This is a genomic window from Alcanivorax sp. (assembly GCF_040118815.1).
Classification (GTDB): Bacteria; Pseudomonadota; Gammaproteobacteria; order Pseudomonadales; family Alcanivoracaceae; genus Alcanivorax.
The window spans coordinates 229,017-285,443 of record NZ_JBEDTC010000019.1 but is presented as its reverse complement, the minus strand read 5'-3'; the positions used below and the strand labels follow the sequence as shown (position 1 = coordinate 285,443).

The window sequence follows — 56,427 nt, the reverse complement described above, 5'->3', positions numbered from 1 at the left end:
CTCAAGGTCTCGCTGGAGGTGCGGATCAGGGTGTCGATGGCGTCACGTTGCGCCCCGGCTGCCGCTTGCTGGCCACTGAGCAGGGTGTCCAGCTCGGCCATGATGCGGCGGCGTTCTTCCAACAGTTCGTTGTCCCGTTCACTGCTGTGGGTCATTTCTTCGCGCAGGCGGGTAATCACCTCGGCGGCCGCTTTGGGGGTTTGTGAAGCGGTTTCGATAAGGCGCGTCATGGGGGCTTCCAGAGCGGTGCCCAGGCGACTCAGATGTTCGGTGACGGTGGTTTCCAGCCCGGCGAGGCGCTCGCTGGCGGCATCGCCGCGAGCCGCTTCCTGGTCTCGTAGCGCATGCAGTTGTTCGCCCAGCTGGGTGATCAGGCTGTCCATGCCGGTTTGCTGGCCGCTAAGCAGCCCGGCGGCGCTGTCGCGGAATTCGCTGTTGTGCTCGTGCAGGGCGCTACGGATTTCGCTGACCAAGGTAGCCACCGTCCGTTGTTGTTCGCCGAGGCCGGTTTGCCAGTGTTGGGCAGCCTGTTCGGTGCTGGCCTGGAATTGCCCGGCGATGGCGGCAAACTGTTTTTCGCTGTGTTCGGCCACGGCCTGCTGGGTGCGTTGTACTTGCTCGAGCAAGTCCGCGCCGCTGGCCCGGTGGGCTTCCAGCCCGGCGTTCCAGTCATCCAGGGCCTGGCGGGTGGCCGTCTGAAATTGCCCGGTAATGGTGGCCAGCTGCTGTTCGCTGGCGCTGCCAAGCTGTCGTTGCGTGTCCCGGACCTGTTGCAACAGGTCGTTGCTGTTGTGCTGGAATTGATCGTGGTGAGCGGCCAGCGAGGTGCTGATGTCGTTGACCAGCCGGGCGCTGGTTTGCTGGTGCTCGGCAAGGCCGGCACGCCAGTGTTCGGCGGCGTGCTCGGTGGTGTCGCGGAAGCGCTTGGTAAGGGTGCCGAGCTGCTGCTCGGTAATGGCGTTGAGCTTTTCGTGTGTGCCTTGGACCTGCTCGCTGAGACTGGCCAGTGACTGGGCCATGATCGGCTGCACACTTTCCGCGGCCAGGCGACTGCTGTCGGCCAGGGTGTCACGCAGGGAGTCGCCGACGGACTGAGCCAGGCCCTGATATTGCTCGTGAAGCCCGCTGTGGAAGGCTTGCTGATTGCCGGTGAGCTGCTCGCCCATTTGTTCCATGCGCCCGGTGAGGGTCTGCAGGGCGGTGACTAGCTCCGGGAAAACCTGGGACTGGCTTTGCAGGGCCGCGTAGGCGGCTTCGCGCTGATGGTTCAGGGAAAAGCGATACAGCTGACCATCCACGGCGTCGTCCAGCAGGCGGGACACCTCCATGCGGTCGCGGCGGCACAGGGTGGCGGTGAGCCCCAGCATGGCGGAGGCCGCCACCCCGGCAATGGAGGTGCCGAAGGCCAGGCTCAGGCCGGCAATAGGCGCGGACAGGGCGCTGCGAATGGCGGTCAATTCACTGCTGCCATCCAGGGCGGTGGCGGCGCCTTTCAGGGTGACGATCATGCCCACGAAAGTGCCGAGCAGGCCGAGCATGACCAGCAGCCCGGTGAGGTAAGGGGTCAGCACCGGGCCGGGCAGGGCCGCCGGCTGGCCGTCGACACGGCGTTGTACGGCATGGCGCAGGGTGCCGGGCAGGTCGGTGAGCCAGCGGGTCAGGGATTCACGGCCGGCATCCGCCTCGGGGAGTTGCTGCAGTTGTTGATCCAGCCGGGCGGTGTCGCGGCGATAGCGCAGCAGTTCCAGAAAACCCAGCCCGTAAACGGCGGCGATCAGCAGGGTAACGGTGAGGGCCACCGGATTGCGCAGAAAGGTGGAGCCAATCCAGATAACGGCCACGGCGCCAAGGGCAAAGGGCAGAGCAAATAAAAAACGTCTCATGGGGTGGTGCTTTCCTTGTCATCAATGTCGGCGAACGTGGAGCCGGTGTTGGCGTTGCCGGACGCGGCGGTGGCGGCGCCCAACAGGCCCAGAATGGGCTCTTGGCGGGCGTCCAGTTCAGCGAGTAATAGCATTTGAATTTCTTGGCAGAACTGGTTGAGCCAGCCATTGGCGGCCATCCAGTCTTGCGGGGGTGTGTGCTGGCCTTGCTGCCAGAGTGCGCGGTAGCGTTTTTCCAGAAAGGCGGGCAGGGCGGTAAAGCAACGGCGTACGTAGGGCTGCAGGCTCTGCTCGAACACCGCATCCAGCTCGGCCAGCCGGGCCAGCTCGGCACTGTACGCGGTAAGCAGGCGTCGGGCACGCAGGCGCAGGTTGGCCAGTGCGGCGATCATTTGCCGCTGATGGGCTTGATGAAAGCGCTCATAGGGGCCGAACGTGGGGCGCTTGCCCGCCGGGGCGTCACCGTTCACGGCGGGCAGGTTGATCACCGAGGCGGCTTGTTTGCCGGCAAAGCTGTGGCTCAGGTTTTCCAGCAGGGTGTTGCGGGTTTTGAGCAGGTCGGCCTGCAGGATGTCGGTAATGTCGTCCCGGGGGGAAAAGGGGCCATTGGGGCGGTGCTGGGTGGCGGCATCCAGAGCAATGGTGTCTGACAGGTCAAACAGGCGGCCCAGCCGTTCGGCGAAACAGGGGTGCGAGGACGCGGCGGCTTTCGGGTCCAGGCTGGCGAGCAGCTGTACCAGCCGGCTGCCGGCGGGGCCGGTTTGCGCGGGTGTTTGCGTCCTATGCATACTGTTGTCCATGGCGACTGCAGGTGCTGTGAAAACGGGCTTGTCGGTGGCCGCAGCAATGTGCTGCTTTCCCGATTAGAATGGATCGGTGGGCCAGCCGCCCATTCTAATCGGGAAAGGCCGGCGATGATAATGCGCTGGTCGGTTGAGAGACGGGTTGCGAAATCCGTCGTAGAGCCAGCCGTGGCCGGAGGCCGGCGCGGTGGTGCATAAGGAGTGCGCATGAACGCAATGAAGGCCGCGATACCGGTGATGCTGTTGGCTTTAGGGCTGCTCGGTGGCTGTGAGTCGGGTAAGCCGGTGGGGGCCGACCGGGACAGCCACGGCTGCTTGCCTTCCGGTGGCTATCAATGGTGTTCGGCGACCGCAGCCTGCGAGCGCTCCTGGGAGCTGGCTGAGGCCGAGGGGTTTGCCAATACGCCCGCTGGCTTTGAAGCGTTTTGTGCCGGTGCGGACGTGGATCAATGAGGGCTGAGGCGCCGTGAGCGAATTGAGCGCTGTTCGTTTGCTGGCGGATTATAATCAGTGGATGAACGCGCGCCTTTATGGGGCCGCCGTTACCATGCCGGACGCGATGCGTCAGGAGGACCGGGGCGCTTTTTTCGGCTCGATTGAGGGCACGCTGAATCATCTGGTGGTCGCAGACACGCTGTGGTTGAAACGGTTTGCGTTGCACCCGGCGTGCATTGACAGCCTGGCGCCCATGGCGATATTGCCCACACCGTCAGCGTTGGATGTGCCGGCGCGAGACACGTTTCCAGAACTGCACATGCACCGGTTATGGCTGGATCAGAAAATAATGGATTGGTGTGGGGCGCTGCGTGAAGCCGACCTGGATTATCTGTTGTCCTACCGTAATAGCAAGGGCGTTGCTGCCCGGCGGCGGTTTGGCAGTTTGTTGACGCATTTTTTCAATCATCAGACGCATCACCGTGGCCAGGTGACTACGTTAATGTCGCAAGCAGGTGTTGATGTGGGTGTCACGGATTTGTTGATGTGCCTACCCAGCGACGTGCAATAAATGGGTTTTTTACAGGATGATTGTACGTGGCCGCGACGGGATCAGCCTGGGCGCAGAATGACGAGGTGGTAATGAACAGGATAGTGATGGTTTTGACCGTGTTGCTGATGGTGTCCGCGTGTTCCAGCCAACAGAAACAGGAAATAAAGGACAGTGGTCGTGAGGTCGGTGAGACCACCCGCAATGTCACCCGCGATATCGGCCACGCCACCCGTGATGCGACCCGTGAAACCGGGCACTTTTTTCGCGATACGGCCAAGGATATTTTTGGTGATGGCAGTGATGACGGGAATGAAGAAAAAGAAGCTGATGGCAATGACGAGTAACGTTCCGCGACCCGTCATTTTCAGATTTGCGATTCAATCGGCAGCCACGACAACATCCATACTTTGAAGCGTTGCCAGCGAGATGTCTCCGGATCGTGGTCCACGGTCAGTGGTGTGTGATCGTTCGCGTCCCGCGCTTGCCACTGCAGTTCCTCTTCTTCATTCAGGCTGACATGCCAGGCTGAATCCTCGGTAATCCAGCTGGCAAACAGTTGGCTGAGTTGTTGATTTAGCGACTCACTTTCAATCAGCAAACCGATTTCCGTATTTTGCAAAATCGATCGGCCATCCAGGTTTACTGAACCGATGAAGGTGCGGTCGTCATCGATGACAAAGGTCTTGGCGTGCAGGCTGGCGCGGGACTTTCCCTTGAACCAGTGCATGCGTTCCTGTTGCCCGGCTTCAGCGCGAAGTTCCCACAGGGTTATGCCACTCTCCAGTAGCGGTTTGCGGTAATGCACATAGCCACTGTGGACGATAGCCACGTCGGTGGTGCTGAGGGAGTTAGTCAGGATATCGATTTTTACGCCACGCTCTGACAGTGCTGAAAACAGTGCCACACCGGCATCGCCGGGCACAAAATAGGCAGAGCTGATTTGCAGCCGTTGTTGCGCGCTGTCGAGGAGGGGCTTGAGAGAGGCGCCCAGATAATCGTCGCGGCTCACCGTGTCACGGGCGGTGGCTTTTTCCGGTGGGTCGGCGTAGAGCGTGGCCTGCCCCCAGTCCAGTGGCACTTTCCCTTCCACAAGGCGGCGTCCCAGGTTGGAGCCGGAGAGGGCGCTGGCAAATTCACTGTTTCTCTGTTCATCCAGAAAGGCGAGCAGGCTGTGCCGCAAGGTGGGTAGGTCCATGTCCGCATCGTTGGCATCGAGAACCTGGTTTATCGGCACCGAGGCGGGCGTATTCCAGTACCGGTCAAAACTGGCAACGCCGTCCGGGACAATCTTGCCCACGGCCATCACGTCGACATCCTGAAAATCCACATTGGTATTGGAGAAATACTCGTCACCCAGGTTGCGCCCGCCAGTGATCATGACGCTGCTGTCCGCCACCATCAGTTTATTATGCATGCGGTGGTTGGTGCGCCCGAAATGTGAAGCCATTTGGAACGCCCGGCTAATCCCGCTGCGGGCGGCAACCGGGTTGAAAATGCGGATGTGGATGTTGGGATGTTGTTCGAGAGTGGCAACGAGTGGCTCTGCCACGCGAGTGCCCAGATCGTCGACCAGAAGCCGCACCCGAACGCCCCGGTCTGCTGCTTCCAGCAGTTTTGCGACGATGATGTGCGACGAGGTGTCGTCGGAAACAATATAGTACTGCAGGTCCAGCGAGACCTGGGCCACTTCGATCAGGGCGACGCGTGCCACAAAGGCCGACAGCCCTTCGTGTAACAGGTAAAAGCCGGATTGGTTCTCATGCTCGGGGTTCTGGTGAAGTTGTGCCAACCCTTCGGCGATGGGGCCCTCGGCAGGGCTGGGTAGAGCGGTGCTGGCAGGGCGGTTGCCAGGATCATAGCTGGGCTGCGCCTGACAGGCGGTGGAGAGAAGGGTAACCAGTAATAATCCAATAAAGGGCGAAATATGAGGCATGATGGAGTCATCGCAGCAAGTCTGCGATTATCAAAGCGCAACAGCGCGATAATTTCAAACTGACAGGGATCGGGTCATGCTCAAGCGAGGGATGCTGGCGGTTGTTACGGGGTTGATGGCAGGCGCCGCTCAGGCAGATTTTTTCCAGGATTACATGATCGATCCCGAAGACGGCATGCTGGACGGCAGCCGTTATCTGTCTGAAGTGCCGATGGGCTTTTTGCCGGTTCCCATGTTGATTACCGAACCTGCGGTGGGCAATGGTCTGGGCGTGGCGGGCATTTTTTTTCACGAAAGCGATGAGCAGAAAAAACAGCGAGTGAGTGGTTCTGCGCCGGCCATTCTGCCGAACAACATTACGGTGGCGGGTTTGGGGGCGACAGAAAATGGTACCAAGGCCGCGGGGCTGGGGCACATGGGCTTTTGGTATGACGACCGGGTTCGTTACCGGGGGTTTGCGTTGTACCCGGATTTGAATCTGGATTTTTACTCTTTCGGTGGGCGGCAGCTGGATCGACCGATCGAGCTGAACCTGGATGGCCCGGCGGTGGTGCAAGAGCTGAAATTTCGATTGGGTAAAAGCCGCTGGATGCTCGGTGCCCGCCAGGTTTATCGTCAGGTAAAGCTGGAGTTGCAAGAGGATATCCGCTTGCCGAATTCGGGCCTGGAACAATTGGTGAATCGTTACCTGGATAATCATTTGGGCGAAACCAGCCGTAACTCTGGCCTGGGGGTGCTGATGGAATACGATTCCCGTGATAACCCCATGTCGCCACAGAGCGGCCTGTACTACTCAGCCAATTATGTGTGGTTCGGCGACAGTATCGGCAGTGATGCGAATTACGGCAGTTACACCCTGGAAGGGCTGAACTACTGGAATGTGAACGAGCACTTTAATTTTGCGCTGCGCATGCAGTACGACGGTATCGAAGTCAGTGACAGTACGCGGTTGGCGCCTTATGTGGCGCCGTATATTGATTTGCGCGGTATCCCCGCGGTGCGCTATCAAGGTAATGCGGTGGCGGTGGCAGAAGTGGAAGCCACCTGGAAAGCCAGCATGCGCTGGCGGTTTAATACTTTTGCCGGCGGTGGCCGGGCGGCGGAGAGTCTGAGTGATTTGTCTGACGCGGAGGTGGCCAATAGTTACGGAGCAGGTTTTCGTTATCTGATTGCGCGCCGTTACGGCATGACCATGGGGGTCGATGTGGCGCGCGGCCCGGAAGACACGGCGTACTACATTAAAGCCGGCTCCAGCTGGTAATCAGTCTTCCTTGTTGTCCATATTTTTGGCGGCGGTGCGGGCATCTTCCAGCGCGGCAAATTGTTCGGAAATCAGCGTGCCCACTTCCTGATTTACCTTGCGAATGGTGTCGTACACCAGGCCAATGGTTTTGCGCTGTTTTTCTTTCAGGGCCGGGGCCTTGTCTTCAAAGAGGCCCAGCTTCTCCAGCGCGTCAAACGGTAGCCCGGCAATATGCTGGTGCACGTCTTCCACGGTGGTGGCGCCATCTTCAATGGCTTCCTGAATCATGTCCTTGAGCAGCTCTGCTCGTTCTGCTGTTTTTTTCATTGTTGGCCTACATGGTCAATCGGGAAAGGGGAGGCGGTTCCGCAATGTAGCGGTTAACAACGACCATAACCATTATGGGCTCAGGGAACACGTATTGGTGCCCGATTGTCTGACCGTCTGTACCGTTGCCGGCGGCAGACTTGACCCTGTTCAATAAATGGGGCCACTCTGAAACCGGATTCGCCTGTGAATCCCTGATCGAACAAGGAGTTGCGATTATGGAAACCGGTAAACAGATGATTGCCGATATCAAAAGCAAACTGGATGAACTGGAAACAGAGCTGGATCAACTGGAAAAGCAGGGCGGCGGAGATCGCAGCACTGAAGCCGAGCGGCACCAGCTGGCCCTGCAGGACGTGCTGACGGAATTGCAGCAACGCATTGATGAATACCACGAGCTCGCCGGTACCGATAGCGTGGATAGCCAGGCGAACTGGCAACAGCTGGACAAGGATTTGAAGGATCTGGATAACGAGCTGTACGGCGCTAATTGATTCAAACTTAACCGTTTATTAACCCTCGGGCTGCGTGGGCTTTTTCGGTATGCTCCTGTCTGGTTTTTCCAGGGACGGGAGTCACTCTATGGCCATTGGGCCGCTCAGCTGGCCGCTGCTGCTGCAGTCGGTACGCCAGCATTTTTCCCTTTTCTTCATGCTCTTCTTTTTTCTCGGCTTGCCGTTTGCGGCGGTTGGGGGCGGACTGCTCTGGTTCGAAGGTGGCGATGATTGGGGGGCAGCGTTTGGCGGGGCTTTCTTTGCGCTGATTGGCATCGGCGTCATGATTATGGCGTTGGTGACCAGTGTTAGCAGCATTGGCTATTACTACGAGCGGGCCTTGCTCAGAGAACACGGCACCAATGTGGATGGGGCGGTGTTGTCCGTGACGCAATACAATGAGCCAGAGGCTGGAGAGGAGACGCTGTGGTTGCTGCGTTTCCGTTATAGCTGCGATGGGTTGTCCCACGAAGGGGAGGCCTTCCTGCCCGGTGAACAGTGGGTAGACCGCCTGGCGGCGGGGGGCTGGGTGCCGTTAAGGGCACTGAAACCCCGCCCGGCCTATGCTGAGCCCCGCTGGCGGAAATGGAAAAACCAGTTGCAACGCGAAGGCCGTTGGTCGGCTTCCTAGAGCAACTGCCCTAGTCCGAGTACCGCAACAAACCCTACGGTATAGGCCACCAGCAGATAGCCGAAGTAACGCAGGTAGCTGCCGAAGGTGAGCGCCTCAATTTTGCTCATGGCGATCACCCCGGCGGCGGAGCCGATGACCAGTAGTGAGCCACCTACCCCCACCGAATAGGTCAGTGACAGCCACTGCGCCAGGTTCATTTCGATGCCGGAATTGAGCAGGGCGGCGGTGAGCGGCACGTTATCGAATAACGCCGAGGCCAGGCCCACCAGGAAGTTGGCGGCTATCGGTGGCATCACGTCATACAGGGCCGGGAAGTAGGCCAGCATCCCCAGTTCTTTGAGCATGCCCACCAGCAGCAATACGCCCAGGAAGAACAGCAGGGTGTCGAACTCGATTTTGCGGATGTATTCCAGAATCGGTTCGTCCTTGTTCAGGAACTGTACCACCATGAACATTAGCGATAACCCGAACAGGAAACACAGCACCGGCGGGATGCCGAACGCCACGTTGGCAGCGATGGTGCCGATAATGGTGCCGAAAAACAGCAGGGCGATAACCTTGTCGCCGCGTTCGATCGCGTTGTGTTGCTTCTCTATGTGCACATCGCCACTGAGTCCAAGCGACAACATGAAGGCCAGTGCCGCCACCGCCCCGGCGGCAGGCAGGCTGAGTAACAGCAGATCCGGAATGTTTACTTTTCCCGCCAGAAAGATCATTAGCGTGGTGACATCGCCTGTGATTAGCGCGGTGCCGCCGGCATTCACCGAGAACACCACCAGCACCAGATAGCGCATTAGCTTCTTGGTCGGCAGGTTCAGGTTCATCAACACTGCAATACACACCAGCGTGGCGGTAATGTTGTCGGCCATGGAGGAAAACAGAAACGCGAACAGGCCGGTGAGCAGCATCAGCTTGCGTTCGCTGATGTGCTCGGGCAGCAGCTTGTTGACTATGCTGTCGATAATGCCCTTGCCGGACAGATAGGCCACAAAGGTCATGGCGGCCATCAGGAACAGCCACAGGGTGGCGATATCCAGCAGGTTTTCATTCAGGCTTTCCATCAGCGCGTCGTGGCTGAGGTGGGCCGGGGGGGCAATAAAGAAAAGCAGCCAAGAGAACGACCCGAAAAACAGGGTGGTTTTGGCTTTATCGATATGGACGACGTCTTCGACGACGATGGACAAAAAGCCCAGCGCTACCAGTATCAGTAAAATGGTGGTCATGACGGGCGACTCGCACGGTAGGCAAAGGTGGGAGTGAAGAGCGGCGCTATTTTAGGCGCTTTGTGAACGAGGTTCACCGTAAACGACCTGTTTATCTGCCGTTATCTGATGAATTGTGGCGAAAAGATAGAGAATGATGTGCAAATTTTGCACGCCCCCCTTTAAAAAGATGAGAATAATTCGCATTATGTGCACCCAGATTGCTTTTGCGCCGGTGCACCGGTGCGTTTTGCTTGTTTTGTCCGACGTCATCGAGGAATTTTCATGCTGACCCGCCTGTCCACCGGGGGCCTGTTGCTGGCTTCCCTGTTCTTGTCTGCCTGTAGCGACGAACCGCAATCCACCGACGCCGACACGGCTCCGGCCTATGATGAGGCGCAGGGCAAACAGGTGGTCAGCCATTACGGCGATGTGGCGCTGGCTACCTATGGCGATGCGCTGGCCGGCGCCCGCACCTTGAAAACGCAGATCGACACCCTGCTGGCGGCGCCCACCGAAGCCAACCTGGCCGCGGCTCGCGATGCCTGGCGTGCCGCGCGGGTGCCCTACATGCAGACCGAGGTATTCCGCTTCGGCAATGCCGTGGTGGATGAATGGGAAGGGCAGGTGAACGCCTGGCCGCTGGATGAGGGCCTGATCGATTACGTCAACGAAGACTACCAGGCGGTGATGGGCAACCCCGGTGCCCGCGCCAATATCATTGCCAGTGAGTCCCTGAAAATCGGTGAGCAGACCCTGGACCTGACGGATCTGAATGCGGAGCTGCTGGCCAGCCTCAATGAACTGGGCGGTTCCGAAGTGAATGTGGCCACCGGTTACCACGCCATTGAGTTCTTGCTGTGGGGCCAGGACTTGAACGGCACTGATGCTGGTGCGGGCGAACGCCCGGCAACGGATTTTGCCACCGGCTCAGAGGCCACGGGTGGCCATAGCGATCGTCGTCGCGAGTACTTGTCGGTGGTGACCGATCTGCTGATTGATGACCTGGAAGTGATGGTCGATGAGTGGCGCCCAGAGGAAGAGAATTACCGCGCCGAGCTGGAGGCAGACAGCGTGGAAAACGGCCTGCGCAAAATGCTGTTCGGCATGGGTAGCTTGTCTCTGGGCGAGCTGGCCGGCGAGCGCATGAAAGTGGCGCTGGCGGCGCATTCCCCGGAAGACGAGCACGACTGCTTCAGCGATAACACCCATGCGTCGCACTTTTATAACGGCAAGGGCATTCGCAATGTGTACCTGGGCGAGTATCAGCGGGTGAACGGCGAGATCCTGACCGGTCCCTCGCTGAGCGACTTGGTAGCGGCGAACCAGCCGGCCGCCGACACCCAGCTAAAAACCGACCTGAACGCCAGCGAAGCAGCGCTGCAGGTGCTAGTGGACAGCGCCAACAATGGCGCCCATTTTGACCAGTTGATTGCGCCGGGCAATGCGCAGGGCGCGGACACGGTAAATGCAGCGATAGACGCCCTGGTAGTGCAAACCACCAGCATTGAAAAAGCGGCGCGGGTGCTGAACATTCAGGCCCTGAACCCGGATACGGCCAATCACAGCTTCTGACCAGAACCTGAAAGACGCGCGTGAACAGAAGGGGCGCAGGCCCCTTTTGATTGCAGGCGCGCTTGAGCCAGCGGCCCGCCAGCCATCAAGAAAGAAGGAAGCCCGACCCTTGCGATATCTCCCGCTGACCCTCGTCGCCCTGTTGGCGGCCTGTGATGCCGGCCCCACGTTTACCGAAGCCGAACCCGGCGAAATTCTGTCTGCGGGTGAGGCTACCGTCACCAAGACGGATCAGAATGCATTCTCGCTGCCATTGGCCAATTTATCGCCGTCCCGGCGGCTGGACTTCAGCGTGGGCAACAGTTTTTTCCGCAATCCCTGGGTGATCGCGCCGGCTTCCACCGATGCCCGGGATGGGCTGGGGCCGCTGTTCAATACCAACGCGTGTCAGAACTGCCATATCAAGGATGGTCGTGGCCATCCTCCCGGGCCGGATGCCAAGCAGGCGGTTTCCATGTTGGTGCGCTTGTCCGTGCCCGCCAGAGCCGAGGATGACCTGACCCAGGGCGGGTTAATGCCTGAGCCAAACTATGGTGGGCAGTTTCAGGATGCGGCCATTCCGGGCATAGAGCCGGAAGGGCGAGTGCGGGTGGATTACCGCGAGCGCACTGTGACCTTCGAGGATGGCCATTCAGTTAGCCTGCGCGAACCGCGTTTGAGTTTCAGCCAGCTGGCCTACGGTGATATGCATCCGGCGACCCTGTTTTCCGCCCGCATCGCCCCGCCAGTCATCGGGCTGGGCTTGCTCGAAGCTATTCCGGAAGCTGACCTGTTGACTCATGCCGACCCGGAAGATGAGGACGGTGATGGTATCAGCGGCCGAGCCAACCGGGTTTGGGACCGCAGCAACAACACTACGGCCATGGGGCGCTTCGGTTGGAAAGCCGGCCAGCCCAGTTTGCGTCAGCAGAATGCGGAAGCCTTCGCCAATGACATGGGCCTGACCAGCCATCTGGTATCCACGGATTCCTGTTCCACCGCTCAGCCCGACTGCCTGGCGATGCCCAACGGCGGCGAGCCGGAAGTGAGCGATTCGATCCTCGACAACGTCACCTTTTATACACGCAATCTGGCGGTGCCCGCCCGCCGGGATGTGGACGATGCGCAAGTGTTGGCGGGAAAAAGCCTGTTTTTCCAGGCCAATTGTCAGGGCTGTCATGTGCCGGTGTTTACCACCGGTGCCGATGCCGCGGAACCGGAATTGAGCAACCAGACTGTTCGTCCCTACACGGATATGTTGCTGCATGACATGGGGCCGGGGCTGGCGGATGGTCGCCCGGAATTTCTGGCCAATGGCCAGGAATGGCGTACTCCGCCGCTCTGGGGGATCGGCCTCACCGAAGCCGTGAATGGGCACACCCAGTTCTTGCACGATGGCCGTGCCCGCAACTTGATGGAGGCCATTCTCTGGCATGACGGCGAAGCGGCTCAGTCGCGGGATGCGGTGTTGGCCTTTGACGCCGAGCAGCGCGCTGCTCTGCTGGCGTTTTTGAATTCTTTATAACGTTTTTCCTGTCACGGTTTTTAAGGTTGAGGAGTGATTATGCGTGCTCTGGTTATACTGGTATCGGTCGCTGTGTCGGTGCTGTTGACGGGGTGTAGTAACCCGCGCCAGGAAGTTACCGTTCGGCTTGCCAACGATGTGCTGTTGCCCGCCCACCAGCAATGGCGCGACAGCAATGCCGCCCTGAAGGACAGTGCAGATACGTACTGCGCTGATCCGCAAGCATCGACGGATGGTTTGAGAGCAGCGTTTTATCAGGCCCAGTCCCGGTGGTCGTACCTGCAGCCGTTGATGGTCGGTCCGCTATCCGAAGGCAACCGCAGCTGGCAGGTCCAGTTCTGGCCGGACAAGCGCAACATGGTGATTCGGCAAACCGAAACGCTGCTGGACGAGGCCGATCCGCTGACCCGTGAGCAACTGGATCAGGCCAGCGTGGTGGTGCAGGGGCTGACGGCCTTTGAATATGTGCTGTTTGATGAATCGGTCACACTGGCGGATAGCCGTGATCGTTACTGCCCGCTGCTCACCGGCATCGCCCGCCACCAGCTGGCGTTGTCCGAGGCGGTGCTGGCGCTGTGGAACGAGCCGGGCGGCATGTTGACGCAGTTGCGCGACTTCCCCAATGATCGCTACGCCACGGCGGATGAAGGCCTGGCGGCAATTCTGCGCATGCAGATCACAGGGGTGGATGTGCTGAAGAAAAAACTGGGCACGCCCATGGGGCGCCTGAATCAGGGCGTGGCTCAGCCTTACCAGGCGGAGGCATGGCGCAGCCGGCAATCCATTGAAAACCTGCAGGCGTCGTTGCAAGGCGCGCAGGCGGTGTGGGAACGAGTGCGTTCACTGGTGAGCGATGCGGCCCTGGTGAAAGACATCGACCAGGCCTATGCAGGCGTGGCCAACCAACTGGCAGCCCTGCCTGCGCCGCTGATGGAGCTGGTGCAAGCGTCGCAACACAGCGAGACGTTGACGGTGCTCTATGCAGCGTTGGATAACTTGGAAAACCGCCAACAGACAGAGCTGGCCCGAAACCTGAATATCCAGATTGGTTTTAACGCCAACGACGGGGATTAGGGTCAGCTGTGAGCTGTGAGCTGTGAGCTACGAGTTAAAAGTTAAAAGTTAAAAAGCCAGGCACGGCGTTGGCAGTGCGGGCTCGCGGAGAGCGTTATGCCATTAACACGACGGAAGCTGCTGGGTGCGGGGGCGACGATGGCAGGACTGGCCGCGCTGGGCGGCTGGTCGCTATGGCCCGGCGCGGGGGCGGAATCGCCTTTGCTGCTTTCCGCGCGCAACGATGATGCCGGTCAGCATTATGCCGTGGGCTATTACTTGAATGGTAAGCGGGCATTTGCCACGCCAGTGGCCGAACGCTGTCATGCGGTGGCCCGCCACCCGTTCCTGCCGGTGGCGTTGTATGTGGGGCGTCGGCCGGCCCGGGAAAGTTACCTGATCGACCTGCGCGATGGCCGACTGCTGCAAACCCTGCACAGCCAGCCGGATCGGCATTTCTATGGCCACGCGGTGTTTCATGCCCAGGGCGAGTGGCTATACACCACCGAAAACGACACCCGTGAACCCGGCCGCGGCGTGCTGGGGCGCTATCTCCTTGATCGGGCCGCGTTGCAGCTGGTGCATGACGGAGAAGCCAGCACCCATGGCGTTGGCCCCCACGAACTGGCCTGGATGCCAGACGGCGAATCTCTGGTCATCGGCAATGGCGGCATTCGTACTGAAGAGGGCAGTCGCCAGGAAATGAACCTGGAGGCCATGGCGCCCAGCCTGGTGATCATGAGCCGCCATGGCGAGCTGATCAGCAAAGAAACCTTGGCCGATGCACAAAGCAGCATCCGTCACCTGGATGTGGCTGGCGATGGCACCGTGATCACCGGCCAGCAGTACCATGGCCCGGCCTACAACCGTGTGCCGTTGCTGGCGATCAAGCGGCCCGGTGGAGCCTACCAGCCGTTCCCGGTTAGCCAGTCGCAGCTGGCGATGATGGATCAGTACACGGCCAGCATTGCCATTCACAGCGAGCAGCGACAAATCGCCATGACGGCCCCGCGGGGAAACCGGTTCTTTATCTGGGATCTGGATAGCGGTGACACGCTGCTGGATGCGCCCATGTCGGATTGTGCCGGTGTTGGTGCGGTGTCGGCCGGTTTCGCGGTGACCTCGGGGCAGGGCAAATGCCGCTACTACGATAGCCGCACCGCAGAGGTACAAAGCCAGTGGCTGGAACTGCCGGGGGGCTGGTGGGATAACCACCTGTGGTTGAGCTAAGCCAAGATCCTCCCACTAACCCGCGTTGTTGGCATCGCGGTGGCACCCGTCGGGCATGGCAAACCACCGCTCCTACAAAACAGGATGACATCTTCGGCAGGCGTACCTCTTGAGGTGCGCCTGAGTGAGGAGTGGGCAGAGGCGTCAGAACTCGGCAAGCCGGGCTCTAACGTTAGCCGCTTTTCAAGCGCCCGCTAGCGACACGCAGGGTGTCAGTCGTGCCAGTCGGATACCTTGCCAGAGCAAACCCAGTCCTTGGAGCCTTTCTCCACGCCGATGGAGTTGTAGCTGTAGCGGCCATTGGCATTGTGGGTGGACCAGCTTTTAGTGCCGCCAGCTCTGATCCCGGAGGCGCCACAATCTTCTGAGCCGTCTTTTCTTTCGTTACAGAAACGGGCGTAGATGCGGTTGTTGCAGGAGTTGCGGTAGGTAACGATGAAGTTGCCTTTGCTGTACTGGCTCCACTTGGTGTTGTGGACCACCATGCAGGGGCCGCCGCCACTGTTGCGAGCATCCCAGCAAGTATCGTCGTCCAGGCTGGAGTAATAGTCAGCGGCAGCAAATTGTGATGCGAGTAGCGCGGTAATGCCAAGCGTCCATTTCATGATCTTCCCCTTGTTCCCTTCATTATCGGCAGCCATGGCTCCCCAAGGAGCCACTCAGCATCATTGTAGAAATCTGGCAATAATCTGCGTCCCCCATATGGGGTATATCGGTATGGAAGCTGTTGTAAAAGTGTTTGCATTCAGCCGGCCAGAGCGCTGTGGCGGGGACTAGCCGCTGTGGTCGGTCAGGCATTGTCCGTGATCGCTCAGCACCTCAATCACCCGGCATTCGCCCGGTTGCCCGTCCCCACATTCACTAATCATCCGGTCCAGTTCATTACGCAGGGCGGTCAGTGCGCTGATGCGGTTTTGTACGGCGTCCCGGTGCCGGCGGGCGATATCATCGGCGCAGCCATGCTGCTCTCTCATTGTTAACAGTTCACGAATGTCTTCCAGCGTGAACCCCAGTTCCCGGCTGTGGCGAATAAAGCTCAATCGTTCTTGATGGCGCCGATGGTAGCGGCGCTGGCCACCCTCACTGCGGGCGGGTTCGGGCATCAAGCCAATTTTTTCGTAATAGCGAATGGTTTCTACCTTGCAGCCAGTGGCGTGGCTGAGAGTGCCGATGGAAAAGAGGGTAGGCATGATTACCTCATCACAAAGGGAAATTTGGGCTTGAACCTGTAGTCACTATAGCTTTTTAAATGGAGTCAAGGTGAAACGGAATCAAGGAGCGGGGCGATGCAGGAGCGACCGCGCCGTGCTGGGTTCAAAGAGACAGGAGAGGCAACATGGGTTGTTGTGATCACGAGATAGTGGAAAATCCGGCCCCGGCTTACCAGCGGGTGCTTTGGATCGTATTGGCCATTAATGCGGTGATGTTTGTGGTGGAAGCGGCATCAGGAGTGCTGGCGGATTCACGGGCGTTGCAGGCAGATGCGCTGGATTTCCTGGGCGACACCGCCACCTATGGGTTAACACTCTGGGCGCTGGGGCAGTCGATGGCCTGGCGGGTACGTGCCGCGCGCATTAAAGGGGTATCGTTATTGGTGATGGGCGTGATCGTGCTGTCGAACAGCGTTTGGGCGCTGTTGCAGGGCAGTGCGCCACAAGGTGAGCTGATGATGGGGGTGGCCAGCGTGGCGCTGGCGGCCAATGTGATCAGTGCTTTGTTATTACTGCGCCACCGCCAGGGCGATGCCAATATTCGTTCCGCCTGGCTGTGTTCGCGCAACGATGCGCTGGCCAACCTGGCGGTGTTGCTTTCCGGTAGCCTGGTATTCTGGCTGGATAGCCGCTGGCCGGATTTGTTGGTGGCAGTGGCGATTGCCGGCCTGTTCACTCACAGTGCGGTTTCGATTTTGCGTCAGGCCGGCAGCGAATCGGTGACGGGTGACCGATGCGAGGACTGAGCAAGCGCGATGGGGCTTGGCGGTGAGTGAGCAGGGCGGTACGCTGCATGGCCGTATTGGAGGCGCATCTGTCTGCCATTACGGCTTTCCCCTCTGCCATCACGATTGAGACCTATGGATTTCAAACAGGAAGACCTGACCGCTCTGGTCGAGCGCACCATGCCTTTTGGTAAATATGCCGGGCGGGTGCTGATTGATCTCCCTGAGCCTTATCTGCTGTGGTTCACCAAAAAAGGCTTTCCGAAGGGAGAGCTGGGGCGGCTGATGGCGCTGGCCTTGATGCTGAAAATGGACGGCACGGAAAACCTGCTGGACCCGTTGCGTAAATAGGCTGTATCCGCTGAATCAAGCAGGTATCCTGAGCGCATTGTCATGTTCAGGAGCCAGCTGTGCCGTTACTCGATGTTGTTGCCAATAATGTTTGGGCGTATTCGGTTCCCCATAGCTTCATGGGGCTACATGTGGGGGCCCGTATGACGGTGGTCAAATTGTCTGCTGGCGGCTTGCTGTTGCATTCTCCAGTGCCGGTGGATGAGCCCCTGGCGCAGGAGTTGGCGGCGTTGGGCGAGGTGACCCACATTGTTTGCCCCAATCTGTTCCACCATGTTTTTGCCGCTGATGTGAAGCAGCGCTATCCGCAGGCGGTGCTGCACGGCCCGGCGAAACTGGCGAGCAAGCGCAAAGATCTGTCGCTGGATGCATTACTGTCGGAAACACCACACCCGGACTGGGGCGATGACTTTGAGCTGGTCTTTATTGAAGGCTCCATGTTGCACGAGACGGTGTTCTACCATCAGGCCAGCAAAACCCTGATTGCGGCGGATTTGATTGAAAACTTTCATCAATGCGACCACGGTTTCACCCGCTGGTATTTGAAGCTGGGCGGTTTGTGGAAGGTCCCGGGGTGGCACCCAGTGCTGCGCCTGGTGTACCTGAATCGTCGCAAGGCCCGCGCCAGTGTTACCCGTATCCTCGAGTGGCCCTTCGAAAAACTCAGCCTGGCCCACGGTGAGGTGATCACCGAAAATGCCCGCAATCAGGTGCGCCACGGCATGGAGTGGTTGTTCTAGGGGCAAGCTACAAGCTTGAAAAGACAAACCGAAAAAGTTCCCCCGGTTTCCTTTTCAATTTTTCATATTGAACTTTCAACTGATCTGTCGCGGGCAGGGCGGTCGCCGTGTGGCTCCGCCCCCAGCCCGCGTTGCAGCTTGTCGCTTGTTTCTCCCCCTCCCTCCCTCTCTCCACATTTCTTGCAACTTTTCCCGCTATATTCCTTAACCATCATTACTGGTTTGTGGAATTGCCCATGTCCCGCTGGATTCGCCGTTATCCGAAAACGGCTCTTTTGTTTGTCATTCTGATGGTGTGTCTGCTGCTTGCTGGCTGGCGCTGGGGATTCGCGTCGGCGCCAGCGATTCAGTGGAAAACGGCCACAGTGGAGCGTGGCGATGTGGAAGAACTGGTCACCGCGCTGGGCACGCTGGAGCCCGGTGACTATGTCGATGTGGGGGCGCAGGTGTCCGGGCAGCTAACCCGGTTGTATGTGGATGTGGGTGACAGTGTGGAGCAGGGGCAGTTGCTGGCGGAAATTGATGCTTCCGTGCAACAGACCCAGGTGGACGCCGGGTTGGCAGAGTTGGAAGCCTTGCGCGCCCAGTTGGAACAGCGGCAGGCAGAACTGAATCTGGCAGAGCTTCAATACCAGCGCCAGCAGCGTCTGCGTGATGCCAATGCCACCAGCGAAGATGCATTTCAAAGCGCTGAATCAACCCTTGCCATTACCCGTGCCCAGATAAAGGTGTTGAAGGCGCAAATTCGTCAGAAGCAGGCTAGCGTGGAAGGGGATCAGGCCAACCTGGGCTACGCAAAAATCTATGCGCCTCGCAGCGGCACCGTGGTGAGTCTGGATGCTCGTGAAGGTCAGACGCTTAATGCCAATCAGACTACACCAACGCTTATGCGTATTGCGGACCTGTCCGTGATGACCATTTCCACGGAAGTATCCGAGGCTGACGTTCACCGGCTGAGCGCAGGGATGCCGGTTTACTTTAATACCCTTGGCAATGGTCAGGTGCGCTATGACAGTGAATTACGGCAAGTCTTGCCGACGCCGGAAGTGGTTAACAACGTGGTTCTATACACCGCTGAATTCGATGTGGCGAACGACGATGGCAAGCTGATGTCCGGGATGACCGCACAGGTGTTCTTCGTGGTTAATTCCGCTCGGGATGTGTTGAGCTTGCCCATGGCTGCAGCGAAACCTGCAGGACGTGGACAATGGAGCGTTCGAGTGTTGAACGACAAGGGAGAGCCGCAACCACAGCGAGTCAAAGTGGGTATTAATAACCGCGTGCGCGTGGTGATAGATGAGGGCCTTTCCGAAGGTGACACCGTTGCGTTAGGCCAGCGGGAAGGCGCTGCACCTTTGCAAAAAAGTGAGCTGCGTTCCCGTCGAGGGAGATTGTTCTAATGGCGCTGATTGAGCTGCGCAATATCTGTAAACGCTATCCTGCTGGCGATCAGGATGTCGAGGTGTTGCACAGTATCGATTTGTCCATCGAGGCCGGTGAGTTTGTGGCCATTATGGGCAGTTCCGGTTCAGGTAAATCCACCCTGATGCATATCCTTGGCTGTTTGGATCAAGCCAGTGAAGGGGAGTACCGGTTTGCCGGTCAGCCGGTGACGGCCATGGATCATGATCAGCTGGCCTGGTTACGCCGGGAGATGTTCGGCTTTGTGTTCCAGAGTTATCACCTGATTGGCACTGCCAGTGCCTGGGAAAACGTAGCGCTGCCGGCAATTTATGCTGGCGTGTCCAGAGAAGCGCGCAAGCGGCGGGCGCAACAGCTACTCACGAATCTTGGTCTTGAAGACCGGCTGGAGAATCGTCCCAACCAACTGTCGGGGGGGCAGCAGCAACGCGTGTCTATTGCCCGAGCCTTGATGAATGGCGGCAAGGTTATTCTTGCTGACGAACCGACCGGCGCTTTGGATAGCGTTAGTGGTGAAGCGGTGATGGCCCAGTTGCGGAGCTTGGCGGAACAGGGCCATACGGTCATCGTGATTACGCACGATGCCAAGGTGGCCGCCCATGCGGACCGGGTGGTGGAAATCCATGATGGCAATGTGATCAATGACACGCGCCATCAACTGCATCAGCAGGAACGAGCCAAGCCGGTGACGGAGCCGCCGCATGAGTCGGCCATGCCGGATATGGGTGAGGTGATCGAAGCCGTGGTTATGGCTTTGCGTTCGTTGCGCGCAAATTGGATGCGAACATTGCTCACGCTGCTTGGCATTGTGATTGGGGTCGGCGCAGTGGTGGTGATGTTGGCGATTGGTGAAGGCGCTAAACAGGATGTGGTGGCGCAGATCAATGAGCGCGGTACCAATCTTCTGGTGATTCGGCCAGCCCGAGGCATGCAACGAGTGGCGGATGGGGTGATTGCTACCCTGGTGCCCTCGGATGCAGAGGCGTTAAAGTCGCTTCCGAATGTTTTAACCGCAGTGCCCGAGATTTCCGGTGGGGTTACCGCTCGAGCGAATGGTAAGGATATTTCTACCAGCGTACAGGCAGTGAGTGAAGACTTTACGTTGTTGCGTGACTGGCAGCCCGAGCAGGGTATTTTTTTCGGGCAGGAGGATCTCAATAGTTATTCTCCGGTGGCAGTGATTGGTCAGACGGTGAAAACGAAGCTGTTCCCCGACAGTGATCCGCTGGGGCAGTTCCTGCTGCTCGACAGCATTCCCTTTCAGGTGATTGGAGTAATGAGCGCCCAGGGCGCCAGTGATCGGGGCGAGGATCAAGATGATGTGGTCATTGTCCCTTTGACGACCGGTACCCTGCGCTTGTTCGGTCAGCATTATCTGCGTTCCATCACCCTGGCGGTGGACGATGTTGCCATCATTGATGAGACCGAAACCGCGGCGGTTAACCTATTGACCCAGCGTCACGGCAAGGAGGATGTGCGGGTTTTCAATATGGCCTCCTTGCTGGATATGGTTTCGGAAACTCAGAACACCCTGACGTTGCTGCTGGGTTCCATCGCCGCGATTTCATTATTGGTGGGGGGCATTGGGGTGATGAATATCATGCTGGTGAGTGTCACTGAGCGCATTCACGAAATCGGTATCCGCATGGCCACCGGCGCCCGTCAGCGCAACATCCTGCAGCAGTTCCTCACCGAAGCGGTGGTGGTGTCTGCGCTGGGCGGGGTGATCGGTGTAGTGATTGGCGTACTGGTGGGCTGGTTGCTGGACGCTTTCGGTATGGCCATTGTGTTCTCGGTACCGGTGATGGTGACCGCGTTTGTTTGCGCCGCGGGCATCGGCCTGGTGTTTGGTTTTGCCCCCGCGTTGAAGGCCGCGCGCCTGAATCCTGTGGAGGCACTCAGTAATGACTAAGACAATGAGCAAGCTGGTCTGGGTGACGGCTTTTGTTCTGCTGTCCGGCTGCGCCATGCGGTCCGGCCTGGAGGCGCCAGAGCAAAGCATGCCGGCACAATGGCTTAACCAGCAGCAGGCCAGCGAAGCCATGGTGCATCACCCGCAATGGTGGCAGCAGTTCAACAGTGCGGAACTGAACCAATTGGTGGACCAGGCGTTAGCGGCCAACACGGATTTACTGGCGGCGACGGCGCGGGTCGAGCAGGCGGATGCGCAACTCAGCCAGGCGGGTTCAGCCCTGTTCCCGACTCTGGGATTGGGCACCGGGGGCAGCCGCAGTGGTGTATTCGGCGAAAGCGGTAGCAGTGAAAGCTACAGCGCTTCCGTGAGTGCCAGCTACGAGCTGGACCTGTGGGGGCAGCTTCGCAATAGCCGTGATGTGGCGCGAGCCTCCCTGCTGGCCAGCCAGTTCAGTCGCGATACCGTGCAACTCACCGTGATTGCCAGTGTGGTGAATACCTATCTGCAGGTGCTGTATCTGCAGGACAACCTGGCGCTCTCGGAAGAAAACCTGGCGCTGGCCCAGCAAGTACTGGATGTGGTGCAGGCCAAGGTAGAGAACGGGGCCGTCTCTCCCCAGGATCTGGCCCAGCAGAAAACCGTGGTCGCCAATGTGAAAGCGCAGTTACCGTCCTTGCGTCACCAGCTGCGACAAAGCCGTTATGCGCTGGCGGTATTGGTGGGAGAAATGCCGCAGGCATTCCAGGTGGGTGGCGGCACCCTGAGCAATCTGCAGCTGCCGGAGATTCAGGCCGGTTTGCCGGATCAGGTGCTGGCCCAGCGCCCGGATATTGCCCAGGCCCAGGCCAGCCTGATGGCGGCGGACTATTCCGTGGCCGCCGCCCGGGCGGATTACTGGCCGTCCATCACGCTCACCGGCAGTGGCGGTTATGCCAGCAGCGCCCTGTCGTCGTTGTTCAATGGCGATGCGGTGTACAGTCTGGGCGTGTCGTTGGCGCAAACCCTGTTTGATGGCGGTGCCCGCAATGCGCGGATCGATCAGAGCAAGGCCGCCTGGCAAGAGCAGGTGGTCAGTTACACCGGCACCTTGCTGGTGGCCCTGCAGGAAGTAGAACAATCGTTGAGTAATGTGCAGGGGCTGGCTGAGCAGCAGCAGTATCGTGAAGAGGCATACCAGCAAGCCGAGGAAGCCTATCGGGTGGCGCAGGTGCGTTATCAGGAAGGCGAAACCGAGCTCACCGACGTGCTCAGCGCGCAAAGCAGCTTTAACAGTGCGCGCCAGAACAGCCTGGACCTGATCTACAATCAGTATCAGTCGCGCATCACCCTGTACCGGGTATTGGGTGAAGGGGGTGAAGGGAGCGAGGCGTCTGCGGAATCCTGACGTGCCCCTGGTTTGCCGCTTGATCCGCTAACCGACACAATACGGCGATCGACTCCAGCCTGTCAGGTTGCCCGTGCTGCCGCTTGTTTATCATCCCGAATACAGCTTTCCCTTTCCCGGCAAACACCGTTTCCCCATGGAGAAATTTGCTCGGCTGCATGGCCATCTGCGCAGCCGGGGTATTGCCCATGGCGATAACGAGTTCCGCCCCGGTCGGGCCAAGGCGACACTGTTAAGTCAGGTTCACTGCCCGCAATACGTATCGGCGATGGTGAACGGCACCGTGGAAGCCAAGGCGTTACGGCGCATGGGGTTGCCCTGGAGCGAAGCCTTGATGAAACGCTCTTGCATTGCCCCCATGGGCACCTTGATGACGGCCCAGCTGGCACTGCAGCAGGGTATTGCCTGCCATCTGGCTGGCGGCACCCATCACGCCCATTACGATTTCGGTTCCGGTTTCTGCATCTTCAATGATCAGGCGTTTGCGGTGCGCCAGTTACTGGACCGGGGCATGGTGAAAAAAGCACTGATGTTTGATTGTGATGTGCATCAGGGCGATGGCACCGCGGCCATGCTGGCTGATGAACCCCGGGCTTTTACCTGCTCCATTCATTGCGAGAAAAACTTTCCGGTGCGCAAGATGAAAAGCGACCTGGATGTGGGGTTGCCGCTGGGTATGACGGATCAGGATTATCTGGATACGGTGTTTGAGACGCTGGATCAATTGCTGGATCTGGTGCAGCCGGATCTGGTTTTTTATGACGCCGGCGTGGATATCTTTCAGCACGATCCATTGGGGCGCCTGCATATTTCCGAGCAGGGTATCGCCGATCGCGACCGGGGCGTCCTTGCCCGTTGCCGTCAGCGTAATGTTCCTGTGGCCACGGTGATCGGGGGCGGCTACGATGATGATCGTGACGCGCTGGCGCAGCGCCATGCAATCGTTGTTGAAGCTGCGTCTGAAGTACATTCCTTTTTGTAGGAGCGTCGCTGGCGGCGCGAAACAGCAGCCGCGAGTTGCGAGAAGCGAGTCTCGAAAAGCAAAGTTTTAAAGAACGGAAATTTCAGATTTTCGCAACTCGCTTCTCGCAACCCGTATTTCGAATTTGCTATTTCGCACTGCCAGCGACGCTCCTGCATAAGAGCCTGGAGGTTATTGCATGTCCAAAGCCTTGTTGATCATGGCCCATGGCAGCCGCAGTGAAACGGCCAACGACGAGTTTCGTGCGCTGGTGGACACCGTGGCGGAATCAGCCCACGCCGCCGGGCAGGAATACGTGGCCGTGTTGCCCTGTTTTCTTGAACTGGCGACCCCTTCATTGATTGAAGCGATTCAACAGCTGGAACATCAGCCGGTGAAAACCGTTCAGCTTTACCCGTTGTTTTTTAACAAGGGTAAACATGTCGGTAAGGATATTCCCGCGCAGATTGAGGAGGCCCGCGAACGTTTCCCGGAGCTGTCCATCGAGCTGCTGGATTATTTCGGCAATGCCGGTGGGCTTGCCTCGTTGATGCTTCAACATATTGGCGAACAGGAATAGTGACCATGGTTGCCAAGGATGGCACGGCGATTGAAATTGAAATAAAAATAGAACAGTTGTTTGCCCGTGAATCACGTCGAGTGTTGGCCACATTGATTCGCCTGCTGGGGGATTTCGACTTGGCAGAAGAAGCGCTACAGGATGCCTTTATCGCCGCGCTTAAACAGTGGCCACATGCGGGTATCCCGGAAAAGCCCCGCGCCTGGCTGGTGTCCACCGGTCGCTTCAAGGCCATCGACCAATTGCGACGGCGGGCCCGCTATAACGAGATTCTTCTGCAGCAGGCGGAGCAACTGGAAGCGCAGGCCACTGTTGCCATGGAGGAAGAGCATGCCGCCATTGAGGATGATCGCCTGCGGTTGATCTTTACCTGTTGTCATCCTAGCCTGGCCCCGGAAGCGCAGGTGGCGCTGACATTACGCGAAGTGTGTGGCCTGACCACGGAAGAAATTGCCAGCGCTTTCCTGCAGAAAACGCCCACCGTGGCGCAACGGATTGTGCGCGCCAAGGGCAAGATCCGTGACGCGCGTATTCCCTACGAAGTGCCGGAGGGCGATGAACTGCTGACGCGCTTGCAAGTGGTGCTGCAAGTGATCTATCTGGTGTTTAACGAAGGCTATCTGTCTGCCTCCGCCGACAGCCCCTTGCGCCATGACCTGAGTGAAGAGGCCATTCGACTGGCCGAGCTTCTCAATACCTTATTGCCGGACCCGCAGCCGGAAGCCATGGGCTTGTTGGCGCTGATGCTGTTGCACCATGCCCGCCGCCACACCCGGCTAGATACGGATGGGGAGCTGGTGCTACTGGAAGATCAGGACCGTAGCCAGTGGGACCAGGAGGAAATTCAGCGGGCCGATTTGCTGATACGTCACGCCTTGCGTACTCAGCGTTTCGGTCCTTATACCCTGCAGGCCGCGATTGCTGCGGTGCATGCTTTGTCGCCGTCCAGCGCAGAGACTGATTGGCATGAAATTGTCGGTTTGTATGACTTGCTCCAGCAGCAGATGCCGACGCCGGTGGTAGCATTGAATCGGGCCGTGGCCCTGGCCATGCGGGATGGCCCGGAAGCGGGTCTGGCTGTGTTGCAGCCGCTGCTGGAGGACAAGGCTCTGCAGCAGTACCACTTGGCCCATGCCGCTGTGGCCGATATGCATCGGCAACTGGGCCGCAAAGACGCCGCTAGGCAGGCCTATCAACGTGCCCTGGCACTGGCAAATCAGCCGGCGGAACAGCGCTTTCTACGCCGGAGATTGGCGGCGTTGTGCTGATTTTTTCAATGCCTTGCTCGCTTTCTGCAGAAAAAAACCAATCCCCTGTCGAAATACCCGATCCCTTTTCGATTCCTTGATACATAAGCGTTTTCAAGGAGAGAACACCATGAACAGTCAGACCGAAACCCAGGCCCATGCCACAATCCGTGAACTGACCTGCCGTTGGTTGGCCGCGATCAAAGCCCAGGATCGGGACGGGGTGTTGTCGCTGTACAGTCCGTCGATCCGTTCCTTTGATGTGATTCTCGCTCAGCAGGTACGTGGTGAGGAAGCCTACCGCCAGCACTGGGATCGTTGCATGGCGCTATGCAATGGCGAGCCGGTTTTTGAAATGTATGACATGGAAGTGAGCGTGGAAGGAGCACTGGCGGTAAGTCATGGGTTGTTTCATTGTGGTTGCGACGATGAGAACGGCGAACTGCAGACCGGCTGGATGCGCGGCACTTTTGTGTGGCAGCAGCAAGGGGGGCAGTGGCGGATTGTGCACGAGCATTTATCCAATGCGTTTGATCCCGCCAGTGGTGAGTTGATCATGGGCTGGCAGCCGGCGCATACGCCGGTGCCGGTAGCCAATACCTGATTCTGGAGTAAGGGGCGCAAAGGGAGAAAAGTGTCATGAATTATTTGTGTTTGGTGTACTACAGCGAAGCCGCCATGCAAGAGCGTGGCGATGACCACTGGCAATCGCTTAACCAAGAATGTCAGACCTATAGCGGAGGGCTGCAAGAATCCGGCGTCATGCTGGATGGCTCCGCCCTGCAGCCGGTGTCGACTGCGACCACGGTGCGCTTGCGCGACGGGCAGGTGAGTGTCACGGATGGCCCTTTTGCAGAAACCAAGGAGCAACTGGCGGGTTTTTACCTGATCGAAGCCAACGACCTGAACGATGCTATCCGCGTGGCGAGCCGTATTCCGCCGGCCCGTTACGGCAGTATTGAGGTGCGACCGGTGCGGGATATCTATGGCGACTCGTCGCAGGCCGTGCCCTACGCGGACGCGGTATCTGAAAGCGAGCAGGTGACGGACTAGCAACCTTGGAAAAACGCCCAGCACTCCCTGGTTCTCTGTGGAAAGAGATGCTTGCATCACGAATCACGGCGGTGTGTGACAACCACAAGAGAAAAGCCGTTTTTCCGGCATTGCCTAATCAAAGGTTTTTGCAAAGACCAATCCGCCCCACAGCACGTTGCGGTCGCCCACGCCGTCTTTCAGTTCTGAGGTGTGGCCGCGCAGCACATAGCTGAGCCGGTAGCCGTTGCTGAACGCATAGGTGTAACCCAGCCAGGCTTCGGCTACGCCATGGTTCACTTCATCGCTGTCGTAGCGCACCTCGCTGTCACGGAACTGGCCTTGCAGAAAGGCATTGTACGCGCGCCCGACCAGGGCGATGCCGCCCCATACGTAGTGCTCGTTATCTTCGCTGGTGGCGGTGGTGTTGTTGCGCTCGCCGTAGCGGGTCAGCTCCGGGTTACTTTGCCACCAGGGGCTGCGCAGGCGCCCGGCGCGGAAGCTTAGGCTCCAGCGTGCTTCGGTGATGTAACCTACAGAGCCTTCCACGGTGCTTTTTATTTCCAGATTGTCGCTGGAAACGGGCAGCGTTTTCTGTCGTGCCACTGCGTAGCGAGCAGTGGGTTCGCCGCCATCACTGATTTGGTGATCCCAGCCTTCCGTCCGCTCGGCGCCAATGACCTTGTGCACGCCATTCTGGATATCGCCGGCCAAACTCAGCCCCAAAGCCCCCAGGGTCAGCGTACTGTGCCAGGCCACCTGCTCCTCGGGATTTACCTGCACTCGGCTGCTGGAGATATACACCATGCTGGCGAAAGGGCGGTCGTTATAGAGTGGTTCAGGTTGGCCTTTTTCCTCTGGTGTAAAGCCGAAAATGCCCGCTTCGAAACTGTGCCCGCGAACCGGATTTTCATTCAGGCGATTCATGCCTAGAGCGTTATCGATCCAGCCTAGTGGGGTGTCCAGTGAGAGTAAAAAATTGCGCGCCTTGGTACCGGTGGCGGCCATGCTGAGGCCGTAGGTGTAATCCTGATCGCGGCTGCCCGGCACCAGCATGTCGTTATCCATGGTCAGCGCCCAGCTTCCGGTTTCGCCTTCCTGTTCGGGTTGAGGGCGAGGTTGGCGTGGGCGCGTTTCGGCGAACCCTGGGCTTTCGGTCCGGGCCAGCGGGGACGGGGTGTCGGACAGCGCCGCGGCGCCGGTCAGCCCGGGGCTCACCAGCATAGTGATCGCCAGTAAGCTGGCGGCCGGAAAACCGGGCGAACGAAAAAGGCCGTCGGCAATGTCTGTCTCTGTCATGGCTCCGTATCCGTCTTTCTCCGGGATCGCGTAAGCGGATCGCCGGGACTGCATTCAGTGACGCGCACGGTAGGCCCGGCACGCGCGTATTGGATATCGCGTTGCTGGGCGGTTGTTGCCTGTTTCTACAGAGCGTTGTTGTTTTGCCAGCGGCAGCGGCGCAGGTAATACGTCGCTGTGTCTTCAATGGGACCAGAATCGTAGATGGCTGTTCGATGAAACAGTGCGATAGAGTTGGCCATTTAATCGAATTTTTCGATTTATTCGGAACAGGCCCTGATTCGCGGATGACACGATTCCCACGCGGGCCGTCTTCTTCGGTCATTGAGCTTGGCGACCGAGACGTCGTAGCCTCGGAGCATATTCATGGGCTGACGCTCAACAGACAATGATGATAAGGAGAGCATGGTGGCAGAGGCATATATCGTAGCGGCGGTGCGTACCGCGGGTGGCAAAAAGAATGGTCGGTTGAGCAAGGTGCACCCGGCGGACATGGGTGGCCGTGTTATTGATGCGGTGGTCGAGCGCACTGGCGTGGCGCCGGAAAAGGTGGATGACGTGATTTTTGGCTGTGTGAGCCAGATCGGTCCGCAGACCTTTAACGTAGCGCGGACCTCCATCATGAGCTCTTGTCTGCCGGAATCCGTACCGGGCGTTACCATCGATCGTCAGTGCGGATCGTCCCAGCAGGCGATCCATTTTGCCGCCCAGGCAGTGATGAGTGGCACCCAGGATCTGGTCATCGCCGGTGGCGTGGAATCCATGAGTCAGGTGCCGATTGGCTCCCCGGTGATGGCGGTGAAGGAAATGGGCAACCCGTTTACCGGTGAAATCAGCAAGCGCTACCCGGGCGAAACGTTCAGCCAGTTCCATGGCGCTGAGCGTATGGCGGAGAAATACGGAGTGAGCAAGGCGGAGCTGGACCAGTTCGCCTACGATTCTCACAAGCGTGGCGCTGCCGCCACCGAAGCAGGCCGTTTCAAGGACGAAATCATTCCGGTGCCGATTACCCTGGAAGATGGCAGCAGCGACGAGCATACCGTGGATGAAGGTATCCGTTGGGAAGCCGAGCTGGATGCGATCAAGGCGCTGCAGCCGTTGCAGGAAGGGGGCCATATCAGCGCCGCCAACGCCAGCCAGATTACCGATGGTGCCTCGGCGGTGATGATTGCCAGCGAGAAAGCCGTTAAAGAACTGGGCCTGACGCCGCTGGCCCGTGTTCACGCTATGGCCGTGGTGGGCTCCGACCCAACCATGGTGCTGGAAGGCCCAATCCCGGCCACTGAGAAAGTGCTCAAGCAGGCCGGTATGACCATGGCGGATATCGACCTGTACGAAGTCAATGAAGCGTTCGGTTCTGTGCCGCTGGCCTGGATGAAGGCGCTGGGCGCAGACTACGAAAAACTGAACGTGAATGGCGGCGCCCAGGCGCTGGGGCACCCGCTGGGGGCCACCGGTTCCAAGCTGATGGGGACGTTGGTGTATGAACTAAAACGCCGTGGTGGCAAGTACGGTTTGCTGGCCATTTGTGAAGGCTTGGGCACCGCCAACGCGACCATCATCGAAGTGCTGTAAATGCTGTCGTTGAAAGTGAAAAGTTGAAAGTGAAAACGCGGCCGGGCGTGTAGCTGGCCATCTGACATTCAGCTTAGTGCCTTGGTGCCTTCGTGTTTTTCAGCTTGAAAAAAAGCCGCCCGGGTTTCCCTGAGCGGCTTTTTTGTGCGCGAGGTTTTATTTGTAGAAGCCATGCTTGCATGGTGAAAGGGCAGTGATGAGTCACGCGTTTCGAGGAGCGAAGTTCAGAACCGCAAGCCCTCTCTTCGGATCTTGGGTTTTGCCTTTCGCAACTCATCACTCGTATCTCGATACCGTTTCCTCGCCAGTGGCAGGAACGCTAGCAGACCACCCTCTATGGTGCGCCGGAGAGCGAATCAGCTGAGCCTTTCTACCAGCCAAACCCCGGCCAGCACCATGATGGCCACCGAGCCCACCGGCACAAAGACACGCTTGTACAGCGTCGTATCCCGCGCCAGATAAGCTAGCGGCACAAACAGCAGCACGATGGCGATCTGACCCAGTTCCACGCCGATATTGAAGCCCAGCAGCGGCAACACAATGCCGTCCCCCATTAGCCCCAGGTCTGCCAGTACCGAGGCAAACCCCAGCCCGTGCACCAGGCCGAATACGAAGGCCATGATCCAGCGTTTCGGGAACAGCCCCGGCAGCAGGTTGGCGGCGGCGCCGAGGGCGACGGTAAGGGCGATGGCCGACTCCACCAGCCAGGCGGGCAGGGTGATGATACCCAGTGTGGCCAGCGCCAGAGTCAGTGAGTGGGTGACAGTAAAGGCGGTGACGATGGCCAGGGTCTGGGTCAGTGCGCCGCCCATGGTGGGCGCCGGTTGCCAGCGGCCGCGCTGCCAGATGAGCACGGCGGGGAACAGCAAGGTCAACAGGAACAGGATGTGGTCGTAGCCAATCAGGATGTGGTGAATGCCCTGATGCACAAACCCCTGAAAGGCATGCCATTGCCCGGTGCGGCTGGTATCGAGCTGGTGGCTGCGTTGATTGTCACTGAAAGTGACCGCCAGTTCGGTGCCGTCGTGGTTGGCCTTGAGCAGGCCATGGTGGCTGGGGTCCCGGTCGAACAGGAAACGATAGCCAACAGCCAGCTGTGTCGGTGCCACGGCGCAGTCGCCCTGGAAATGCAGGGCGGCGTAGGTACCATCCACATGCTCATTGGCCTGTAGGCCCGTGAGCGTGAGCGGGCAGGATTGGCGGGCGTCGCCTTGCCCGGCCTGAACGGTGAGCATCGGCAGAACTTGCTGTGCCAGTTCGGGCTGGCGGCTGCGCAGTTCCCCCCAGGTGATGTCGCCATCGTCGTTGCTGTCCAAATCGACCACCAGTTGCAGGTCGCGCAAGGCAATGTCCCAGCGTCCGTCGATTTGTGGGCTGTCGGAGGTGCTGTTCAGGGTCAGGTAGCTGTCGCTGGGCTTATGGGCAAACGCCGGGGCGCAGGCGAGAAGCAGCATCACTATCAGGCCATGCTTCATGGTTGAACCTCCGACCCGCTCGCTTGGAGAATGGCGTCATGGACGCCGTGACTATCGATGAAATCCCGGACGGTGGCTTGGGCATCGGCGTTGTCGGCGGCCGTGGCCGACGCGAGCAACAGGCGTAGATCGGCCAGTTCCTTTTGCTGCTCCCAGTTTTCCCGGGCTACGGTGAGGGCCTCGTTGGGCGACGGGACGACTTGGAGCAGGTAACGGGCCTGTTCGCGTTGGTGCACGCTGCGGCCGGTTTCTTCAGCCGCTTGCAGGCGTTGTTGGTAGGCCTGTTGCCACTGGCTGGCGTGGGGGTGTTGGCTACGTTGGCCGGCAATGGCCAGACGCAGCAGGGCATTGTCCCGGTCCTGCCAGTTTTTCAGATCATCAATCACGGCGTCGGGCTTTCCTTCCTGTAGCCACAGGTCGCTTTGCAGGTAGCGTAAATAGGCATCCTGGGGAGCGAGGGTCAGGGCTGCATCCAGCGCCTGCTGCGCGCGTTCCGGTTCGCCCTGCTGAATGGCCATTTCGGCGATCAGGATCTGTAACCAGACGGCCTGGGTTGTGTCGCTGACCAGACGGCTGTCGGCCAGTGACTGCAGTGTGGCGTAGGCGTGCTGATGTTGGCCTGTCATGGCCTGCACGCTGGCCTGGCACAACACCACAGTTGTTGGCGGCAGGCTGTTGGCGGCCTGACGACAGGCTTGCCGGGCAGCATCGAACTGGCCTTGTACTCGCTCAATGTTGGCCAGCATCAGCCAACCCTGACCCTGCTTGGGGTGCTGTTCCAGTAAGGCAGTCAGGCGAATTCGGGCCTGGCTGAACTGGTGGCGTTGTTGCTCAATGTCCGCCCATAACAGGTTCACCGCCGGTGACGGTGGCTGGGAAAACGGCGCCAGGGTGCGTTGTGCGTAGCCAAGAAAGCGTGGGTCGCCCTGCTGGCGGCCGTAATCAATCTGGGCGCGGGCCAGGCGTAGTGCATCGGCCTCGTTTTGCGGCGGACTGGAGGGCGTCAGTGCCTGTTGTGATTCTGACAGGGTGGCCAGCACCGTGGCGTTAGTGTCAGGGGTGTAGGGGGCTGCCTGTGCCGTTGCGGCCAGCAGCCCCCCACAGAGAATGAGTAAGGCCGCCGGAAATCGGCGGCCTGTTTGGGGGTTAGTCCAGGACACTGTTATAGGCATCCTCGTTGGTGTCGGTTTGGTTCCGGAAACGCAGGTTGTTCACGGTAACCGGGTCGGTGGTATCGCTGGTGGCGGCCAGCTGGGTTTTCACAAAGGCCGTGTAGTCCACCGTGGCTTGCGCTCTGGGTGGCGGCGGGTCGTTGTCATTGTCACCTCCGCAGGCAACAAGCCCGAGGGTGGCCAGTGAAACTGTGGTTGCCAGTAATAAACGCATGATGTCCTCCTGTAATGGGGCGCGGTTACGGCGCGGCGGCCACGTTATCGGCACCGGGCAGCGGTGTGTTCAGGTACGGGAACATGGTCAGGTAGGCGGCCGGGTCGGGCAGGGCACCGTCATTGACGATGGCGCCGCCGTTGACCTGGCTGTCCTGGGTGCCGCAATTACCGATTTCACCACCGGGATCGGCGCCATTCACGTCCGCCCCGCAGAGGAAACCTTCGGCCGCGGTGAGGGCGATATCCACCACGTCATCGACCGGGCGACGACCGTTGGGGAAACCGGCAAAGTCGCCGCCGGCAACACCGAGGTCCACCTGGGCACCTGCGGCAGTGGCCGGAATACCGGTATTCAGACGCAGCATTTCGCTGGCGGTAACGGTGGGAAGTTGGGTGACACCGGGGACGCCGGTGAGGAATACGGTAACCAGATCGTTACGCGGGGTTTCCGGAGCAGGCACGCTGAATAGCACATTCACCAAGGCCGGCAGGCTGGGGTTGGTCACATAGGTGGCGAACTGGCCATCGTCCTTAGGCTCGCTGGCGTTGAAGCGGTCCTTGTCGGGCAGGCCGATCACCACCTCGTTCACCAGTGGTGAACCGAGACGGGATACCTGGGTATAGGCGCCGCCTTTGACGGCCGGGCCTTTAGCATCGGCACTGGCGGTGACATCGGAACCTTGTGGCGCCGGGTTGATCACGCTGGCTTGGCGGATGCTGGCGGTGGTCCAGCCACCGATGACCGTATTGTCACCGGTCAGGCAGTCCGCCGGCACTTCCAGGGCCAGGCTGGTGACGTTCTTGTCGCCGATGGTGTTGCTGCGCGAATCACGGGCGCCCAGTGGGTTGAGGGCAACCAGATCAAACACTTCGCCCAGGTTCACCACAAAGCCTTCCTGGCGTTGGCCAACGAATACCTTGCCGGGCATGGGGCAGTCCGGAAGGGTGACATCGTAAATAAAGTTGTCGGCATAGGTGGCGTAATCGGCGATGGATTTGGTGCCGATGTTGTCCACTGGTTTGGCAAAGGTGTCTTCGCCGCTGCCGGCATTGGTGATGCTTTGCACGTTACCAGTACGGCGATCGCCGGTGATCATTTTTACGGTGTAACTTTCCAGCACGTTCTGGGCGCTGGTGTCGTTGGCGGTGATGGCGCCGATGTTGATCAGCGGTACCGGCACGTCAGTGCCGCCCACATTGACCGTGGCGTTTTTCCGTTCCGTATTGAATTGGAACTGGAAGGTAATGTCTTCCATGGCGTTGCCGTCATTATCGATATGAATTTCGTAAATGGCGTCATCGTCCAAGGAGAAATAATTGGGACCGCCGTAGGCATCCTGCAGCGGCAGGTAGTTGGCGATCAGGGTCACATACCCATCACGGCCGGACTCATAGCTGTTGAACATGTAGAAGTCCGTGCCATCGACTTTGGGCATGCCGGTAATGAATGGGGCCTCGCGGTGGCTGGATGCCAGCGCAGTGCTGCTGGCCAGTAGCGCGGCTGCGGTGCAGACCGCGGGTAAGAGAACAGGGCGGCGTAACATACGAACACTCCTTTTATTTGTGTTCTCTACGGTACGCAGCAGGGTGATTGCCGGATGCAAAAAATATTTTGTTTTTTTCTGCATCCGTTATGCGATTTTTCACGTATTACTAACAGATAAGCTGTCATTAAGGAGGTCACCTCAACGGCGCGTCCGGAGAACCTCGTTATGGCAGCAAGGGAAGGCATGCTGGTGGATCAGCTGGCAAAAGTGGCGCAGGGAGATCGCGCTGCCTTTGCAGGGCTGTATCAACAAACCAGCCGTGCGGTGTATGGGCAGTGCATGCAATTGCTGCGTGACAATGACGAGGCCAATGACGTGCTGCAGGAAACCTATATACAAGTATGGCATCACGCCGGTGAATACCATGCGGACCGGGGCTCGGTGCTCACCTGGATGATGTCCATCTGTCGCTACCGGGGGCTGGATGCACTGCGTCGGCGGCGTATCGATGTGGAGTTCGATTCGGTGGCGCAGAATCATGCCTGCGACAAGCCGGGGCCCATGCAGAATGCCGGAGACATGGTGGATCGGCAGCGCTTGAGTGACTGCTTGCGCGATCTGGATGAGCGCTACCGGAACAGTATCGAGATGGCCTACTTCCGGGGGTTTACCCATCAGGAGTTGGCCGTTGCCATGGGCCAGCCTCTGGGTACCACGAAAAGCTGGGTGCGCCGCGGGCTCAGCGTATTGCGTCGGTGCCTGGGGCCATGAAGCCGGATAATCACGAGCGTAACCATGCGCTGGCGGCAGAGTATGTGGTGGGGACCTTGCACGGTGCTGCGCGCAGGCGTTTCGAGCGCTGGATGATGGTGTCGCCGAAATTGCGGCGGCAAGTCTGGTTATGGGAGCGGCGTTTACAGCCGTTCAATGAATCGGCGCCCAGCTTGCAGCCGCCGGCGGATGCCTGGGAGGCAGTGGAGCGCCGGCTGTTTCCGTCTTCTGTTACCGCGCCTGAAACCAGTGCCCAAACAGAGCCCTTGTGGCAGTCGGTGCTGCCCTGGCGCTGGACAACGGGCATTGCTGTGCTCGGGTTGATGGCGTTGTTGATCTGGACGCCGGTGCCGCCGGAGGCCACGGTGAGTGGTTTGGTGGGTGTGGTGCAGAGCGCGCAGGCGCAGCCTTTGTGGGTGCTAAACGCGTCCCGGGGAGATCATAGCCTTACGTTGCGCTCGCTGCCGCCCACGTTGCCGGCAAGCCATGATCAGGATTTCGAATTGTGGTTGTTGCCGGAATCCGGAGTGCCGGTGTCGCTGTCGGTGTTGCCGACTCAGGGGGCTGAGTTGCGGATCACGCTGAGCAATGAGCAGGTAACGCAATTGCTGCAATCCCGTTCCCTGGCGATCAGCCTGGAACCCCATGGCGGTTCGCCGACGGGGCAACCTACCGGGCCGGTGGTGTATCAGACCAAGCTAGTGGACTTGTAAGGCCAGTGGCGTGATGGGGTGCTAGCTGGCGAGTTCGCTTTCGGCGGTTTCCAGCGCTTCCATGGCGTCCAGTAGTGCCCCTTCCAGTTCGTCGTGTTGTTTCTTCAGCCGTGCCTGATCACCCAGCAGGCCGTTCATCTCGTCCTTGCGACTGGCGTCGGTGTATAGCGCGTCTTCGCCCAGCCCGTCTTCCACGGTGGCCAGTTTGTCACTGCATTGGGTCAGTTGTTTTTCCAGTGTTTCCACCTGCTTTTTCAGCGGGCGTAACTGTTGGCGCTGTTGGGCTGCTTGCTGTCGGCGGGCCTTGGCATCCTGGCCATCATTGGGGCGCTCTTCTTTTACCGGCTTGCCGTCGCGGCGGTTTTGTTGCAACCAGCGAGCATAGTCGTCCAGGTCGCCATCGAAATGGCTGACGTTCCCATTGGCCACCAGGAAAAAATCATCCACGGTGGTTTCCAGCAGGTGGCGATCGTGGGAGACCAACACCACGGCCCCTTCGAAGGCTTGCAGGGCCAGGGTCAGCGCTTCGCGCATATCCAGGTCCAGGTGGTTGGCGGGTTCATCGAGTAGCAGCAGGGCCGGTTTTTGCTGGACGATCATGGCCAGTGCCAGGCGGGCTTTTTCGCCGCCGGAAAAACGCCCGATGGGGTCGAACACGTCATTGCCCTGGAAGCCGAAACGGCCGAGCTCGCTGCGTAATTGCGATTCGCTCCATTGCGGGTAGAAGCGCGACAGCATCTGATAAGGCGTGTCGTTGGCGTCCAGGCGGTCTACCTGTTGCTGATGAAAGTAGCCAATTTTCAGGTCGTCGTTTTTTTCAAAGTGACCGCCGATGGCGGGTAGCTCCCCCATCAGGGTACGAACCAGTGTGGACTTGCCCGCGCCATTGGGGCCAAGCAGGCCGATGCGGGTTTCCGGGCGCAGGCTGAGTGTTACCTGATCGAGAATCACCGTTTTCTTGCCGTCGTTCTGATAGCCACACTGCACCGCGTCCAGATTCTCCATGGGGTTGGGCAGTTTTTCCGGGGTATGAAAATCAAAGCTAAAGCCGGAATCCACATGGGCGGGGGCGATCAGTTCCAGTTTTTCCAGGGCTTTGACCCGGCTTTGGGCCTGTTTGGCTTTGCTGGCTTTTGCCTTGAAGCGGGTAATGAACTTCTGCAGGTGAGCCACCTGGGTTTGCTGCTTGTCGTGCATCTTCTGCTGCAGGGCCAGCTTCTCGGCGCGCTCGCGCTCAAAGTCGGAGTAGCCACCGGTGTATTGCTTCAGGCTGTTATGTTCGATGTGCAGAATCTGGGTGACGATGGCATCCAGAAAGGCTCGGTCGTGGGAGATCACCAGCAGTGCACCGGGCTGTTGAATCAGATAACTCTGCAGCCAGAGGATGGCATCCAGATCCAGGTGGTTAGTGGGCTCATCGAGAAGCAGCAGATCCGCATCGCTCATCAGCACCTGGGCCAGGTTAAGGCGCATGCGCCAACCGCCGGAAAAGCTGGCTACGGGCTGTTGCTGTTGGGTTTCGCTAAAACCCAGGCCGGCCAGCAGGATGGCCGCGTTGGCCGGTTGCTGCCAGGCGTGTAGAGCGTCCAGCTCGCCGTGGCTCAGGGCGATAGCGTGATTGTCACCGGCCTGTTCAGCCGCGGCCAGTTTACGTTCGGCGGCGCGCAGCCCATGGTGGCCGTCCAGCACATATTCGATGGCGGGCTGATCCAGCGCGGGGACTTCCTGGGCCATCATGGCCAGGCGCCAGTCGGCTGGCAGGTTAAGGTTGCCGCCGTCGCTCTCCAGCTGGCCCATGATAAGCTTGAACAGCGAACTCTTGCCGCTGCCATTGCGGCCCACCAGACCCACGCGCCAGCCTTTGTGTAGCACCAGGTTGGCATCTTCCAGCAGCAGGTCGGGGCCGCGGCGAAGGTTGATATGTTCGAGAGACAGCATGGTGAGCCTATGTTGAAGACAGTGGCCTGCGTGCCGTGACAGACGTGCAGGAAACCGGCGCAGTGTAAGCGATGGCCTGTTTAAGCACCAACCTGCCCGAGGGCGGTGAACCAGGGGATACCCGTGAGTAATACGATAACACCGGACCTGTGGCGTTTTGCGCTGGGCCGTTGGCAGGACAAGGCGTTCGAGAAGGGCTGTCTGCATCTGCAGGATGAATATCAGGTGCCGGTGTCATTGCTGTTGTGTGGTCTGTGGCTGGCGGAGCAGGGTAAACAGCCGGATGCCAGGGTGGGGCGGCGGCTGGCGGAGCTGGCCGGGCAGTTTGAGGCGGATTACCTGCGGCCGCTGCGGGCGGTGCGCCGTCAGGCAAGCCAGGACGACCGGCTCCCCGAGTTCAAACGCCAGATCCAGCAGGTGGAACTGGAAGGCGAACGCTGGCTGCTGACGGCCCTGCCTGGCCTGTGCGATGGCTTGTTACCGGCAGGCAAGCCGGTGGACCCGATGGGCTGGATGTTGGTGCTGGTGCCGGACATGGCCCGCTGTGAAGGATTGCAGGCGTCCCTCAGCCAACTAGTGGCACTGTAGGGTAGGAGCACCTCTTGAGGTGCGAATCCGAGCCTGGGCGAGGAAAGGGCATTGCCGCTACTCCCGTCCCGTTCCAGAAAGTCTGTTGAGCCCTGGAACGCCTGATCGTCCTGCTGCCGATTCCGCGTTCACACGCGGTTCGCACCTCAAGAGGTGCTCCTACAGAAATCGCGCTTTTCAACTTTGAACTTTCTCTCCTCCGCTGCCATTCTTCCTGTCCACGTTTATCCGGATCATCCCATGAGCACCGATCTCGACTTCGACCGCGACCACCTCTGGCATCCCTATACCTCCACCTCGAAGCCTCTGCCGACCTTTCCCGTGGCCAGTGCGGCTGGAGTGCGGCTGACGCTGGAAGATGGCCGCGAATTGATAGATGGCATGTCGTCCTGGTGGGCGGCGGTGCATGGCTATAACCACCCGGTGTTGAACCAGGCGGCCAAGGACCAGATTGACCGGATGGCCCATGTGATGTTCGGGGGGCTGACCCACGAACCGGCGGTGGAACTGGGCAAGAAGCTGGTGGCGTTGACGCCGGATCCGCTGGAAAAAGTGTTTTTGGCAGACAGTGGCTCGGTGTCCGTGGAAGTGGCGATCAAGATGGCGCTGCAGTACTGGCTTAGCCAGGGGTACACCGGCAAGGACAAGTTGCTGGCCCTGCGTAACGGTTATCACGGCGATACGTTCGGTGCCATGGCGGCCTGTGACCCCGTCAACGGCATGCATTCACTATTCAGTGGCGTGCTGGCCAAACATTATTTTGCTGAGACACCGCAATGTCCCTACGACGGTGACTTCGACACCGCGGATCTGGAGTCCATCCAGCAGATGCTGGCGGCCCACCATCAGGATATTGCCGCCGTGATTCTGGAACCCATCGTGCAGGGTGCCGGCGGCATGCGTATCTATCACCCTACGTATCTGAAGGCGGTGCGGGCCCTGTGCGATGAGTACGGCGTGCTGCTGATCTTTGATGAAATCGCCACCGGCTTTGGCCGCACCGGCAAACTGTTTGCGCTGGAACATGCCGATGTCTGCCCGGATATCCTTTGCCTTGGCAAGGCGATCACCGGTGGCTACATGACGCTGGCGGCCACACTATGCACCGGCCAGGTGGCGGCGGGTATTTGTGACGGTGAAGCCGGCGTGCTGATGCACGGGCCGACCTTTATGGGTAACCCGCTAGCCTGTGCCGTGGCCAATGCCAGTATCCAGTTGTTGCTGGATTCCGGTTGGCAGGAAAAAGTGGCTGCTATCGAAACCCAGCTCCAAAACGAACTGCTGCCCCTAAAGGCTTTGCCCACTGTAGCCGACACTCGGGTGCTGGGTGCCATCGGGGTGATGGAGATGAAGGAGCCTGTGGCTATGGAGCAGGTGCAGGCACGCTTTGTGGAGCTGGGAGTGTGGATTCGTCCGTTCGGCAAGTTGGTCTACATCATGCCGCCGTTTGTGATTGAGCCTGAAGATTTGAGCAAGCTGACCGGTGCGTTGCGGGATTTGGCCGAACAGGGGTAGCTACGAGCTACGAGAAAATAGATAGCGGCAAGCAGGAAAGTTCTCTTCACTCCGCGGGTTTTTCGCTGCTTCTGGTTTGTTTTTTCTGGCCGCTAGAAGCTTGTAGCTCGCCGCTGCGTTATCACCGAAACCCCGGCATGGTCTGAATCAGGTGCCGCTGTACTTCCAGCCACTCGCCAATCAGGCGCCAGTGTTGCTGGTCTTCAAGGTGGCGGGAGACGGCGGCGTCCATGATGCCCTCGCCTTGGCTCATGGCTTGCACGTAGAGCTGGGTATCGCGCAGGGTTACCAGGTAGGGAATCTTCAGGCTGGAGAGAAACTGGCGCAGGGCTTCGTACATTTTGGTGCGGGTGCGCGCGCGATTGGCGATCACCGCCAGCCGCCGGGGGCGCCGGCGGTAGCTGGGGGTAAGCATGACGCTTTGCAGAAAACGGGTGGTGGCGCGGATATCGATGGGGCTGGGGAGCACAGGAACCAGAACCACCTGGGAGAGTCGTAACAGGTGATCCAGCTGGTGCGTATCCAGCCCGGCAGGGGAGTCGATGATCACCAGGTTGCCCGCCTGATCCAGTCGCTGTTGCAAGCGGCCAAGGGAAACCGGTTCGCCGGCAGGCCAGCTGAGGGTTTGAATGGTGGAGGATTTGCGCATCTTCAGCCACTGGGTGGCGGATTGCTGCGGATCCAAGTCCATCAGGCATACCGGGCGCCCCAAAGCCTCGAAATAGCAGGCCAGATTGCTGGCAATGGTGGTTTTGCCGCAACCGCCTTTGCTGTTCGCGACCAGAATCACCAAACGCGATGACTGGGAGCGATGCCGGGAGCCGATCCCCGTGGATGAGCTGTTCTGTGCGCTGTTCATACCGTTTCTTTATGGTTATTTCGTATGATTCTACCTGCCCCTAATACCGGTGCGGTGACTGTCGGAAGAAAGGGTGATTATGCTCACAAATTCAACACTACCGTAAAAGTGGCATAAGTGATGTAAATTGTGATGTTATTTTGCATCCACCGGGAACTCGATCCCGTGAAGAGGCTCAATACAGGGGAATCCGGCATTATGCGTTTTTTGCTCATTATTGTTGTGCTGCTGCTGGCAGTGCTGGCGGCATTGTTTGTTGTGCCACTGGGTGGCGGCAAGCCACTACTGGACTGGCAGCATGTAGAACAGAACTGGCAACAGCCGGAAAAGTTGTTCGATGGGAGTGTGTCTCCCTGGCTGGAAAAAAAGGGTGGCGCGGAACTGTATCGCTGGCGTGACCCCGATGGAAACTGGCAGTATGGCCAGATTCCGCCGCCGGGTGTGTCGGCGGAACCCGTTACAGTAAAGGCCCCGGACACCATCAGCGCGCAAGACATGCGCGGTGGCAAGGGGCTTGAAGAGACACAACGGAAACAATAACAGTAGGCCAATTGGAGGCAGAATGAAGAAATTGGGAATCGTGCTGGCAGGGACTGTCTTGCTGGCAGCCTGTGGTCAGGAAAAAGCGGAAGTGAAAACGGATGACCAGAAGGCGTCCTACGCGCTGGGTTTCCGCAGTGCGGAGCAGATGCGTAGCCTGGAAAACCTGGACCTGGATGCCATGGTTGCAGGCCTGCGTGATGGCTTCGACGAGAAGGGCGAGTCCCGCCTGGGTGATGAAGATCTGGATCAGCTGATCCGTGATTTCCAGGGTCGCATGATGGCCGCCCAGCAGAAGAAAGTGGAAGAAGAAGCTGGCCAGAACCAGGAAGCCAGCGAAAAATTCCTGGCAGACAATGCCGAGCGTGACGGCGTGACCGTTACCGACAGCGGCATGCAGTACGAAGTGCTGGCCTCCGGCGAAGACGGCGCACCGTCTCCGACCTTGCAAGATACCGTGGAAGTGCACTACCACGGCACGCTGCCCGACGGCACCGTGTTCGACAGCTCCGTAGAGCGTGATAAGCCGGCCACCTTCGGCCTGCAGCAGATCATTCCGGGTTGGCAGGAAGCCTTGCCGATGATGAAAGAAGGCGACAAGTGGAAAATCGTTCTGCCGCCGTCTTTGGCCTACGGTGAGCAAGGCGCTGGTGGTGACATTGGTCCGAATCAGGTGCTGATTTTCGAAATCGAACTGCTGGATGTGAAAGGCAGCGGTAATGAGGAAAGCGCCGACGAGGAATAAACTCCCTCGTCTCACGCTTCAACAAAAAGGGCGCCTTCGGGCGCCCTTTTTGGTTTAGAGCTACGAGCTACGAGCTACGAGCTACGAGCTACGAGCTACGAGCTACGAGCTACGAGCTACGAAAAAACAGATAGGCAAAGCCGGAAAGGTTCACTAACCCCAGAGCATTTTTTTTGAAAATGCATTGGGCCGGAGCGACGGCATCAGGCGCCTGCTTGTTTTTCTCGCAGCTAGAAGCTCGTCGCTAGCCACTGCTTCTAGTGCGTCGCGCTTTGCCGGGCCGGAGGCTCTTGTTGGTGAATACTGAGAATCAGCTGGTCCTCCAACGCAAAGCGTTCCTCAAGGGTCTCCATCAGTGCACTGATACGCTGGGGCAATACCTTGCGCTGGGTCAGACATTGGTTGGGGTGTTCGAAGTCTTCGTTAAAGGCCAGCGCTGCATCGGTGGAGCTGTCCAGTTTTTGCAGAATCTGCCGGGTCAGTGCCGGGTTTTCCCGGTGAAAATGCCGGGCTTCGTTAACCAGTTCCCGATACACCTCAAAATAGCCGGCACTGATGTAGTCCATCAATAGCTGACAGAATCGCTGTACCTGTCGGTGCATGGGCTGAGGGTTGTCGTAGGGTTGGGGGGTAGAGAGGCCTTTCAGGCCTTGCATGGTACAGAGCAGCACAATTAGCTGCTGGCGTTCATCCAGCCAAGCTTGTACCAGCGCTTCGATACGTTGCCATTGGGCCAGTGCTGCAGACGTGGAACTCGCCATTGTGTTCCCTCCTTAGTGAATGGCTGAGACTGCCTTGGGCCGGTACCAGCGGTGCCGTGTGCCCGGAGTTGTGATTCTTCAGCAGGGCTATCGAGACTAGGATGGAGGGTATCGAGGGCGCAATGGGCAGAAAGTGACCTTTGCGGGGTGGCGACTGAATGCCGACAAAAAACAGCGCCGGGTCAGCCACTTGCCGGTAAAGACGGATTTTTTATAAGGCAGACGTTTTTAGTGCTTTGTACGGCGGACAGGAACGCCTGATGCCGGGTGCTTGACGCCAGACGGCTGTGCAAACCGGGTCGGGTTGTGGTCACACCACCGGTTTGCTTTGGGGGTGTAATGTCAGGTATCAGGCTTCTTGCGTCCTGCAAAACGAGCAATGCCGTCCCTCCGGTTGAGCTGGCACAGCGGTAATGCTTCAGGTTAATCCGCATTAGCCGAGATGCTGCGCCACCCAGGGCCACAGCCAGGGCAGGGCCATGGCGGTGACCAGGCCGCACAGGCCCAGTGCCAGGCCGGCGAAGGCGCCGGCTTTCTCGCCATACTCGAAGGCACGGGCGGTACCGATAGCGTGGGCCACTAGCCCCAGCGCAAAGCCTTTCACCCGGTGGTCGGTGACTTTCAATAGGCGGAAGATAGGCCCGGCAGAGAGCGCGCCGACAATGCCGGTAATCGCCACGGCGCCGGCGGCCAGGGATACATAACCACCGGTGGATTTTACCACCTCTACGGCAATCGGCGTGGTGATGGATTTGGGCGCCAGTGAGCCCACCACTTCCGGGGGGGCCCCCAGCCACCAGGCCAGCCCCACTGCAATGGCGGCAGAGATCAGGGCGCCGAGAATAGTGGCGATGACAATGGGCGTGAGCACGCTGCGCACGGTGTGCAGTTGCCGGTACAACGGCCAGGCCAGGGCTACGGTGGCCGGGCCTAACAAAAAGGCAATGATCTGTGTCTGTTCGCGGTATTCCTCGTAGTCCACGTTCACCAGCGGCAGCACGATAATCACCGGGATGGAGGCCACCAGGAAGGGGTGGAAAATGGGCAGGCTGTTGCTGCGCCCGTAAATAAAGAGGGCGAAGCGGTAACTGGCCAGTGTCAGCAGCACACCAAACAGAGGTGTGTGCACCAGCCCGGCCAGGGCATCCAGGTTAGCCGGCATGGTCGTCTCCATGGGCTTTGCTGGTGGGCTCCTGGTGTTTGCCACCGAGCAGCTTTTTCAGCATCAGGGTGACCAGGATCATGCTGAGAATGGTGCCCAGCACCACGGCTACGCCCAGCGCCAGGGCGTACTCTTCGTAGCGATGCCATTGCAGCACAATGCCCACTCCGAGCGGAAAGATCAGCAGGCTGATGTGCTTGATCAGGCCGGCGGCGGCGGGGGCCACCCGTTGCGTGAACGGGGCTTCCAGCAGTAACGCGAGCAGCAACAGCACCATGCCGACCACAGAGGCGGGCAAGGGGATGCCGGTGAGACGAATAATCACCTCACCGAAAAACTGGAACAGTAGCAGGATCAGTAAGCCATCGATCATGACGGGCTCAGCGTGGCAGCGGGCGGAACATCTGAATCAGGGCGACGATCAACAGGCCGCCAAACACCACCATGGACCAGGCGGGCAGGCTCAAGCCCAGAAACGACCAATCCATCTCTGCGCATTCGCCGGAGCCTGCCAGCACTTGCTGGAGCACATTCTGCAGGGGGAAGACGTCGAGCATGTAGTCCAGGCCGGGGCCGCAGGCGGGCACTTGGTCCGCCGGCAGGTTTTGCAGCCAGATGTGACGGGCTGCCACGGCGCCACCACCGAGGGCAGCCATGGCCGTCAATGCGCCGTAGATGCGTACCCCCACGCCTTTCGGACCATGCAGGCTAGCAATCAACAGGATCGCCGCCCCGGCGATCACGCCGACGCGCTGGAAAATACACAGAGGGCAGGGTTCCAGTCCATCCACATGTTGCAGGTACAGGGCGCCGGCCATGGCGGCCAGGCAAGCCAGCAAGGTGAGAATATTCAGCAGGCGTGGAGCAGGAATGAAGGACGGCATGGTCGGCTCTTTTCGTCGGGGACCGGCGAAGGGTAGGCAAAAGCGCCGGTGGCGGCAAGGGGGAAACTCGCCGGATGCAAGACGCTCAATGCCGGACGGAAGCGCTGCGCCGGGTATCGTTTCCCGCTAAGGTGGATAAGGGTGCTTGAGGCACTACGCGGATCTGGGTCAGGCCTGTTTGGCGTTTTTCTGCTGCAGGTTGCGGTCGTGCCAGGCATCGATGCCGGCTTGCCAGCCGTCAAACCACCATTGCGTCAGCGGGGCATCCGTATAGGGGCAGCGGTTGCTATCACCGCCGGACATTCCCCACATGCAGCCCTGATTGTACGCTTTTTCGCACTGCTCCCGGTCTGGAGACATGGCGTTGCTCCTTGTCACGTTCCATGGAGAGTAGCACTGCGGTGCTATTTGCATAGCGTGCGAGTCCGCATTTTTGTTGTGCAAATGCAGCAAACGCAGGTGGGGTGCAGCGTTTCGGATGAGCTGTGCAACGGAATGTGTCGCAGTGAAACGCCACGGTGATGGCGGAAATCGGCAATGGCCGATCTCCGCCACATCAATCGCGGAAGTAATCCGCCAGGTAATCCTCGAAGGATTGCTGGTCGGCGGCTTCACCGGCGGCCTGCTCGGCCAGGCTGTCGGCGGCCAGTTCTTCCAGTTGTTGGTTGGTGGCATCGCAACGCTGGCGGGACAGGAAGTGGTCGCGATGGGCCAAGGCCTGATCCATGGCGAACTGGAAGAAGCCCTGATTGCGGCTTTCCAGTTGTGCCAGAATTCGCGCAGACGGGGTGGCGTCCGGGTTATCGACTTTTTCCTGCTGGTGAGCCAAGGCGTCGGCATAGTTGGTGCCGCCGTGGGCGCGGTCAAACAGTTCGGCAATAGGCTGCATCTGTTCCAGCTTTTCCGTGGCCCAATCTTTCAGGCTCACGGACTTGCCCCAGTTGTAGAGCTGGATGTCGGTGTTGCGGCCGTCGTAGACCACCTTGCGCAGGTTTTCCTTGCTGGCATGCAGGTCGCATTTTTCCAGCTGTGGCGATTCGCGCAGCAGGCAATAGGTGGCAAACAGGTCCAGGAAACGGATTTCTTGCTGGTTGATGCCCACCGGTTCGAACGGGTTCAGGTCCAGCGCGCGGATCTCGATGTATTCCACGCCGCGTTCCTGCAGGGCGGTGGTGGGGCGCTCGCCGGGATTGATGGTGCGTTTGGGACGAATCGATGAGTAGTACTCGTTTTCGATCTGCAGAATATTGGTGTTGAGCTGCTGGTACGTCTCACGACCATCCGCGCCGGTGACTTTGACGCCCATCTTTTCGTAGGCTGGTTCTGGCGTCTTGATGGCATGGGTGAGCGTGCTGACGTACTCATCCAGATTGTTGTAGCTGATGGCCAGGGACGACTGGGCGTTGTTTTGGTAACCCAGGTCGCTCATGCGCAGGCTGGTGGCCTGGGGGCGATATAGGGAGTGGTCAAAACGCTCCAGCAAATCGTGTTCACGGCCTGCCAGGAAAGAGGAGCATAACGCGGGTGATGCGCCGAACAGGTACACCAATAGCCAGGAGTAGCGCTGGAAATTGCGAGTCAGATCAAAGTAGCGACGGGAAATGTAATCCTGCAACGGCGCGCTGTCGCCTTCCAGTTGCTGATGTAATTTCCAAAACTCTTCCGGGTAGGAAAAGTTGTAATGAATCCCGGCGATGGTCTGCATCTTGCGACCGTAGCGGTGGCCCAGGCCTTCGCGGTAGACGGTTTTCATGCGGCCCACATTGGCGCTGCCATATTGCGCCACCGGCACGTCACTGTCCTTGCCGATCATGCAGGGCATGGAGTTGACCCACAGCACGTCGTCACCGATGTGGCTGTACACGTAGCGGTGCAGTTGCTCGAGAAATTCGATGGGTTTGTGCAGCTCAGTGCTGGGGGGCGTAATGAATTCCAGCAGCGCCTCGGAATAATCCGTGGTGATATAAGGGTGCGTCAGCGCGGAGCCCAGCGCTTTGGGGTGCGGCGTTTGCGCCAAGGTGCCATCGGTGGTGATGCGCAGGCTTTCTTTTTCGATGCCACGACGGATACCGGCCAGGGTGGCAGCGGCATCTGAATTCAGCAGGGCATGAATTCGCTGTTCAAGATGCTTCATGGTTGGGGCCTGTCGTGCGGCCGCCCAGATGTGGGGCTGGCCGCGGGTGTGACGGAATTCCGACAATCATGGGGCAATAGAATGACGCTGAAAAGTCACTCCCGATCAGGAGCGCTTCTTGCCGTCTTTCTTCTGCTTCTCTTCCTTGGCCTTGGCAAACAGGTCGGCAAAGGTGCCGCCGCCGCCCTGGGGCTGACCGCCGGCGCGTTGACCGCCACCGTTACCACCGCCACCGCGGCGTTGATTATTGCCTTTGCCGGCCTGATTGGCACGGTTGCTGGTGGGGCGCGGGCCGCTGGTTTTTTCGGTGGGCTGGTCGTCCATACGCATGGTCAGGCTGATGCGTTTACGGTCCAAGTCCACGTCCAGCACTTTCACTTTGACGATATCGCCGGGGGCCACCACTTGATGCGGGTCTTCCACGAACTTGTCGGCCAGCGCGGACACATGCACCAGGCCATCCTGATGAACGCCCACATCCACGAAGGCGCCAAAGTTGGTCACGTTGGTGACGGTGCCTTCCAGGATCATGCTCAGTTTCAGATCCTTGAGGGTTTCCACGCCATCCTTGAGGACCGCTGCCTTGAATTCCGGGCGCGGGTCGCGGCCGGGTTTTTCCAGTTCGCTGAGAATGTCGGTGACAGTGGGCAGGCCGAAACTGTCGTCGGTGAAGTCGGCGGCGTTAACCTTCTTCAGGAACGGCACGTCACCGACCAGATCTTTCAGGGGGCGGCCATGCTTGCCGGCGATCTTTTCAACCACCGGGTAGGCTTCCGGGTGTACCGAGGAGCTGTCCAGCGGGTTTTCGCCGTTCATGATGCGCAGGAAACCGGCGGCCTGTTCAAAGGTCTTGTCGCCCAGACGCGGCACCAGTTTCAGGTTGGCACGGCTGGCAAAGGCGCCGTTCTTTTCCCGGAAGGTGACGATGTTGCCGGCGATGGTGCTGTTGAGCCCGGCAATACGGGCCAGCAGCGGGGCGCTGGCGGTGTTCACGTCCACGCCCACGGAGTTCACACAGTCTTCCACCACGGTATCCAGAGAGCGGGACAGTTTTACCTGGCTCACGTCGTGCTGGTACTGGCCCACGCCGATGGCTTTCGGGTCGATCTTCACCAGTTCGGCCAGCGGGTCCTGCAGGCGGCGGGCGATGGAGACTGCGCCACGGAAGGACACGTCCAGTTCCGGGAATTCCCGGGCGGCCATTTCCGAGGCGGAGTACACCGACGCGCCGGCTTCGGAAACGATGATTTTCTGGATCGGCTGATCCTTGAGTAGCTTGACCACTTCGCCGGCCAGTTTGTCGGTTTCCCGGCTGGCGGTGCCGTTACCGATGGCGATCAGTTCCACACCGTGTTGTTTGCTCATGGTAGCCAGCTTGCTGAGCGACTGGTCCCACTGCTTTTTCGGCTGGTGGGGGAACACGGTGGTGTGTTCCAGCAGCTTGCCGGTGGCGTCTACGACAACCACTTTCACGCCGGTACGCAGGCCCGGGTCCAGGCCCATGGTGCACTTGGGACCGGCGGGAGAGGCCATCAGCAGGCTTTTCAGGTTACGGGCGAAAACCTGAATGGCTTCTTCCTCTCCCATTTCCCGCACCCGGCCCAGTAGCTCGGTTTCCAGGTGGGTGTTGAGTTTGATTTTCCAGGTCCAGCGCATCACTTCCTTGAGCCAGTCATCGGCGGCGCGGCCGGCGTGCTGCCAGTCCGCTACGGCGGTGACCATGGCTTCGCAGGGATGCGGCTGGGCATTCTCCAGTTCTTCCGGCAGTACCATGGAAACATGCAGGATGCCTTCATTGCGGCCGCGGAACAGGGCCAGTGCGCGGTGGCTGGGAATGCCTTTGAGGGTTTCGCTGTGATCGAAGTAGTCGCTGAACTTGGCGCCGTCTTTCTCTTTGCCGTCTACGACTTTCGCCTGGATCTGGCCCTTGTCCCAGAGGAAGGTACGCAGGCGAGTGAGTAGCTCGGCGTCTTCGGCGAAGCGCTCCATGAGGATCTGCTTGGCACCGTCTAGAGCATCCTTGGCGGTGGCAATCTTGTGTTCCTCATTCAGGTAACCGGCGGCCAGTGCTTCCGGATCCTGGGTCGGGTCGTCCATCAGGCCGTTAGCCAGCGGCTCCAGCCCAGCTTCGCGGGCGGTCTGGGCCCGGGTGCGGCGCTTGGGTTTGTAGGGCAGGTAAAGATCTTCCAGCCGGGTCTTGGTGTCGGCGGCCTTGATTGCCTTTTCCAGTTCCGGGGTGAGCTTTTCCTGCTCGGTGATACTTTTCAGGATGGCCTCGCGGCGCTCTTCCATCTCGCGCAGGTAACGCAGCCGTTCTTCCAGGGTACGCAGTTGGGTGTCGTCCAGGCCGCCGGTGACTTCTTTACGGTAACGGGCGATAAAGGGGACAGTGGAACCTTCGTCGAGCAGGGCAACGGCGGCGTTGACCTGGCGCTCCTGGCAACTGATTTCTTCGGCAATGATCTGTTCGATACTACGCATGATATATCCTGGCGGCGTACGGCCTGCAAACGTGCTGCGTGCAAGCGTTCTTCAAATACAAAACGACCGGAATCATAGGGAATGAATCCGGTCGTTGATAGATTGACTTGTAAAAGCGGCTGTGGCTGTGGCGCGACATCATGGATGCTCGATCACCGCGCGTGCTGGGCCATGGAGGGTGACTCAGCCTAGCGCTTCATTGATCTTGGCCACCAGCTCGGCTTCTACCGGCGGTTTGACCACATAGCCGAAGGCGCCCTGGCGCTCGCCCCAGACCTTGTCGGTTTCCTGGTCTTTGGTGGTTACCAGAATCACCGGGATGCTTTCTGTGACGGGGTCACGAGTGATCTTGCGGGTGGCCTGGAAGCCATTCAGTTCCGGCATAACCACATCCATCAGGATCAGATCGGGCTGTTCCTGCTTGGCTTTCTCGATCCCTTCCATGCCGTTGGTGGCGGTGACGACATCATGGCCCTGACCCTGGACAATCTTAACCAGATTGGTCAGTTGGGTCGGGGAATCGTCCACCACAAGAATTTTGGCCATGTTGCTCTCCTCAAGCCGGCATTGATCCCATCGGCTGTATTTTTATATGTCTTGATCCAATCGCCCATCATACCAGCCACTGCTCAAAAGGTAAGCTGTCGAATTGTGGCACCTGTGTGCCGCAAAGTGTCGGCAAAAAGCCGCAAGCTACAAGCTACAACGCGGGCAGGGGCGGTGCCGAATCCTCGGCCCTGCCCGCGATTATCGTCCATCGGTGCGCGGCGACTAGGGTAGCCGCTGCGCACCGAGCCTTTTCGCGTTGCAGCTTGAAGCTTGTGGCTTGCAGCTATCTCGTCAGCGTGTGGGCGCTGCGCCGCCCCCAAAGCAGAATCGGCAGCACGATCAGGGCCGTTACCAGCGACCAGCGGGCCAGGGCCCAAAAGCTGTTGGCCAACACATCGCCGGCATCACCTGCCAGCGGCGCCAGGGCGGCAATCATGAGGCTGCCGATCCCGGTGACCAGCAACCAGCCCGGGGCCAGGGCCAGGGCCCGTTGGCGGCGCCGGAACAGGCACCACAGGAACGCCGCGCCCAGCCCAAGCATCAGCAGCCACAGGAGTCCGGCGGGTGCCATGAGCATCAGGTTGCCATCGTCGCTGGCGGCGGCCTTGAGCAGGGGCAGGTTGCCGAACACTTTGAACAGCAGATAGGGCCCGAGCAGCATGACCCACCACAGGTTGCCGCCCAGCCCCTGAGGGCCGAGTTGCTGGCGGTGGTGGCTGGGATCAAAGCGCCAGGCGCGCTGCAACAGTGTGCCCCAGTTGTGCGGCGCCAGGTGGCGGCTGAGCCCATGGAAGCGGTCGCGCTGTTCTTCGATCAGCATCAGCATGGCCGGCACCACGAGCAAAATCAGCCCGGTGCCGAACAACAAGCCGAACACCAGGCTCACGGCCATGGGTTTGAGGAACTGGGCCTGCAGGGAGCTTTCGAACAGGATCGGTGTCAGCCCGGCGACCGTGGTGATGGAGGTCAGCAGCACCGCGCGCAGACGTCGCACACAGGCTTCGGTGATCGCCTGGAAACGTTCCATGCCTTCGGCCACCAGTTGCTGGTAAAAGCTCACCAGTACGATGGAGTCATTGACGATAATGCCGGACAGGCCGAACAGTCCCATGGCCGAGAACATGGAAAACTTGATGCCGAAGGGGGCGGTGAAGATGTGCCCGATCACCGCGCCGGTGAGGCCGAAGAAGATCGCTACCATGATCGCCAGCGGCCAGGAGTAGGAACTGAAAACCCAAGCCAGCACGATATAAATAATTACCAACCCGAGCAACGCGCCGGTAGCCAGATCGCGCAGGTTTTCTGCCTGTTCCTGAAGTTTGCCTTCGTAGCCTACGCCAATGCCGTACTGGCTTTTCAGCTCCGGCAGGATGCCTTCGTTGAGGGTGGCGATGATCTCGTTGGCGTTGCCTTGTTCCGGGTCCAGGTCGGCGTACACGGTGGCGGCCAATTCGCCGTCGACCCGGCGTAACAGGTCTACCCCTTTGCGCGCGTCAAACGTGACCACGTCGCGCAGGGGTATGGCTTCGCCCTGGTTGGTGATGATGGGCAGGCGCTCTAGGGCGCTGAAGCGGCGACGCTCACTGTCTGGCAGCATCACCCGTACTTCCACTTCTTCGTCTTCCTCGTTGTAGAGCTGCGCTAGGCTGCCATCGAAGGCGGCCCGTAGCTGGCTGGCCACGTCACTGAGCGTTAACCCCAGGGCGCGGCCCTGAGCGGTGAGTTCGAAGGTGAGCTGTTCCTTGCCGTAAGGAAGGTCATCGTCCACGTTGCTGACGCCGGTGAACTGCCCAAGGCGTTCCTGCAGCGCCAGTGAGGCAGCTTTCAGAGTGGGAGCGTCACTGCCGGTGAGTTTCACCTCAATGGGTTTTCCGGGAGGGCCGGCTTCGGCCTGGGAAATGGTGAGTTGATCCAGGCCGGCGGGCATAGCCAGTTTTTCGCGCCAGGCGTCAATCAACTCGTCGTTGGAGATGTCCCGGTCCGAGCCGGTGTAGACCTCGACGACCAGGGTGCCGTATTCGTCACCGAACTTGTCCTGGCGTCCGCCGATGTTGGGGAAGCCGGCGGCGGCGCCGTGGTGGCTGATAATGGTATGGACCAGATGCCCGCCCAGCTCCTCGTTGGTTTCTTCCAGAGAGTGTTCCAGCTCGGCCAGGAAGTCGTCCACCTGTTGCTTGTCGGTGCCGGAAGAAAACTCTGCCACGGCGCGCAGTTGGTCGCCATCGACCGGCGGGAAGAAGGTGAACTTGAGCCAGCCGGTGGACACCAGCGACAGGGCAATAACGAAGGCGCAGACGGCGGACACACTCACCAGCTTGCGGTGGGTAATGGACCATTCCACCAAAGGCCGGAAGCGCTCATCCCGGAAGCGATTGAAACCAATGTCGATGCGTTCGCGCAGGCCGCTGGCCTTGACCTCGATGCCCCGGAAGCTGTGGTGCAGATGACCGGGCATCACCAGGAAGCATTCCAGCAGTGAGGCTAGAATCACGCAGATCATCACGAAGGGAATATCGAAAGATATCTTGCCCATGGCGCCGCCCATCATTCCCAGTGGCAGGAAGGCGGCGATGGTGGTGGTGGACGATGCCACCACCGGCCAGAACATGCGCCGGGCCCCGCCCAGGGCTGCGCGCTGGGCGGACTCGCCCTGTTGCAGGTGGGTGAGGGTGTCTTCGCCCACCACGATGGCATCGTCCACGATCAGCCCCAACGCCAGAATCAGGCCGAACAGGCTGATCATGTTGATGGTGCCGCCAAACGCCCAAAGGATGCCGAGGGTGGCCATGAAGGACACCGGAATGCCCACGGTAACCCACCAGGCGACCCGCGCATTGAGGAAGAAATAGAGGGTGAGGATCACCAGTACCAGGCCGGAAATGCCGTTCCAGAGCAGTGTGGAGATGCGCTCCTGAACATGCTTCCACGCCTCGAAGTAGAACGTCATTTTGACGCCATCGGGCAGCGAATGCGTGTACTCGCCTCCCCAGGTGCGAACCTTCTCGGCCAGGTCGAGCATGTCGTCGTCTTCGCCGCGCATCACCTGCAGCTCGATGGCCGGCTTGCCTTCGAAGGTGAGCGTGGCCTGATCATCCCGTGCGCGCCGTTCGATGATGGCGACATCGCCCAGGCTCAGTTGCTGGCCGTCGGCGGTGGTAATCAGAGGAAGTTCGGCAAACGCCTTTTCGTCACGGCGTTGGCCCAGGGCACGCAGTTGTTTGGCGGCGTCGTCACGGCCCACGGTGCCGGCGGGGGTGTCCTGGCTGAAGCTGCGTACCTTGTCGCCGATTTGGCCCAGGGTCATGCCCAAATCATGGAGGGTGCTGGTGGGCACCTGAATGGCCATTTCCTCTTCCGGCAGGCCAATGAACTCCACTTTGCCGACCCCCAGCGCGAGCAGTTCATCCTCCATTTCTCGCACTAGCGGGCGCAGTTCTTCCCGGCTGCCGTTTTCTGTGGATACCAGGATCGACGTAACCAGCGAATAGCGGGTGATTTTCTGAATCACCGGCCGTTCTGCGTCCTGGGGCAAGTTGCGTATAGAGTCGATGCGCTGGCGCACTTCATCCAGGGCCAGGCCCAGGTCGCTGCCGTCTTCCAGCTCGATAAAGATAGCGCTGGCGCCTTGCTGCGAGCGGGCAATCAGCTTGCGGGTGTTGGGCAGGGTTTTCAGGGCCTGCTCAACAGGGATGGTGATAGAGCGTTGCACATCTTCCGGGCTGGCGCCGCGCCAGGGGATGGTGACGGTGACGTACTCAAAGTCAAAATCCGGGAACAGCTGAGTGTTTAGCCGGGTCAGGCCCAGTACCCCGAGCATGATCATCAGGATCATCAGCAGGTTGGAGGCGACCTTGTGTTCGGTAAAACTGGCGATCAGACCCCGCGACTCACTCACGGTCACCGCCCTGATGATCCGCGCCGTCGTCAGTTACTGGGGTATTGTCGGTTTGCATGTCTGCGTTACTGCCAGGAACCGGCTGTGCGTCCACGGGCAGACCGACGATGGCCTGGGGCAGCTGGGTGATCATGATCCGTTCACCGCCAGTCAGGCTATCGGCGCGTAGCAGCAGCCGGGACTGGTCGCCGTCGATGGCTTCCCCGACGATGCGGGCGTCAACGCGTTGTAAGTGGTCATCTGCGTCGATGCGATAAAGCCGGTTGAGGCCATGCAATGCGGTGGCTGGCAGCGACAGCAGTTGCGGCTGGGCAGGCAGTGTCAGGGTAATGGTCAGCGGGCGGCCCAAGGCAGCGCTGGGGGCGCCGTTGGGGAGGTTGTCGTTGAAAGCGAACAGACCATCGATACCGCCGCGGGCATCGGCGGCATCGCCGGCTAGGCGTTTCAGTTTCAGCGGCAGGGTGTGGCCTTCCAGCTGGGTGCTGGCGGCCAGGTCGCCGGCGATCAAGCCTTGGCGTACGGCAGGCAGATAACGGTCGGGAATTTGGGCGCGTACTTCCAGTTCGGTGTCCGCAAACAGGTCGATCAGCGGCTCGCCGGGACGCACCCGCTCGCCAGGGGCTACGCTCACCTGGGTAACGGTGCCGTCGAATGGGGCGTTCACGGTGGTGCGAGCCAGGTCGATCTTCGTCTGTTCCAGCTGTGCCTCGGCGCTGGCCAGGCGGGCTTCCATGCGCGCCAGTTCGTTACGGAAATCACTGACACTGAGTTGGCGCTGGCTGAGTGACAGGTCGGCCCGGGCCTGTGCTTGTTCGGCTTCGTCCAGCTGGGTCTGGGCCACCAGTTTGCGTTCACGCAGGGATTGGATGCGTTCCAGGTTGTCGGCGGACAGTTGTGCCAGCCTTTTTTCCAGGGTCAGGTTCTTCTTGTCGCTCTGGTAGCGCAGCCGGGTGGTTTCCAGCTGGGCGGCGGCTTCGTCGCGGGTGGCCTTGGCGCGGTCCCGAGCCAGGGCGGCTTCGGTGTCGTCCAGCTGAATCAGCAGTTCGTCCTCTTTGACGCGGTTACCGGCCCGCACCGGGATGCTGTCCACGTTGGCGGTGACCACAGCGGTGAGACCTGCCGCACGGGGCGATTGCACCCGGCCAAACAGTTGGATCTGGGGGGAATGGTCCTGAGGGTCAGCCAGTACGAATCGCACGCGGGCATGGTTGTCCACGATGTCTCGGGTGGGTGCTGACGGCTTGAAGGTAGCAAGCAGAATGATTGCCAGGACCGTGCCCAGAATAACGCGGGCAACGGGAGGAATGTGTTTCAGGCGGTCTCGCAAGGGAAATCCTTTGTTGATAATGGTTCTCAGCCGGATAATGTAACGTGTTCCTATAGTCGTGCCTATTGGCAGCCCCTATCTTCCACGCTGGCAATGTTTTTATACAATCTCTTCGTGCCATTTTCTTGCACGTTCGGACCACAACGCGTAAATCAGGGACCAGTAAACCTTCGGAGGTGCCGTGAGCGAACAACAAGACAAGATTCTGGTGGTGGATGACGATGCGCGACTGCGTAGCCTGCTGCAACGGTTTCTTGAAGAAGCCGGCTATACCGTCAAGGCGGTAGGCGATGCGGAGCAGATGGATCGTGCATTGTCGCGCGAGCTGTATTCCCTGATGGTGCTGGACCTGATGCTGCCGGGGGAAGATGGTCTGTCCATCTGCCGCCGCCTGCGTGAGGCTGAGAACGTCATGCCGATCATTATGCTCACCGCCAAGGGCGATGATGCCGAGCGTATCGAAGGCCTTGATGCCGGCGCCGATGACTACCTGCCCAAGCCGTTTAACCCCAAGGAACTGGATGCCCGTATCCGCGCGGTGCTGCGCCGCCATGTGCGCGAGCTGCCGGGGGCGCCGAGCAAAGAGGAAGGGTCAGTGACCTTTGGTCCCTGGATTCTGGATCTGGCCAACCGCACCCTGACCCGTGACGGTGATCCGCAAAGCCTGACCACCGGCGAATTCGCCGTGCTTAAGGCGTTGTTGCAGAACCCCCGCGAACCGCTTACCCGTGACAAGCTGATGAGCCTGGCCCGGGGCCGCGAATGGTCGGCCATGGAGCGCTCCATCGACGTGCAGGTCTCGCGCCTGCGCCGCCTGCTCGAAGACGACCCCTCCAAGCCACGCTACATCCAGACCGTCTGGGGCGTAGGCTATGTGTTTGTGCCTGATTAAGAGACGCAGCATGCACCACGCTTCACGCACCACGCGCGTGTTGCGTGAGGCATGCAGCGTGTAAGCTGCCTTGATGACACTCTATCCCCGCACAGCCTTTGTTCGCTCCGCCATTGTGGTGGGCCTGGTGATTGGTATTAGTCAGGCGCTGACCCTGTGGTTTTTCGCTCGTAATGCCTACCTGCCCGGTATCCGTGAATATGCTCGCCTGACTGTGTTGCAGGCGGAGCTGGCGTTTGATGATTCGCGGGCGGCGGCGGATGCGGACCTGGCCGACCGGCTGGGTAATGCCACGGGTATTACGGTGGCGATTCCGGAGAAACTTCACGATGGCACCATGCTGCTGTCACGCCCGGTAGTAGGCCGTTTTCAGGAAGAACTGGAAGGCATGCTGGAAGAGCCGGTGACCGTGCGTCTGGAAGATAACCGCCAACCGGTTCTGTGGGTGAATGCGCCGTCGTTTGGTGAGCAGTGGGTGCGGGTGCCCATGGCGTTCTTCCGGGATTACGATCGCTACCTGTTGTTGGGCTGGGGGGTGACCGTGCCCCTGCTCGCCATCATCGGCGGCTTGCTGATTGCCCGGGGATTGAATCTACCGCTGCGCCGGTTGGCCAAAGTGGCGCTAAAAGTGGGGCGCGGGGAGGCGGTGCCGGTGTTGGATACCACCATTGGGCCGGAAGAAATCCAGGCGGTGAACGCCGCTTTCAACCGGATGACCAGTGACCTGCAGCATGCCCAGCGGGATCGGGCGTTGTTACTGGCCGGCGTGTCCCACGATCTGCGCACGCCACTTACCCGGTTACGGTTGTCGGCAGAATTCATGCAGGACGAAGAACTGGCCAAAGGTATCGTCGAAGATATTGAAGACATGGATGCCATTCTCGACCAGTTTATTTCCTTTATCCGTGACGGCGCGGATGAACAGCCGGACTTTGAAAACCTTAACGGCTTGATTGAGGAAGTGGCAGGCAAGTACCCGCCGGAACAGTTGCGTTTTGAGCTGGACGACTTG

The 56,427-nt window shown here is 59.5% G+C and carries 54 protein-coding genes (2 of these 54 running past the window's edge); 30 read left to right on the top strand and 24 right to left on the bottom strand.

Annotated features, from left to right (window positions below; translation table 11 throughout):
- Both ABNH18_RS15190 and ABNH18_RS15185 read right to left on the bottom strand, forming a co-directional pair.
- Nucleotides 1-1,883 carry the 5' portion of a DUF802 domain-containing protein gene (locus tag ABNH18_RS15190; protein WP_349383650.1) on the bottom strand. It extends 364 nt beyond the left edge of the window, so 1,883 of the gene's 2,247 nt are visible here — the first part of the coding sequence; it begins with the start codon at nt 1,881-1,883; its stop codon lies off the left edge, out of view.
- Nucleotides 1,880-2,671, bottom strand: coding sequence for a DUF3348 domain-containing protein (locus ABNH18_RS15185; protein WP_349383649.1), 792 nt, complete (start codon nt 2,669-2,671; stop codon nt 1,880-1,882). Before ABNH18_RS15185 ends, ABNH18_RS15190 begins: the two co-directional genes overlap by 4 nt.
- 222 nt (nt 2,672-2,893) lie before the next feature.
- Here ABNH18_RS15185 and ABNH18_RS15180 point away from each other — a divergent pair, with 222 nt between their 5' ends.
- From ABNH18_RS15180 to ABNH18_RS15170, 3 genes are all read left to right on the top strand, one after another.
- A complete protein-coding gene (locus ABNH18_RS15180; RefSeq protein WP_349383648.1) occupies nt 2,894-3,139 on the top strand; it encodes a serine protease in 246 nt (81 codons plus the stop codon).
- Between the two features lie 13 nt (nt 3,140-3,152).
- On the top strand, nt 3,153-3,692 hold the full coding sequence (locus ABNH18_RS15175) for a DinB family protein (RefSeq protein WP_349383647.1): 540 nt from the start codon (nt 3,153-3,155) through the stop codon (nt 3,690-3,692).
- An 83-nt stretch (nt 3,693-3,775) separates the two neighbouring features.
- Complete coding sequence (locus ABNH18_RS15170; RefSeq protein WP_349383646.1) at nt 3,776-4,018, top strand: hypothetical protein; 243 nt, start codon at nt 3,776-3,778, stop codon at nt 4,016-4,018.
- Between the two features lie 20 nt (nt 4,019-4,038).
- Here ABNH18_RS15170 and ABNH18_RS15165 read toward each other — a convergent pair whose 3' ends face one another.
- A complete protein-coding gene (locus tag ABNH18_RS15165) occupies nt 4,039-5,607 on the bottom strand; it encodes a phospholipase D family protein (RefSeq protein WP_349383645.1) in 1,569 nt (522 codons plus the stop codon).
- 76 nt (nt 5,608-5,683) lie between these two features.
- Between ABNH18_RS15165 and ABNH18_RS15160 the strand changes: the two genes are divergently transcribed.
- Nucleotides 5,684-6,868: a BamA/TamA family outer membrane protein gene (locus ABNH18_RS15160; protein ID WP_349383644.1), complete on the top strand. Its 1,185-nt coding sequence runs from the start codon at nt 5,684-5,686 to the stop codon at nt 6,866-6,868.
- Here ABNH18_RS15160 and ABNH18_RS15155 read toward each other — a convergent pair whose 3' ends face one another.
- Nucleotides 6,869-7,177, bottom strand: coding sequence for a hypothetical protein (locus ABNH18_RS15155; RefSeq protein ID WP_349383643.1), 309 nt, complete (start codon nt 7,175-7,177; stop codon nt 6,869-6,871).
- A gap of 218 nt (nt 7,178-7,395) precedes the next feature.
- On the opposite strand from ABNH18_RS15155, the gene ABNH18_RS15150 reads away from it, so the two are divergent.
- Nucleotides 7,396-7,671, top strand: a complete 276-nt coding sequence (locus ABNH18_RS15150) for a hypothetical protein (protein ID WP_349383642.1) — start codon at nt 7,396-7,398, stop codon at nt 7,669-7,671.
- 88 nt (nt 7,672-7,759) lie between these two features.
- Nucleotides 7,760-8,302: a hypothetical protein gene (locus ABNH18_RS15145; protein WP_349383641.1), complete on the top strand. Its 543-nt coding sequence runs from the start codon at nt 7,760-7,762 to the stop codon at nt 8,300-8,302.
- Here the strand turns inward: ABNH18_RS15145 and nhaD are convergent.
- Nucleotides 8,299-9,528, bottom strand: a complete 1,230-nt coding sequence (gene nhaD / locus ABNH18_RS15140) for a sodium:proton antiporter NhaD (RefSeq protein WP_349383640.1) — start codon at nt 9,526-9,528, stop codon at nt 8,299-8,301. The two genes, ABNH18_RS15145 and nhaD, sit on opposite strands and share 4 nt — an antisense overlap.
- 264 nt (nt 9,529-9,792) lie before the next feature.
- Between nhaD and ABNH18_RS15135 the strand changes: the two genes are divergently transcribed.
- The 4 genes from ABNH18_RS15135 to ABNH18_RS15120 all read left to right on the top strand — a co-directional run bounded on the left by ABNH18_RS15135 (nt 9,793) and on the right by ABNH18_RS15120 (nt 14,869).
- Nucleotides 9,793-11,082: an imelysin family protein gene (locus ABNH18_RS15135; RefSeq protein ID WP_349383639.1), complete on the top strand. Its 1,290-nt coding sequence runs from the start codon at nt 9,793-9,795 to the stop codon at nt 11,080-11,082.
- Between the two features lie 109 nt (nt 11,083-11,191).
- Nucleotides 11,192-12,586: a di-heme oxidoreductase family protein gene (locus ABNH18_RS15130; RefSeq protein WP_349383638.1), complete on the top strand. Its 1,395-nt coding sequence runs from the start codon at nt 11,192-11,194 to the stop codon at nt 12,584-12,586.
- Nucleotides 12,587-12,625: 39 nt separating this feature from the next.
- Complete coding sequence (locus tag ABNH18_RS15125; protein ID WP_349383637.1) at nt 12,626-13,660, top strand: imelysin family protein; 1,035 nt, start codon at nt 12,626-12,628, stop codon at nt 13,658-13,660.
- Between the two features lie 96 nt (nt 13,661-13,756).
- A complete protein-coding gene (locus tag ABNH18_RS15120; RefSeq protein ID WP_349383636.1) occupies nt 13,757-14,869 on the top strand; it encodes a DUF1513 domain-containing protein in 1,113 nt (370 codons plus the stop codon).
- A gap of 212 nt (nt 14,870-15,081) precedes the next feature.
- Here the strand turns inward: ABNH18_RS15120 and ABNH18_RS15115 are convergent, their stop codons facing one another.
- Nucleotides 15,082-15,474 carry a hypothetical protein gene (locus tag ABNH18_RS15115; RefSeq protein WP_349383635.1) on the bottom strand — a complete coding sequence of 131 codons (393 nt, stop codon included), beginning with the start codon at nt 15,472-15,474 and terminating at the stop codon, nt 15,082-15,084.
- Nucleotides 15,475-15,642: 168 nt separating this feature from the next.
- Nucleotides 15,643-16,059 carry a MerR family transcriptional regulator gene (locus tag ABNH18_RS15110; protein ID WP_349383634.1) on the bottom strand — a complete coding sequence of 139 codons (417 nt, stop codon included), beginning with the start codon at nt 16,057-16,059 and terminating at the stop codon, nt 15,643-15,645.
- Nucleotides 16,060-16,205: 146 nt separating this feature from the next.
- Here ABNH18_RS15110 and ABNH18_RS15105 point away from each other — a divergent pair, with 146 nt between their 5' ends.
- The 11 genes from ABNH18_RS15105 (at nt 16,206) to ABNH18_RS15055 (ending at nt 26,458) form a co-directional block, all read left to right on the top strand.
- Nucleotides 16,206-16,826: a cation diffusion facilitator family transporter gene (locus tag ABNH18_RS15105; RefSeq protein ID WP_349383633.1), complete on the top strand. Its 621-nt coding sequence runs from the start codon at nt 16,206-16,208 to the stop codon at nt 16,824-16,826.
- Between the two features lie 114 nt (nt 16,827-16,940).
- On the top strand, nt 16,941-17,156 hold the full coding sequence (locus ABNH18_RS15100; RefSeq protein WP_323775099.1) for a DUF3820 family protein: 216 nt from the start codon (nt 16,941-16,943) through the stop codon (nt 17,154-17,156).
- A gap of 59 nt (nt 17,157-17,215) precedes the next feature.
- Nucleotides 17,216-17,896: a DUF4336 domain-containing protein gene (locus ABNH18_RS15095; protein ID WP_349383632.1), complete on the top strand. Its 681-nt coding sequence runs from the start codon at nt 17,216-17,218 to the stop codon at nt 17,894-17,896.
- A gap of 236 nt (nt 17,897-18,132) precedes the next feature.
- Nucleotides 18,133-19,296 (top strand): efflux RND transporter periplasmic adaptor subunit, encoded by a 1,164-nt coding sequence (locus ABNH18_RS15090; RefSeq protein ID WP_349383631.1) that lies wholly within the window; start codon nt 18,133-18,135, stop codon nt 19,294-19,296.
- Entirely contained in the window at nt 19,296-21,230 is a 1,935-nt protein-coding gene (locus tag ABNH18_RS15085; RefSeq protein WP_349383630.1) for a MacB family efflux pump subunit, read from the top strand. The genes ABNH18_RS15090 and ABNH18_RS15085 overlap by 1 nt, the downstream gene beginning before the upstream one ends.
- A complete protein-coding gene (locus tag ABNH18_RS15080) occupies nt 21,223-22,617 on the top strand; it encodes an efflux transporter outer membrane subunit (protein WP_349383629.1) in 1,395 nt (464 codons plus the stop codon). The genes ABNH18_RS15085 and ABNH18_RS15080 overlap by 8 nt, the downstream gene beginning before the upstream one ends.
- Nucleotides 22,618-22,690: 73 nt before the next feature.
- Nucleotides 22,691-23,599, top strand: coding sequence for a histone deacetylase family protein (locus ABNH18_RS15075; protein ID WP_349383628.1), 909 nt, complete (start codon nt 22,691-22,693; stop codon nt 23,597-23,599).
- A 178-nt stretch (nt 23,600-23,777) separates the two neighbouring features.
- Entirely contained in the window at nt 23,778-24,158 is a 381-nt protein-coding gene (locus ABNH18_RS15070) for a sirohydrochlorin chelatase (RefSeq protein ID WP_349383627.1), read from the top strand.
- 5 nt (nt 24,159-24,163) lie between these two features.
- On the top strand, nt 24,164-25,426 hold the full coding sequence (locus ABNH18_RS15065) for an RNA polymerase sigma factor (protein WP_349383626.1): 1,263 nt from the start codon (nt 24,164-24,166) through the stop codon (nt 25,424-25,426).
- A gap of 109 nt (nt 25,427-25,535) precedes the next feature.
- Entirely contained in the window at nt 25,536-26,009 is a 474-nt protein-coding gene (locus tag ABNH18_RS15060; RefSeq protein WP_349383625.1) for a YybH family protein, read from the top strand.
- Between the two features lie 35 nt (nt 26,010-26,044).
- Nucleotides 26,045-26,458: a YciI family protein gene (locus ABNH18_RS15055; RefSeq protein ID WP_349383624.1), complete on the top strand. Its 414-nt coding sequence runs from the start codon at nt 26,045-26,047 to the stop codon at nt 26,456-26,458.
- A 114-nt stretch (nt 26,459-26,572) separates the two neighbouring features.
- On the opposite strand, the gene ABNH18_RS15050 is transcribed toward ABNH18_RS15055, so the two are convergent.
- Complete coding sequence (locus ABNH18_RS15050; protein WP_349383623.1) at nt 26,573-27,736, bottom strand: lipid A deacylase LpxR family protein; 1,164 nt, start codon at nt 27,734-27,736, stop codon at nt 26,573-26,575.
- Between the two features lie 408 nt (nt 27,737-28,144).
- On the opposite strand from ABNH18_RS15050, the gene ABNH18_RS15045 reads away from it, so the two are divergent.
- Entirely contained in the window at nt 28,145-29,311 is a 1,167-nt protein-coding gene (locus ABNH18_RS15045) for an acetyl-CoA C-acetyltransferase (protein ID WP_349383622.1), read from the top strand.
- 356 nt (nt 29,312-29,667) lie between these two features.
- Here ABNH18_RS15045 and ABNH18_RS15040 read toward each other — a convergent pair whose 3' ends face one another.
- The 4 genes from ABNH18_RS15040 to ABNH18_RS15025 are packed head-to-tail and all read right to left on the bottom strand — an operon-like array spanning nt 29,668 to nt 33,718.
- The gene (locus ABNH18_RS15040) at nt 29,668-30,786 is read right to left on the bottom strand and encodes a HupE/UreJ family protein (RefSeq protein ID WP_349383621.1); all 1,119 of its coding nucleotides are present in this window, start codon (nt 30,784-30,786) and stop codon (nt 29,668-29,670) included.
- Nucleotides 30,783-31,946, bottom strand: coding sequence for a tetratricopeptide repeat protein (locus ABNH18_RS15035; RefSeq protein ID WP_349383620.1), 1,164 nt, complete (start codon nt 31,944-31,946; stop codon nt 30,783-30,785). The genes ABNH18_RS15040 and ABNH18_RS15035 overlap by 4 nt, the downstream gene beginning before the upstream one ends.
- Entirely contained in the window at nt 31,933-32,172 is a 240-nt protein-coding gene (locus tag ABNH18_RS15030) for a hypothetical protein (protein ID WP_349383619.1), read from the bottom strand. The genes ABNH18_RS15035 and ABNH18_RS15030 overlap by 14 nt, the downstream gene beginning before the upstream one ends.
- Nucleotides 32,173-32,197: 25 nt before the next feature.
- Nucleotides 32,198-33,718, bottom strand: a complete 1,521-nt coding sequence (locus ABNH18_RS15025; protein ID WP_349383618.1) for a DUF4331 domain-containing protein — start codon at nt 33,716-33,718, stop codon at nt 32,198-32,200.
- A 168-nt stretch (nt 33,719-33,886) separates the two neighbouring features.
- On the opposite strand from ABNH18_RS15025, the gene ABNH18_RS15020 reads away from it, so the two are divergent.
- Together ABNH18_RS15020 and ABNH18_RS15015 are read left to right on the top strand one after the other, a co-directional pair.
- On the top strand, nt 33,887-34,432 hold the full coding sequence (locus ABNH18_RS15020) for a sigma-70 family RNA polymerase sigma factor (protein WP_349383617.1): 546 nt from the start codon (nt 33,887-33,889) through the stop codon (nt 34,430-34,432).
- The gene (locus ABNH18_RS15015; RefSeq protein ID WP_349383616.1) at nt 34,429-35,145 is read left to right on the top strand and encodes an anti-sigma factor; all 717 of its coding nucleotides are present in this window, start codon (nt 34,429-34,431) and stop codon (nt 35,143-35,145) included. Before ABNH18_RS15020 ends, ABNH18_RS15015 begins: the two co-directional genes overlap by 4 nt.
- Nucleotides 35,146-35,166: 21 nt before the next feature.
- Here the strand turns inward: ABNH18_RS15015 and ABNH18_RS15010 are convergent, their stop codons facing one another.
- Nucleotides 35,167-37,083 carry an ATP-binding cassette domain-containing protein gene (locus ABNH18_RS15010; RefSeq protein WP_349383615.1) on the bottom strand — a complete coding sequence of 639 codons (1,917 nt, stop codon included), beginning with the start codon at nt 37,081-37,083 and terminating at the stop codon, nt 35,167-35,169.
- Between the two features lie 123 nt (nt 37,084-37,206).
- Here ABNH18_RS15010 and ABNH18_RS15005 point away from each other — a divergent pair, with 123 nt between their 5' ends.
- Both ABNH18_RS15005 and bioA read left to right on the top strand, forming a co-directional pair.
- Nucleotides 37,207-37,671 (top strand): TIGR02444 family protein, encoded by a 465-nt coding sequence (locus ABNH18_RS15005; RefSeq protein WP_349383614.1) that lies wholly within the window; start codon nt 37,207-37,209, stop codon nt 37,669-37,671.
- Nucleotides 37,672-37,911: 240 nt separating this feature from the next.
- Complete coding sequence (gene bioA, locus ABNH18_RS15000; RefSeq protein ID WP_349383613.1) at nt 37,912-39,186, top strand: adenosylmethionine--8-amino-7-oxononanoate transaminase; 1,275 nt, start codon at nt 37,912-37,914, stop codon at nt 39,184-39,186.
- Between the two features lie 121 nt (nt 39,187-39,307).
- Here bioA and ABNH18_RS14995 read toward each other — a convergent pair whose 3' ends face one another.
- Nucleotides 39,308-40,045, bottom strand: a complete 738-nt coding sequence (locus tag ABNH18_RS14995) for a nucleotide-binding protein (protein WP_349383612.1) — start codon at nt 40,043-40,045, stop codon at nt 39,308-39,310.
- Nucleotides 40,046-40,243: 198 nt separating this feature from the next.
- On the opposite strand from ABNH18_RS14995, the gene ABNH18_RS14990 reads away from it, so the two are divergent.
- Together ABNH18_RS14990 and bamJ are read left to right on the top strand one after the other, a co-directional pair.
- On the top strand, nt 40,244-40,585 hold the full coding sequence (locus ABNH18_RS14990; RefSeq protein WP_349383611.1) for a DUF4124 domain-containing protein: 342 nt from the start codon (nt 40,244-40,246) through the stop codon (nt 40,583-40,585).
- A 22-nt stretch (nt 40,586-40,607) separates the two neighbouring features.
- Nucleotides 40,608-41,330 (top strand): BamJ family beta-barrel-assembly machinery protein, encoded by a 723-nt coding sequence (gene bamJ / locus ABNH18_RS14985; protein WP_349383610.1) that lies wholly within the window; start codon nt 40,608-40,610, stop codon nt 41,328-41,330.
- A 257-nt stretch (nt 41,331-41,587) separates the two neighbouring features.
- Here bamJ and rsd read toward each other — a convergent pair whose 3' ends face one another.
- From rsd to ABNH18_RS14935, 10 genes are all read right to left on the bottom strand, one after another.
- Nucleotides 41,588-42,091: a sigma D regulator gene (rsd, locus tag ABNH18_RS14980; protein WP_349383609.1), complete on the bottom strand. Its 504-nt coding sequence runs from the start codon at nt 42,089-42,091 to the stop codon at nt 41,588-41,590.
- A gap of 433 nt (nt 42,092-42,524) precedes the next feature.
- Nucleotides 42,525-43,253, bottom strand: a complete 729-nt coding sequence (locus tag ABNH18_RS14975) for an LrgB family protein (protein WP_349383608.1) — start codon at nt 43,251-43,253, stop codon at nt 42,525-42,527.
- Nucleotides 43,243-43,626 carry a CidA/LrgA family protein gene (locus tag ABNH18_RS14970; RefSeq protein WP_349383607.1) on the bottom strand — a complete coding sequence of 128 codons (384 nt, stop codon included), beginning with the start codon at nt 43,624-43,626 and terminating at the stop codon, nt 43,243-43,245. The genes ABNH18_RS14975 and ABNH18_RS14970 overlap by 11 nt, the downstream gene beginning before the upstream one ends.
- A gap of 7 nt (nt 43,627-43,633) precedes the next feature.
- Nucleotides 43,634-44,137, bottom strand: coding sequence for a disulfide bond formation protein B (locus tag ABNH18_RS14965; protein WP_349383606.1), 504 nt, complete (start codon nt 44,135-44,137; stop codon nt 43,634-43,636).
- A 168-nt stretch (nt 44,138-44,305) separates the two neighbouring features.
- Nucleotides 44,306-44,497 carry a ribosome modulation factor gene (rmf, locus tag ABNH18_RS14960; protein WP_007150230.1) on the bottom strand — a complete coding sequence of 64 codons (192 nt, stop codon included), beginning with the start codon at nt 44,495-44,497 and terminating at the stop codon, nt 44,306-44,308.
- A gap of 196 nt (nt 44,498-44,693) precedes the next feature.
- A complete protein-coding gene (gene gshA, locus ABNH18_RS14955; RefSeq protein WP_349383605.1) occupies nt 44,694-46,271 on the bottom strand; it encodes a glutamate--cysteine ligase in 1,578 nt (525 codons plus the stop codon).
- 105 nt (nt 46,272-46,376) lie between these two features.
- Nucleotides 46,377-48,752 (bottom strand): Tex family protein, encoded by a 2,376-nt coding sequence (locus ABNH18_RS14950; RefSeq protein ID WP_349383604.1) that lies wholly within the window; start codon nt 48,750-48,752, stop codon nt 46,377-46,379.
- Between the two features lie 183 nt (nt 48,753-48,935).
- Nucleotides 48,936-49,298, bottom strand: a complete 363-nt coding sequence (locus ABNH18_RS14945; protein ID WP_349383603.1) for a response regulator — start codon at nt 49,296-49,298, stop codon at nt 48,936-48,938.
- A gap of 286 nt (nt 49,299-49,584) precedes the next feature.
- Nucleotides 49,585-53,196 (bottom strand): efflux RND transporter permease subunit, encoded by a 3,612-nt coding sequence (locus ABNH18_RS14940; RefSeq protein WP_349383602.1) that lies wholly within the window; start codon nt 53,194-53,196, stop codon nt 49,585-49,587.
- Nucleotides 53,189-54,523 (bottom strand): efflux RND transporter periplasmic adaptor subunit, encoded by a 1,335-nt coding sequence (locus tag ABNH18_RS14935; protein ID WP_349383601.1) that lies wholly within the window; start codon nt 54,521-54,523, stop codon nt 53,189-53,191. The genes ABNH18_RS14940 and ABNH18_RS14935 overlap by 8 nt, the downstream gene beginning before the upstream one ends.
- Before the next feature lie 181 nt (nt 54,524-54,704).
- On the opposite strand from ABNH18_RS14935, the gene ompR reads away from it, so the two are divergent.
- The gene (gene ompR, locus ABNH18_RS14930) at nt 54,705-55,415 is read left to right on the top strand and encodes an osmolarity response regulator transcription factor OmpR (protein ID WP_007150894.1); all 711 of its coding nucleotides are present in this window, start codon (nt 54,705-54,707) and stop codon (nt 55,413-55,415) included.
- Nucleotides 55,416-55,488: 73 nt separating this feature from the next.
- Nucleotides 55,489-56,427 carry the 5' portion of an ATP-binding protein gene (locus ABNH18_RS14925; protein WP_349383600.1) on the top strand. 381 nt of this gene lie beyond the right edge of the window, so the window shows 939 of its 1,320 coding nt (coding positions 1-939); its start codon is at nt 55,489-55,491; the stop codon falls past the right edge of the window.

Coding starts and splice junctions, on each gene's coding strand:
- ABNH18_RS15015 (WP_349383616.1), top strand. CDS start 34,429: ATGAAGCCGGATAATCACGAGCGTAACCATGCGCTGGCGGCAGAGTAT.
- nhaD (WP_349383640.1), bottom strand. CDS start 9,528: ATGACCACCATTTTACTGATACTGGTAGCGCTGGGCTTTTTGTCCATC.
- rmf (WP_007150230.1), bottom strand. CDS start 44,497: ATGTCTCCAGACCGGGAGCAGTGCGAAAAAGCGTACAATCAGGGCTGC.
- ABNH18_RS15055 (WP_349383624.1), top strand. CDS start 26,045: ATGAATTATTTGTGTTTGGTGTACTACAGCGAAGCCGCCATGCAAGAG.
- ABNH18_RS15120 (WP_349383636.1), top strand. CDS start 13,757: ATGCCATTAACACGACGGAAGCTGCTGGGTGCGGGGGCGACGATGGCA.
- ABNH18_RS15155 (WP_349383643.1), bottom strand. CDS start 7,177: ATGAAAAAAACAGCAGAACGAGCAGAGCTGCTCAAGGACATGATTCAG.
- ABNH18_RS15070 (WP_349383627.1), top strand. CDS start 23,778: ATGTCCAAAGCCTTGTTGATCATGGCCCATGGCAGCCGCAGTGAAACG.
- ABNH18_RS15150 (WP_349383642.1), top strand. CDS start 7,396: ATGGAAACCGGTAAACAGATGATTGCCGATATCAAAAGCAAACTGGAT.
- ABNH18_RS15125 (WP_349383637.1), top strand. CDS start 12,626: ATGCGTGCTCTGGTTATACTGGTATCGGTCGCTGTGTCGGTGCTGTTG.
- ABNH18_RS15065 (WP_349383626.1), top strand. CDS start 24,164: ATGGTTGCCAAGGATGGCACGGCGATTGAAATTGAAATAAAAATAGAA.
- ABNH18_RS15115 (WP_349383635.1), bottom strand. CDS start 15,474: ATGAAATGGACGCTTGGCATTACCGCGCTACTCGCATCACAATTTGCT.
- ABNH18_RS15145 (WP_349383641.1), top strand. CDS start 7,760: ATGGCCATTGGGCCGCTCAGCTGGCCGCTGCTGCTGCAGTCGGTACGC.
- ABNH18_RS14990 (WP_349383611.1), top strand. CDS start 40,244: ATGCGTTTTTTGCTCATTATTGTTGTGCTGCTGCTGGCAGTGCTGGCG.
- ABNH18_RS15085 (WP_349383630.1), top strand. CDS start 19,296: ATGGCGCTGATTGAGCTGCGCAATATCTGTAAACGCTATCCTGCTGGC.
- ABNH18_RS15060 (WP_349383625.1), top strand. CDS start 25,536: ATGAACAGTCAGACCGAAACCCAGGCCCATGCCACAATCCGTGAACTG.
- rsd (WP_349383609.1), bottom strand. CDS start 42,091: ATGGCGAGTTCCACGTCTGCAGCACTGGCCCAATGGCAACGTATCGAA.
- ABNH18_RS15050 (WP_349383623.1), bottom strand. CDS start 27,736: ATGACAGAGACAGACATTGCCGACGGCCTTTTTCGTTCGCCCGGTTTT.
- ABNH18_RS14995 (WP_349383612.1), bottom strand. CDS start 40,045: ATGAACAGCGCACAGAACAGCTCATCCACGGGGATCGGCTCCCGGCAT.
- ABNH18_RS15025 (WP_349383618.1), bottom strand. CDS start 33,718: ATGTTACGCCGCCCTGTTCTCTTACCCGCGGTCTGCACCGCAGCCGCG.
- ABNH18_RS15110 (WP_349383634.1), bottom strand. CDS start 16,059: ATGCCTACCCTCTTTTCCATCGGCACTCTCAGCCACGCCACTGGCTGC.
- ABNH18_RS15010 (WP_349383615.1), bottom strand. CDS start 37,083: ATGCTGTCTCTCGAACATATCAACCTTCGCCGCGGCCCCGACCTGCTG.
- ABNH18_RS14970 (WP_349383607.1), bottom strand. CDS start 43,626: ATGATCGATGGCTTACTGATCCTGCTACTGTTCCAGTTTTTCGGTGAG.
- ABNH18_RS14975 (WP_349383608.1), bottom strand. CDS start 43,253: ATGCCGGCTAACCTGGATGCCCTGGCCGGGCTGGTGCACACACCTCTG.
- ABNH18_RS15040 (WP_349383621.1), bottom strand. CDS start 30,786: ATGAAGCATGGCCTGATAGTGATGCTGCTTCTCGCCTGCGCCCCGGCG.
- ABNH18_RS15180 (WP_349383648.1), top strand. CDS start 2,894: ATGAACGCAATGAAGGCCGCGATACCGGTGATGCTGTTGGCTTTAGGG.
- ABNH18_RS14945 (WP_349383603.1), bottom strand. CDS start 49,298: ATGGCCAAAATTCTTGTGGTGGACGATTCCCCGACCCAACTGACCAAT.
- bioA (WP_349383613.1), top strand. CDS start 37,912: ATGAGCACCGATCTCGACTTCGACCGCGACCACCTCTGGCATCCCTAT.
- ABNH18_RS15105 (WP_349383633.1), top strand. CDS start 16,206: ATGGGTTGTTGTGATCACGAGATAGTGGAAAATCCGGCCCCGGCTTAC.
- ABNH18_RS15135 (WP_349383639.1), top strand. CDS start 9,793: ATGCTGACCCGCCTGTCCACCGGGGGCCTGTTGCTGGCTTCCCTGTTC.
- ABNH18_RS15160 (WP_349383644.1), top strand. CDS start 5,684: ATGCTCAAGCGAGGGATGCTGGCGGTTGTTACGGGGTTGATGGCAGGC.
- ABNH18_RS14965 (WP_349383606.1), bottom strand. CDS start 44,137: ATGCCGTCCTTCATTCCTGCTCCACGCCTGCTGAATATTCTCACCTTG.
- ABNH18_RS15100 (WP_323775099.1), top strand. CDS start 16,941: ATGGATTTCAAACAGGAAGACCTGACCGCTCTGGTCGAGCGCACCATG.
- gshA (WP_349383605.1), bottom strand. CDS start 46,271: ATGAAGCATCTTGAACAGCGAATTCATGCCCTGCTGAATTCAGATGCC.
- ABNH18_RS15080 (WP_349383629.1), top strand. CDS start 21,223: ATGACTAAGACAATGAGCAAGCTGGTCTGGGTGACGGCTTTTGTTCTG.
- ABNH18_RS15185 (WP_349383649.1), bottom strand. CDS start 2,671: ATGCATAGGACGCAAACACCCGCGCAAACCGGCCCCGCCGGCAGCCGG.
- ABNH18_RS14950 (WP_349383604.1), bottom strand. CDS start 48,752: ATGCGTAGTATCGAACAGATCATTGCCGAAGAAATCAGTTGCCAGGAG.
- bamJ (WP_349383610.1), top strand. CDS start 40,608: ATGAAGAAATTGGGAATCGTGCTGGCAGGGACTGTCTTGCTGGCAGCC.
- ABNH18_RS15020 (WP_349383617.1), top strand. CDS start 33,887: ATGGCAGCAAGGGAAGGCATGCTGGTGGATCAGCTGGCAAAAGTGGCG.
- ABNH18_RS15090 (WP_349383631.1), top strand. CDS start 18,133: ATGTCCCGCTGGATTCGCCGTTATCCGAAAACGGCTCTTTTGTTTGTC.
- ABNH18_RS15030 (WP_349383619.1), bottom strand. CDS start 32,172: ATGCGTTTATTACTGGCAACCACAGTTTCACTGGCCACCCTCGGGCTT.
- ABNH18_RS15165 (WP_349383645.1), bottom strand. CDS start 5,607: ATGCCTCATATTTCGCCCTTTATTGGATTATTACTGGTTACCCTTCTC.